Genomic DNA, 57671 nt, shown 5'->3' on the forward strand with positions numbered 1-57671 from the left:
AGTATGATAAGTGACGGCTTAACAGATGCTTTTCATCATTATCATATGGGTATAACAGCCGAGAATGTAGCAGCGCACTATAATGTCTCCCGTATAGAACAAGACAAATTTGCACTGGAATCACAGAAAAAGGCGAGTTTGTCTAATCAAACTGGTGCATTCAAGGAGGAAATTGTTCCAGTTGAGGTTTCCAGAGCTAAAGAGAAGTCGGAATACATTAATCAGGATGGAGGGGTTCGTAAAGGAATAACGTTAGAAAAGTTACAAAAACTAAACCCTGTATTTCAACGCGATGGTTCTGTAACTGCAGGTAATGCGTCAAGTATTAATGATGGTGCAGCAATGATGTTAGTGATGACTGAAGAGAAAGCAAATTCACTTGGGATAAAGCCTTTAGCTGTAATTGAATGTATTACAACAGCGGGAGTAGATCCAAAAGTGATGGGAATTGGTCCAATCCCTGCGATTCAAAAAGCATTGTCACATGCAGAATTAAACATTAGTGATATTGATGTGTTTGAGCTAAATGAAGCATTTGCAGCCCAATCTTTAGCGGTTAGTCAAGAATTACGTATTCCCTCAGAACGTTTAAATCCTAAGGGAGGTGCGATTGCTTTAGGACATCCGATAGGTGCTTCTGGAGCAAGAATACTAGTCACATTGTTACATCAATTGTCTAATGAAATGCGTCAAGGATTAGCAGCATTGTGTATCGGTGGTGGACAAGGTATCGCAACTATAGTTACACATTATAAGGGGTGAAAATATGGGTAAAGTGATTGAAGATTTAGAACAAGCATTTGATAAATTGGAAGATGGCATGACCATTTTAGCAGGGGGATTCGGGTTGTGTGGCATTCCAGAACATTGCATACAGATGATAAAAGATAAAGGAACAAAGCATTTGAAAGTTGTGAGTAATAATTGTGGTGTGGATGATTTTGGCTTAGGGATTTTATTAAAAAATAAACAAATTGATCAGATGGTCAGTTCATATGTAGGTGAAAACAAAATATTCGAGGAACAATTTTTATCGGGTGAACTTGATGTACAGTTGACACCACAAGGAACTCTTGCAGAAAAGTTGCGTGCAGGAGGGGCAGGTATTCCCGCTTTTTATACAGCAACGGGCGTAGGAACAGAAGTTGCTTCAGGGAAAGAAGTGCGCGTGTTTAATGGGAAAGCGTATTTATTAGAAGAAGCCATTCAAGGAGACTTTGCGATTGTTAAAGCAGATATTGCGGATCGTTCAGGGAATCTTATTTTTAATAAAACGGCAAGAAATTTTAATCCTTTATGTGCTATGGCAGCAAAGACTACGGTCGTGGAAGTGGAGACTATCGTGGAAGTAGGAGAAATCAATCCAGATCACGTGCATTTACCTGGTATTTATATTGATTATATATATAAAGGCTCCCATTTTAAAAAACGAATCGAAAAGCAAACAGTAAAGGAGGATCATGCATGAGCAATAAGGTATTAGTAAAGCGTGCGGCATTGGAGATTAAAAGCGGGATGTATGTGAATTTGGGCATTGGTTTACCAACATTAGTAGCCGATGCTCTCCCGGACTCAATCGAGAACGTTTACTTTCAATCTGAAAATGGATTGCTAGGAATCGGACCTTATCCAAGAGAGCATGAAGTCGATTCAGATTTAATTAACGCAGGCAAAGAGACAATAACAGTTGTCCCTGGTGCGAGTTACTTTGATAGTGCGATGTCATTTAATATGATACGAGGAGGGCATATTGATTTAGCTATATTAGGGGGAATGGAAGTTTCTGAAAAGGGAGACTTAGCCAATTATATGATACCGGGAAAGCGTGTTAAAGGAATGGGAGGAGCAATGGACTTAGTTGTTGGGGCGAAAAAAGTAGTTGTAATCATGTACCATACTAATAAAGCTGGAGAGCCTAAAATAAAAACACAATGCAACCTACCTTTAACGGGGGCAGGAGTTGTTTCACGATTGATTACAGACTTAGCAGTGTTTGATTTTGTTGATGGAGAGATGCATCTTATCGAATTACAAGAAGGTGCTACGTTAGATGAAGTTAAAGCTAAAACAGAAGCCCATTTTGTAAATAAATTATAAAACTGCATCTTAGCTTTCTTTTTATGATAAAACTTTGTATGATAGGACTTCGCTTTCTGAGGAACACAGCCTCAGCCTGTAGTCTTCGAGTAGTCCTATTCCCTCAAGAGTCACGTCATCAATACGTCGTTTGTGCATGTCATAACGCACTGTTATACTTTAAAAACAAAATACTTTCGTATCATTTAATTAAAGGAAAAACTTCGAGATTTTTCATGAATTCGTACGAAAATCTCGAAGTTTTTCGATTACTGAGATATTTAGATTCTATAGTAAATCGGACTGGTGTATAAATAATTTCATTTATTTGATTGTTCCATAAAGCCTCGCTTTTCTAGGCACCTCAGAAGTCTCGGCTTAGGAATCAATCAAATTTGCTATATTTATTCACACCCCTAAGTTATAAAGTATGTTTTACCAACTCAATTTTACTGATTTATGTTGTATTAAAAGAGGCATTAATGTTCAAGACTTTATGATCACACAACGAAAAAGGCGTTAAGCAATCCATTATTGCATAACGCCTTAATTTAATGCGACCAATCCAATTTGACTGAGAGCCGATATTTATGTTCCAGCCTCATCGAGAAAGCTATCTACTAAGTTTTAGGTAATACGATTGTAAATGTTGTTCCTTCATCAAGTGTGCTAGCTACTCTAATTGTACCGTGATGTCGTTCTATGATTGAACGAGAAATCGCAAGGCCTAGTCCATTACTATCTGAATAGGAACTTTGTTTATAGAAACGATCAAATATATGTTGCATCGTTTCTGGTGTCATTCCTGGACCATCATCTTCTATTGAGATGATGATATCATTGTTTTCATCATACAATTGAATATCAATCATGCCATACTTTTCGGTATATTTTATCGCATTTCGAATAATGTTCTCGATGGCTTGGGTTAATAAACGTTCATTCCCAATGTATGTCATAGGTTTGAGTTCGTAAACTACAACATGCTCTTTTTGATCTAACATGTAGGCTTCATTCTTTAAAATATCTTGGATGAGATAATCGAGGCGAACGGTATCTTCAAATTTTAAGTGTGTATCATTATCAAGTTCAGATAATAATAAGAGTTGCCTTGTTAATTGACTAAGGCGATGTGTTTCATCATAAATACGTTGAATATAGTCTGATTGTCGCGATGGTATACGCTCTTGTTGAAGTTGTGTGAGTAGATGATGAATATGTGTTAAAGGTGTCTTCATCTCATGCGAAACATTTTGAACGAAGTGTTGGCGCATATTATCAAGTTGTTTGAGCTTTATGCGCATAGTATCAAAGTGCTGTTGAAGTGCACCAATTTCATCACGTCTTGTAACAGTAATAGGAGTCTCAAAATCACTATCCATCATGCGACTAGTTGCGAGTTTGAGTTGTTGCACTGGCTTCACTAAAGTATAAGTTGACCAAATCACAAGTGCAATGGAAATCATAATGAGTAAAGTGATTAAAACAACCAAAAAGATCCGAAACTCACCGAACGCATGACCAATATCAGGGCGCATAAATACAGCATAACTGCCATTATCTGTAATAAATTGAGTACCAACTGTATTACGTGTTTCATTATCGAAAAAACCTGTAATGAAGAGATTGAAAGGACGACTTCGAATACCGTGATAGTCTTTACCTGCTAAAACTTGGTCAATAGCTGACTTGCTTAAGTTATTTTTTCGAAACGCATGACCGTAATGGGATTCATGATAGGACTCATCAAACACAATAACTTGAAAATTCAATCCACCTAATAAGCGCATGTATTCCTCAAAATCGTTTTGTTGTTCTGCATCTTTGTATGATTTGGCATGCTGTAATGTTTGCATTACTTTAGCATCATTTTGTGCTTTGAGTTCAAAATGATAATAGACATTCGTAATTAAAAAACTGATGATAGCACTTAAAATCATTACGGTAATGGTATAAATAGCGAATCTTGAATAGAGTGTTTTAAACATCATCAGTCACCTTGTATCCTACACCACGTATCGTGTCGATATGAATGGTAGCGCCTAATTTTTTTAAACGTGTACGTAACCTCTTAATATGAACGTCAACAGTCCGTTCATCACCTTCATAATCAAATCCCCAAATTTTTTCAATCAGACTCTCTCGTTCGAACGCTTGTTTAGGATAGGATAACAAAAGACTCAAAAGTTCAAACTCCTTATTCGGTAAAATCATCCCTTTATTGCCTACAATGACTTCTAATTTAGATTGATCAATGATGACATTCCCTAATTGTAAATGTGTTGAAGTCTGAATTTGATAGCGCCTTAGAACAGCTTTAATACGAAAGATTAACTCAGCCACTTCAAAAGGCTTAGTAACATAATCATCTGTTCCAGCTAAAAAAGCACGTTCTTTGTCACTTAATGCATCACGTGCAGTCAACATAATTACCGGATATTCATAATCGTACTTCAAAGTCTGACATAATTCGAAACCATCCATCCCGTTCATCATAATATCAACTATTGCAATATCAATATCATAGTGTTCTAGATAGGCTAATGCATCCTCTCCACTTTGTTGTGTAATGGCTTGATAGCCTTCTTTTGAAATACGAGACGATACATAGTCGAGGATATCCGGATCATCATCAACGATAAGACATCTTACAGACATGATTGTACACCTCTTTTTCTCTAATGATTAGATTTATCTTAACATAGTCTATTTTAGCACAGTGCAATTTTGTTCATATTCAGTTCATATAGCTACCTTATGATAAAGATACAATTATAGAACAAGGGAGTTATGAGTGATGAAAATTGCGTTAAATGAATTGAAATTTTATAAATTTAAATATTTATTAATTACATTTATCGTTGTGTTACTTGCAAGCATGGTATTGTTCATTACTGGACTAGCTCAAGGATTGGCACGTGAGAATATTTCGCTACTTGATGCGTTCAAATCTGAACAATTTGTGATTCAAAAAGGTGTAGACCAGCAATTAGAAAAATCAAACATCGGTGAACAACAAGCAAAAAACATAGAACAATTGATTGATAAAACCCCTCTTAAATTGAGCATGGCAACAGCAGAATACCATCATCAAAATGGAGATTTAATATTTGCGACTATTCCTAAAGGAGAACGTCCATCATTGCAAGAAGGACATTTGCCGTCAAATAATCAGGAAGTCACATTGAATAGTAAATTAAAAGGAGAAGGTCTTAAAATAGGGGATCAGATTACGATTAAAGATCAAGATAAAACTCTAAAAATAGTAGGCTTTTTTGATGATGCGATGTATTCACATACAAACATCGCTATGGTCAATAATCAAGGTCTAAATGACATCACAAAAGATCATGCGGCAACGTCACTTTACTTTTTAAATAATGTAAGCAAGCAAACAATTCAAGATATTAAGGCAATTGATGATGTTGAAGTTGTCACAAAAGAAGATCTGACAAATGCAATACCTAGTTATCAAGCAGAACAAGCGCCATTAACAATGATGATTGTGAGCTTGTTTGTCATTACAGCTATTGTGTTAACCGCATTTTTCTATGTGATGACGATTCAAAAAACTTCAGAAATTGGTATTTTAAAAGCGATTGGAATTAAAACAAGCCATTTATTGGGCGCATTAATGTTTCAAATTCTTTTTGTCACAATGATAGGTGTATTGCTGTCATTAGGTCTTATTGTAGGACTTTCTATGATGCTACCAGTTACAATGCCATTTCATATCACGAGTCAAATCATGTTGTTTGTCGTTGTGATTTTCATTGTAGTAGCAATCATAGGCGCACTATTGTCATTAGTTCGTGTATTCAAAATTGATCCGATAGAAGCGATTGGGGGCAAAAATGTATGAGTTTAGTCATTCGAAATCTATACAAATCTTTTGGTAAAGGTGACGCTAAAACGGATGTATTAAAAGATATTAACTTTGAAATCAAACCGGGTGAGTTTATTATTTTAAATGGCGCATCAGGATCAGGTAAATCAACGCTACTCACGATTATTGGGGGATTACTAACACCTACTGAAGGTCAAGTGATATTAGGGGATCATGATTTAAGTCGGTTACAAAATAAAGCATTAACGGATAAGCGACTCAAAGATATTGGATTTATTTTTCAAGCCTCTTATTTGTTACCTTATCTAAAAGTGAAAGATCAACTGATTTTAGTAGGCCGAGAAGCTGGAATGTCAAAAAAAGAAGCAGAACAACGTGCATTGGATTTATTGAATCGGATTGGGCTCAGTCATCGTATTAATGCATATCCACATATGCTATCTGGAGGAGAAAAACAACGTGTCGCTATTATGAGAGCGTGGATGAACAAGCCTCAATTATTATTGGCAGATGAACCAACAGCGAGTCTAGATGCCAAACGTGCAACAGAAGTCGTTGAAATGATAAAAAAACAAGTAAGAGATGAAAAAACGATTGGGATAATGGTGACGCATGATGAGCGTTTATTTGATTATGCAGATCAAATATTCTATTTAAATGAAGGACAATTAACGACTGAATAATGTCAAATACTATAGAAATGGGGAGTATCTCAGTAATTGAAAAACTTCGAGGTTTTCGTAAGAATTTACGAAAAATCTCGAAGTTTTTCCTTATTAAAAATCATCTTAGCGCTATTTATTTTGGGCGCTATATCCCAACTTTTTTGGTATGAGAAATATATTGTACAATTACTATAGTTGTAAAATAATTATGATAATGCTAAAAATCAACCAAGTCATAGGATATTGAAATAATAAACCACAGTAGTCATGAATTAAAGACTTTGCTCGAAACTGAATAGGAGAAGGTGCGCCATATCCAGATGTTTGGATGCGGTGACGTTGTGCAAGTCTTAAAGCACGGAGCAGATGAAACTCGCTTGTAATGATAACAACAGGATTTGGGTATAACTTGATATATCGTTTAGAATACTGCATATTGGTATACGTATTTGTAGACTGATCCTCCATCGAAATGTGAGAAGGTGGAATACCTTGACTGATGAGATAACGTTTCATAGCCAACGCTTCAGAAATAGGTTCATCAGGTCCTTGTCCGCCACTCACTACAAAGTAGCTGGATGTTTGACAAGACCTTGCAAATTGTAGGGCACGATCTAGTCGTTGCTTAAGCATAGGTGTAACATCCTCTGTATAAATGCCTGCACCTAAAATAAGAAGCGTTGCATTGTCATACGGTGGTGGCGTCACTAGGAATAGGGCGGTCATATAAAGATAGTGAATCCAAGACAAAATAAAAACGAGGCCTAATGACAAAAGTAAAGTAAAAGGAATCGAAAGTATAGTTGGCATTAATGATGCGATTATCATACTTCCTATTACGAGTGCAACAACTGATAAGCCATAATATAGTAACGATACTAGAAAAGGCAAGTGTTGAGATAACCTAAGTTGTCTAAAAAATTGAATCACCAATACGATAAAAATCAAAATCATAGGTACTATCGTTGTTAAGAGCCAGTCAAATGAAAATACTAAGCATATGACAATCACCATATTGATACTCATTAAAATGTAAAAAGTATTTATATGAAGAAAAAATCTAGAAAAAAGTTTTAATGATAATATTAAAATGATATAAATTAATGTTAAAATTATCCACATGAGCTAATGACAGCCATCCTTTACAATAGTTATACTTAGCATACTATAAACGTTAAATTTTTGCGTCAAAAATGGTATTTTTCTTCTGTTTTAGGAGTTGATATTATAAAATGAATATTCCAAAGGTAGGTGATAATTGATGACTCAATCTAATTCCCAAATGATGAACGAACATATCGCATTTATGGGTGAGTTCATGACCAACATCAATGCATTAACAACAGGGTTATTGAGAGATTTGCGAGAACAATATAATATCTCAAATGAACAATCAAGTGTTTTACTAATGCTCTCGCGTGACAATGCTTTAACATTAACAGAAATCACAATGCGTCAAGGTGTTAATAAAGCTGCTGTCAGTCGCCGCGTCAAAAAATTAGTAGAACTAAATTTAGTGAAATGGGTCAATATGACTTACGAACATGATAAACGTTTGAAATATATTGCATTAACTGAAAGTGGACGTCATTATGTCCATGCATCACGTCATTTAATTGCAAGTTTAGCAACAAAAATGCTTTCGGATATTCCGATTGATCAACTCTCAGAAACACGCCATGTTCTTGAAAAAATTGATCAACGTGTGGCCTCTCAATTGAAGCAGCTATAACGATACATATCCAACTTACGAATGATGAGACTTAGTTCAATTTAAACTAGAATGAAACTTGAACACATCTAAATATCAAATGACAGTAGAAGGGGGTGTAATCGTGACAGAATGCCCACGGTGTCATCAAATAAGCAATCACAATGCATATTGTCAAAATTGTCAATTGCAGATTTCTTATTCTATCAATTCATCAAACTCTAACAGTTCAGATATGAATGAAAAAAGGAAAGCTAGCGCACATCACTCAAAACAATGGCCAATTAAAAAAATGATACCTATAGGGATTATAGGTTTTATCATTATCTTACTCATTATTCTTTTTTTATTACTGAAAAATTATAATTCACCTGAAGCTCAAGCCCAAATACTTATCAATGCGATAGATAAAAATGATACGTCAAGACTATCTAATATTTTAAGTTCGAAAGATAATAAAGTTGGTCCTAACGAAGCAGACACATACATTCAATTTATCAAGTCGGAAATTGGGATGGCATCGTTTGAACGAAAGGTTAATAAAACGGTTGCTAATTTAGAACAAGAGACTGCGATTGCAGCATATGTTAAAACAGCCAACAATCAAAATGTATTGAGAATTAGTAAAAATGGCCGTCGATATTTGATTTTTAATAACTTAGGTTTTCAAGCGCCTACCAAACAGGCAGAAGTTAAACCTAATGTAAGATCAAAATATGAATTTAATTCAGACGGCTATCAGAAAAAAATAATTGCGGATCAAAATCAAGCAGTTTCACTGGGCAACTTTATCCCGGGAAAATATAGTATTGAAGTTGTTAAAACAACGGATAGGGGCACGTATCATGGGCACCTCAAATTCAACACATCAGAAAGTAAAAGTAATGTCGTAAAGGTGACGGAAGATTTTGAACAGGCAACGATTCAAGCCAACCTCAAAAATACAGAAGGTTTAGAAGATAAATCTATAAAAGTCGTCATTAATGATGAAAAATTAGACTACGGCAAAAATAAAAACTATGGTCCTTTTCCGTTAAGTCGTGATTTAAACGTTTATGCAGTGGGTCAAACTAATGGAAAAACATTCAAAACAAATACGCAAGTGATTAAGAAAGACGACATACAATCCAAAAATAACGTCAAATTGACATTTGATGATAAAGCTATTGAACGTTTCAACAAATCACAAGAAAAAGATGTTGTTAATCAATTAAGTGACTTTATTAAAGACTATATAGGAGCCCTTGGGAATGCCTCAAAGCATAAAGACTATAGTCAAGTGGCTAATTATTTAAATGGTCAAAATCATAAATTTATTACGTTGAAACAAGATATTGAAAGAGAAAAGGACCTAGATTTTAAAAATCCAGAGGTTATTAATGTTCAAGAAAGCGATGGACTATACTATGTCACTGTTGAAAAAGAAGCAAATCAACATCGGATTGTAAGAAGACAATATACGGTTAGAGGTGAAGCGGATAAAGATCAGTTCAAGATTGTGGATTACGATGGTGAATAACAAAATATGGAAGAGGCTGGGACATCAATCCCACAATAATAGCGTAGAGATGATTGAATCTCTACGCTTTTCTTTGTTTTACTCGACGCTCATCCTATTCCCTCAGGCGTCTCGCCAACACTACTACGTGATATACATGTCATTTTACATTAAAATACTTTTAAAAAGACACTTTCGTATCATTGAATGAATCATCTCATTATAAGAAAACTTCGAGATATTTATATCCCAGCCTGTTTTTCGATTACTGAAATATATTAGCCTTCTACTTTTATGTAACCAAGCATAGTGTAGATTGTTTCATAATGAAAAATGGTAGTGAGTCATTGTAGGATAATAGATGAAGTTATCATTCGACAATAGAGATGCAATATGATTTATAACAATTAAAAATAGTATAGATGTTATTTGTGCCAAATCATTAACAACAAATTTTAAATATATATTGTAAATGAATTTAGAAATAGATTATAATAAAGCGAGTTTAATAGTATGCATCAACTTAGTCTGATCACCATTTTTAGGAAAGGTGAATTTTAATTGTATGAGCAAAGCAGATTTACGGATTCAGAAAACACTTTCGAAATTGACACATGCATTTATAGAGTTACTTGAAACAGATTTACTAACTAAAATTACAATTAATCAAATTTGTACACGAGCTAAAGTTCATCGTACAACATTTTATAAACATTTCAAAGATAAGTACGATTTGCTACAGTATACTTGTAATGTATTGACTCGCCCCTTTTTTGATATAGAGTTTGATACACGTATAGAAACCCCTTTTACGAGTATTGAGCAAACTTTCACACCACAAATGATTAGAGTGCTGAAAGTTCAAAAAGAGGATCCCTTATTTTATGATGTTGCCATGACATTATTTTCACAATCATTTTCAGACGAAATACATAGTAAAAGAGATGAACTCATTTTTAAAGAAGTTTTCCCTATTGAACTGTTTAGTTATATTTATGCTTCGACGATTATATCGATGAATCAATGGCGTATTCATCAAAATTTAGAATTTAATGCTAAAGATTTAGATGATATCTATCAATCATTCATGAATGCTAAGATTTTGAAACAAAAAGAAACAGATATTACACCTTGATGCCTTGCATGTTCTTAAGAATAATGGCATGTTAATAGTATCAAAGGAGGAAGGTGTTATGGCTCAATTTACAGATCGATTATTTAAAAGGGTACAACCGATTTGGGATAGCTATTTGGATCACCCTTTTGTAAAAGGAATCGGAAATGGTGACTTGGATCAAGAAAAATTTAAACATTGGCTTAAGCAAGATTATATTTATCTTATTGAATATGCGCGTTTATTTTCAATTGGTGCAGCTAAATCAACTGATCTTAATATGATGACAATGTTTGGAAACCTTGTTCACGGTACCTTGCATACGGAAATGAATCTGCATCGTAACTATGCAGCTCAGTTTGGGATTACGCATGATGAACTTGAAAAGACCCAACCTTCAAGTACTACAACAGCTTATACAAGTTATATGCTTAATTTAGCGCAACGTGGCGGTATCGAGCATGTAATTGCTGCAGTACTCACTTGTACATGGAGTTATCATTATATTGGTGAAGCACTAAATCAAATTGAAGGTGCACGAGACCATTCTTTTTATGGGGAGTGGATTCAAATGTATAGTTCGGAAGAGTTCGCAACATTTAAAGAAGATGTGATGGAAATCATGAATCGTGTTGCAGAAGGTAAATCTGAATCGCAATTAAATGAACTTGAAGAGATTGTTGTCTACACAAGTTATTATGAATATATGTTTTGGGATATGGCAGAAAACCTTGAGACATGGTCTATACCAGTACAATAATAAGCCAGATTCTTAATGGAACTAAACAACTCGACAAACTGAGCACTCAATTTGTCGAGTTGTTCGTTTTTTAAGAGTGTGAATTGAATTTCCATGAGATTAGGACACGATTTGTCGGTGTTTCAAAAGAACAAGTTGACGCGTTAAAATATTGTTTTATTTTACTTTAGGTCTTCGGTTACGAAAGAACAAGGTGATGAAATAAAGACCTGTTGCAATCGCCATAAAAATAATCGAATTATGGATAGCGCTTGACTCAACAAGAATTGCCGTTGGATCAACTTGGCCTAAAAGTTGAGAGAGCTCTGTTGACATACGAGAAGCGACTTGTCTAATGATGTATAAAAAGCCGATTGGTATTATTAATAATAACCCAGCAATTAAAACATTTATCATCTTTATAATAGTACGATTAAATACAAGTGTTAAAATAGCAAAAACAATGTTAATAAAACATAAAATAAAAAAAGCATTGAGTACTAATAAAAGCTGATTTAGCCGTTCTTCAAAACTGGATAAATCGATAAAGTTTTGATGGCTTAGTTGTTCAGTAAAAACTTTGAACTGATTATATGTAACATTTTGATCCAAAAAGACCATCTTAAAAAGTGTTTCAGTATACATACTATATGCAGCAATAGCAGTAAGTACGAGTGCAATAAATGTTAAAATAAAACTAATCCAAGAACGCTTCTTTTTGCCGTAGCGTTTACTGCGATGAACAGTATCGTGATCAAATTGCTGTTCAAATTGAGGGCGTTGTTGCTGAGAAGAATCCATACATATCTCCTTTCATAAGGTTATCCGGATTATATTGTTTGTTGTGCGTGTTGAATTCTGAAATAATAAAAATAAATCATAAACGAAATGTGACACAGCGACAGTTTGTGTGATATTGATTTTTTTGAGTTAACTGTATACACATCGTTCGATAGCCCAGTGATAATGGGGCATTCATTCAAATGATAGAATGAAAAAGAGTTGATATGGTGATTATATTATATGTTTAATCATTTTCATAGACATTTTACATATAAAATATAAGTGAGAGGAGCATTTTAACCATGGTAAAACAATTAGCAACTGTTTCAGAAATGAAGACTTTCATAGAAACACATCAGTTAGCGGTCATCCAAATATCGCGTCAAAATTGTAGTGTTTGTCATGCAGTTTTTCCAAAAATAGAAGAGATGCTCAAACAGTATTCAGGTGTCGCTTTTGGTATTGTAGATGCAGATGAAGTTCCGGATGTGGCAGGGGCGCTATCTATATTTACAGTACCTGTTGATATTATCTTTTTTAATGGCAAAGAAATGCATCGTGAGGGGCGCTTTATTGATTTTGATCGATTTGAAAAGCAATTATCTAAAATTTATGAAAGCATTCAAGACTAAAACATATTATAATAAGGATATTAAAGAAACCATAGGCAAAGTGAGGGATAACTTTGAAACGAAATGTCATGAGTCATCTAATGGGACGTTATTTATCGCATCAACGTCACATTAAATTTAACTCTCAAAATGAAATTGATGACTTTTTAGAAAGGCGTCGACAATTAAATAAAGAAAAACATAAGCAACCAGAACAAATTAATGTGAAATCCAATTTAGTTAAGGATAGTTTTGATGATATGCAAGTCTTTCGATTTAATTTTGGTCATCATATTAAAAATAAAATCCTATATATTTACGGAGGCACATTTGTACTACAACCGTCATCATTCCATTGGCGATTTATGGACAAACTGGCCTATGAAACGTTACATGAGGTAGTTTTACCGATTTATCCCAAGGCACCTGATTACACTTATCGAGATACGCATGATGCGATTGAACGTGTTTATAGACGTTTATTAAAAGAAACTGAAGCGTCTAACATTATTATTATGGGGGATGCTTCTGGTGGGAATATGGCGCTTAGTTTTACACAATCTCTTATTAAAAATGGTGAGCTTCCTCTACCTGGTAAAGTATATCTAATTTCACCGTGGCTTGATTTATCGTTGTCAAACCCTGATATTACAGAGCAAGTCCAAAAAAGTGACCCTGTTCATAACGTCTTTAGTTTGCAGTCAATTGCGAGAATATGGGCGGATGATTTAGAAAGTAAAGACCCCAAAGTATCACCTATGTATGGTAGTTTAAGAGGATTGCCGCCAGTTTATATGTTTGGTGGCACACATGATATCTTTTATCCAGATATGTATAAATTAGTCGAATATTTTAATGCTGAACAGCAACCGATTCATTTTTATGAATATAAAGATATGGTGACCTCTTTTCCGTTGTATCCAATAGTAGAATCTCGTAAAGTACTCAAACAAATACGCAAAACAATAGAATCTTAAGTCTTAAAACGATAGGGCTCATTTTCAAGTATGTGAAAAGTTCATGTTTGAAAATGAGTTTTTTGTATTGAAAGTGAAGTGTTTGTCTATCATAGTTGTAAGTTGATTATTCAACACGATAATTAATGTGAAAAATAGAGTGAATAAAATATTTCAAAAAAGTTCCGTGCAAGATAGTTTGTTTTTTAGTAAAATATGACATATGTTTAATTTAAATTTTATGTGAGTTATTTCAAAAGAGATGAAGAGATTGATCTGGCAGGGTGTGTAAAGGCTTTTGAATAACAAGAGGGGGATTTTATATGGATTTATTAATCGGTACTGCATTTTTGCTGTTAGTACTTGTAATTTTCACACTTTTTACATACAAAGCACCTAATGGTATGCGTGCCATGGGAGCTTTAGCAAATGCAGCAATTGCAACGTTTTTAGTTGAAGCATTTAACAAATATGTTGGCGGTCAAGTTTTAGGAATTTCCTTTTTAGAAGATTTGGGAGATGCAGCAGGTGGGCTTGGTGGTGTTGCGGCTGCAGGTTTGACTGCACTAGCGATTGGTGTTTCACCTGTATATGCACTAGTTATCGCTGCTGCATGTGGCGGTATGGACTTGTTACCTGGTTTTTTTGCGGGATATATCATTGGTTATTTGATGAAGTATACTGAAAAATATGTGCCAGATGGTGTTGATTTGATTGGTGCAGTTATTATTGTAGCCCCGTTAGCACGTTTGATTGCACTAGGGCTGACACCTATTGTTAATAATACACTTGTTAAAATCGGGGATATCATTCAAAGTTCAACAGATGCTAATCCTGTAGTAATGGGTATTGTTTTGGGTGGTATTATTACAGTTGTAGGTACTGCACCTCTAAGTTCAATGGCACTCACAGCTTTACTCGGATTGACAGGGGTGCCAATGGCTATTGGTGCTATGGCTGCATTTAGCTCAGCTTTTATGAATGGAACATTGTTTCATAGATTAAAGTTAGGTAACCGAAAAGATACCATTTCTGTCAGTATTGAACCTTTATCACAAGCGGATATTGTATCTGCCAATCCTATACCAGTTTATATTACGAATTTTCTAGGCGGTGCGTCTGCTGGTTTAGTTATCGCACTATCAGGTTTAATAAATGATGCAACTGGAACAGCAACACCGATTGCAGGTTTTCTTGTCATGTTTGGATTTAACGACTGGCATATCGTTATCTTATATGGCGTTATTATGGGTATTATCGGTTTGATATGGGGATTTTTAGGTTCAATGATATTCAAGAATTATCCAGTGGTGACAAAGCAAGATATGAAAGCGCGTGGCGTAACAGATTAAATGCTAATCTTATTTGATAGATGTAACCCCCAAAAAGGTCATTTTGACATTTTTGGGGGTTTATCTTTTCTAAATTAAGTGATTAGTGCAGTAAGAACAGGATTAACTCGGAATATGTATTCGATGTCCTAACTGTTTTGGCCAATTGCGTTCAGGTTGGGATTCAAAGTAATTTTGAATCTGTGTATAAATATCCTCTGGGAATGGTGCAGGTTTACGTTCTTTACGGTTCATTCCCATCATCATGGTTTCAGCAGTCGCAGCACATTCTGATGTACGTTCATTGATGAGTTCTAAGAAAAAATGCGTACGTTTTTCGTCATAATCATAGATTGAAACGTGCACCTTAAAAGGCGTTCCTTTTTTGAGTTCTTTTAAATAACTAATTTGTGTTTCCAGTGTAAAGACGGTGTACTGACGTTCTTCACGTGCTTCATTTGTTAAGCCAATTTCGTCATGAAAATGATCGATTGCTAAACTAAATACACGAGCGTATTCAGCATCATTCATATGACCATTACGATCAATCCATTCATCGTGCACTTGATCGGTGTCGTAAAATGGAAATTGCAACATATAACTCCCCCTAATCTCATATAGCTCAATTATAGCGAATTAGAAAAAAACGTGAAATAAATAAAACATATTCAAAATATGGTATAGTCAAATTAATCATGATATAAAAGGGAATGTGAATAATATGGGGCAAAGAAGAGAACAAAGAAAGAATGAACATGTATCACTTGCACTGAATCAAGACAATCATCAACAATCTGATTTTGATCGTATTCAATTTGTGCATCATGCAATACCCTCTATTGACGTAGCTGATGTAACTTTGACATCTCAATTTCCAAATTTAAATGTACCACATTTATTGTATATTAACGCGATGACTGGCGGATCGCAATGGACAGGTGAAATCAATGAAAAACTTGCATATGTTGCGAAAAACACAGGTTGTGCCATGGCGGTAGGAAGTATGCATGCAGGTATAAAAAATCCCAATGTAAGAGATTCTTATAAAGTAGTACGACGTATTCACTCAGATGGGCAAATCTGGGCCAATGTGAGTGCGGATGTAAGTATTGAACACACCAAGAAAGCCATTGAGATGATTGAAGCGAATGCACTTCAAATTCATGTGAATGCACCACAAGAACTCATCATGCCAGAAGGAAGTCGTTCTTTTAAACATTGGTTATCTCACATAGAAGCCTTAGTCAAAGCGATTGAAATTCCTGTTATTGTGAAAGAAGTCGGGTTTGGAATGAGTTATGAAACGATTGAGATGTTGATGCATTGCGGTGTGAAATATGTGGATGTGAGCGGCAAAGGAGGGACTAATTTTGCGACAATAGAGAATGAGCGACGCACGATGCAGAATATGGATTATTTACGAGACTGGGGGCAGTCAACAGCAGTTTCTTTACTAGAAGCACGGAACTTTAGCAGTAAAGTACATCTCTTAGCAAGTGGAGGGATACGTCACCCACTTGATGCAATCAAAGCACTGCGTTTAGGGGCGGAAGCTGTAGGAATGTCACGTAATATTTTACTTAAAGTTCAAAATGAAGACATCAATGCAGCGATTGAGTATGTTGAGCAATTTAAACGGCAAATGCAAAAGGTGATGACGTTACTTAATGTGAAAAATATAAATGAATTAAGGCAAGTACCTATTGTATTGGATCCATATTTAAGGGGATGGATGGAACAAAGACAACTTTAAAAATAAAAAGAGAATATGAATGATGACTAATGAGCTTCATGTTACATAGGCATTCTGATAATCTCAGAAATTTTCTTACAATATAAGTAGCTAAAAAATAGTCAGCAATTTGATTTTAAACATTGCGTTTATTTATGTATATGTTATATACTTTAAATCGTAATTATTTCGATTTGCAGTATAGGAGGATATTTATGCATAAAATTCCAGTAACAGTATTAAGCGGTTATCTAGGATCAGGTAAAACGACTCTACTGAATCATATACTCAACAATAGAGAAAATAGACGTATTGCCGTTATTGTTAATGATATGAGTGAAGTGAATATTGATAAAGATTTAGTCGCTGATGGTGGTGGGCTATCACGAACTGATGAAAAATTAGTCGAATTATCGAATGGTTGTATTTGTTGTACTTTGCGTGAAGACTTATTACGGGAAGTCGAACGTATTGTAGAACGTGGAGGAATTGATCAAATTGTGATCGAGTCTACAGGGATTTCCGAACCTGTTCCGGTTGCGCAAACATTTTCATATGTTGATGAAGAATTGGGCATTGATTTAACGAAAATATGTCAACTCGATACAATGGTAACGGTAGTTGATGCCAATCGTTTCATTAAAGATTACCAATCAGGTGATTTACTTGTTGATCGAGATCAAGGTGTTAGTGAAGAAGATGAGCGTACAATTGCTGACTTACTTATCGATCAAATTGAATTCTGTGATGTATTAATTTTAAATAAAATTGACCTTGTATCAGAGGAGGATGCCAATCAGTTAGAAGCAATGCTTAGAAAATTACAACCTTCAGCTAAGATTATAAGAACGGTGAACTCTGAGGTGGATTTAGAAGATGTATTAGAAACAGGATTATTTGATTTTGAAAATGCAAGTCAGTCTGCCGGTTGGTTACAAGAACTTGAAGCAGGCGGGCATGCGACACATACACCAGAGACAGAAGAGTATGGTATTTCGTCATTTGTATATCGTAGACGCTTACCATTCCATGCGGTTCGATTTAATGAATGGCTTGAAAATATGACAGATAATATTGTCCGCGCCAAAGGTATTGCTTGGCTTGCACAGTACAATGAAGTGGCCTGTCTTGTCTCACAGGCAGGAACAGCAGTAGATATCCATCCAGTAACATTCTGGGTAGCGACAATGCCTAAAGCTGAACGTGCTGCTATATTACAAGAGAGGGAAGATGTTAGAGCAGATTGGGATCCTGAGTATGGGGATCGTCACATACAACTTGTGATTATCGGTGTCGATTTAGATGAAGACGCAATCACAAAAGAACTGGATGCTTGTCTCATCAATAGTGATGAAATTGACTTAGACTGGTCAAAATTAGAGAATCCATATCCATGGCAAATTACAAGACAACAACCGTAATAAATAAACCCGGAAAGACCGTTCATGATGACGTCTTTCCGGGTTTTTAAGTTATTTTAAAAAGTTGATAAAAAGTGTAATAATCGGAACGCCTAGTAGGTCAACTAAAAATGCGCCGACAATTGGTACAACTAGATAAGCTCGTGGTGAATTACCAAACTTTTTAGTAATCGTGTCTAAGTTGGCCATAGCATTCGGTGTTGCACCTAAACCGTGACCGATAAAACCACCAATCATTACTGCTGCATCGTAATCTTTACCGAGTAATCGGAACACAACAAAAATCGAGAATAAAGCTACGAAGATAATTTGACAAAGTACGATAACAACAAGTGGTAAAGCTAAGTTGTAAATTTCGGTTAATTGTATACTCATCAATGCAATAGATAAGAAAATACTTAAAGAAATATCACCTATTTGATTTGTCAATTTTAGGTCAATTAAGTTTAAGTTTCCAAATTCAGAAATGTTACGGATAATGACTGCAATAAACATGGATGCTACATATAGTGGAATGTTGATGCCAGACCATTCACTAAATACATTTCCTAAATATGTACCGAGTGCCATACAGAATAAAATAACTGATATTTGAATAAAGAAGACTTCATTTAAAGTAAAGTTCTTTTTTAAACGACGATTTATATCAATTTCAGAATAGTCTTTTTGCGCGACATTAGCATCTACTGGTTTTAAGTCATACTTTTTAATCAAGTAACGCACAACAGGACCACCGATAAGTCCACCAGCAACCAAACCAAGTGTTGCAGCAGCTAATGCGGCAGTGACAGCAGATTCAATACCAAGTTCTTGTATTGTTTGTCCATAAGCAGCAGCATTCCCGTGGCCACCCTCCATAGACATTGCCCCAGCTGTTAATCCGAGTAATGGATCAATGTGTAAAACTTTAGCTAACGAAACACCTATAACGTTTTGGAATGTGGCAAGAATACCACATAAAATCCAATATACAATAAGGACTTTTCCGCCTAATTTTAATAGTTTAAATGATGCGCCAAGACCTATCGTTGTAAAGAAAGCAAGCATAAAAAACTCTTGAAAGAATTTGCCATCAAGTTCGATTTTTAAAACGCCAGTTGCTGATAATAAAGCAGAGAGAATCGCAAATATTAATCCTCCAATTACAGGAGAAGGTATACTTAAACGATTAAAAATACTTACTTTATTCACGATAGCTTGACCAATAATTAATAATAAACATGCAATAAATAAAGTCGTTATACTATTTAAAGTGATCAACTTATTATCCCCCCTTGATGTTGATGTGAGAAAGGGCTTTCAATCCCATACTATATAATTATAATTGTTCTGGCTAGAAAAAGCTATACATTATTAAATAATATAATTTAATTTAGAGATGATTTAAATTTTTTTCGATAATCTGTTGCAGTTATCCCAAAATGTTTCTTAAATGATTTCGCAAATCGTAGAGGGTCTTTGTAGCCTACAAGATAAGCAATCTCTTGATTTTGCTTATCTGTTTCTTTAATGAGGCGAGCAGCATGATACATTCTAAGCTGAATTAAATACTGCTGTGGAGATTGATCGACATTTTTCATAAATATTTTATATAAGTAACTTCGACTAACGTTTACATGTCGAGAGATATCTTGGACTTTAATGGACTTCATATAATTTTGATGCATATATTGAATGGCTTCACGCACGGTTTTATACATTTCGTTATGAGTTACTTTAAAAGCTCTTGGAAAATAGTGATGAAGTAAAGAAAGCAAGCGATACAGTTCACTTAAAAGTGAAATATCATCAGAAACACTAATGTTATAAGATACAGCGCGTTGACACATCTGATAAATTAAGTGTGAGATTTCAGTTGTATCTTCATTTTGGATGACACACGTATCAACAAGTTGTGTGCGGTTTAAAAAGTCCATTGCAAGCTTTCCACTAAAACCGACCCAATAATAAGTCCATGGATCATGAGAAGATGCGTAATAAAGGACATGCATTCCACGTTGAAGTAAAAAAATATCTCCTTTATATAATTGATAGATTTTATCGTTGTACACGAGTGTACCTGTACCAGATGTCACTATATGAAGCACTGCAGGCTTAGTGACGATATATTCATATTTAGATTGTAAAGTTCCAATTTCGATACCACATTCATCGATATTAGCATCAAGATGGTCTCTTTTAAATATCTTCCATAGTAACTGCAAAATGTTCTCTCCTTTTTCTCATAATCCGGAAACATTTTACCATGTTTTGTATCGATGTTAATATATGTATCTAAAAATTATTGTGTTAAATTATGGATTGTTCTATTTAAATCTATAAAAAATTTTTAGGGGATATGATTATGGAGAAATGCGACAATTTAAATAATATATATCAATTAAATAAACGTGAAAAATATATTCCGTATATGAGTCAAGATGAATATTTTAAAACGACATCGTTGCATGAAGTACACGCTGTTACTACGCTATCTGGGAAATGGATCTGTCAAGTTGAAAAGGACGATGAACAGCCACTTTTATGTTTTCGTGTTGATTCCTCTCAAGGGCTAGTCAATGATGACATTAAAAGAATTGACGAAAATGGTGGAAGATTAACTTTTAAATATGAGCGTCAATTTACAATAAATGATTATGATTATTCTAAGGACTATCATCTTAATATTTCAGACGTTAGTTCAGGCTATACACTTAAAGTCAATGGTAGATACGTCGGACAAATACCATCATCAGTCGAAGCGTCTGAGTTTGATATTACCTCATTAATTCATGGTGGAGAGAATCGAATTGAAATGAGTAATGTTGATCAGCCCTTATGGAGCACATTAGCATCACACATTTGTTTGAATACACATTTGAGTGAAAATATGTATATTTTAGAACGTGACAACGATCGTCTCGTGCATTTTGAAGTTGAAGCAGTATGTCAACAAGATACAGAACAAATTTTAGTAACAGTGAAAATTAAAGAAGTAGAAGGTCTTCCTGCTATCACGTATACATTGATTGGGCTCGAAGGTGAGATTGAAGCTCAAGGGAATATAGATTTAGACTGCCTATGCATAATTCCAATAGATGCGTCTTTTGAAGCGGTGGATTTATTGGATGGTTATACTTTATTTTTAGAAACAGACTACGAAACGATTGCTTATTTTATAAACAAAAGAGATATCACTAGCAAATAATCATAGCACTTGAGACGAGTCTGGGACATCAATCCCAAAATAATAGCGTAGGGGCTAGGACATAATTCCTAGCAAAAAAAGAATCGATTAGGTAAAATCATTTTACTTAATCGATTCTTTTTATATATTATTTCAAAAAAATAAAGCCCTCACGTATAATAATGAATAACCACAAACAAAACGATACGGAGGAACTTTATATGTATAAAAATTGTAACATGTCTCAACTCACACTATCAATTGAAACGGAAATTACATTTCCAAAAAATGATGTTTCTACTATTATTAATCATCTTGTTGAATCCATCCCTGATGAAGAATTTAATGACTACTATACTCATAGAGGTCCTTCTTCATATCATCCAAAGATGATGTTAAAAATACTTCTTTATAGCTATTCTCAATCTGTTTTTTCAGGACGTAAAATAGAATTTCTTCTTAAAGATAGCTGTCGCCTCATGTGGCTTGCCCAAGGGCAAACACCTTCTTACAGAACTATAAATAGGTTCAGAGTGAATCCACATATGATGGGAATTTTACAAACCTTATTTGTTGGTTTTAGAGCGCAATTAATCGAAGATAAATTAATATCTGAAGAGGTTGTCTACATAGATGGAACTAAGCTTGAAGCAAATGCCAACAAATATACGTTTCAGATGTGAAGATTGTTTCGATTGCCCATTACGAAGCAAATGTATGAAACAAACCAAAAATTACTGAAAAACTTTACATGGGATTTTCTAAAAAATTATATAAAACAATTGCTTTCAGAACCTAAAATGAATGCCATCTACAAAAAACGTAAAATAGATGTCGAATCAACTTTTGGAAATCTGAAGGCTAATTTGGGTTTCAAAAGATTATCCGTGCGCACTCAATCTAAAGTCGAATGTGAAATTGGAATTGTCCTTATGGCACTAAACATAAGAAAGTTAGCACGGTAAGTGCTAATTTCAAGTAGAATTCAAATGAAAAACACCACAAAAATCATTTCAAAAGATTTTTGTGGTGTTTTTCTTGGGAGCTGAAACCCTATGTCCCAGCCCCTTTCCTACGATTAGTCAAGTCTTTATGTTTAAAATAAGCATTACTAAATTAGCCCGTTCAATTTAATTTTTTTGAATAAGGTGTTACACTGTATTTGATTGTACGGTTGGCTAATGTGGGGACATTTGATAATCGTACAATTTCTGATTCATTACTAAATAATGAATCGTTTTTAAGAGACGATTAATACAAGCGATGACGGCAGTCTTGTGAGCTTTCTCATGAGGCTGCTTTCTTAGCTTATAGTAATAATCGACGACATGATTGTCATAATGATGCTGCCCTCTTATTATATTCATAACCACCCAAAATAATAATCTTCTTGCTTTTTTATTGCCACGCTTATTAATTGTGTCTCTACTTTGCGTACTACCTGATTGATATCGTTTGATATCGATGCCTACAAATGCATTTAATTGTTTATTCGATTTAAATCGCGTAATATCTCCAAGTTCTCCAATAATCATAGCTGCAGATAGTTTTCCAATGCCTGGTATTGAATGAATATGTTCAAAACAATCAAGTTGTTGCGCTAATTGAATCATGTCTTCATCTAATTGTTTAAGATGTTGTATAGATTGTTTTAATTGTCTAATTAACAACCGTGCTTTTTCTACAAGGAATGAATGTCTATCGACATTCGGATAGCTTTCCCGAGCAATGTTAACCAATTGGTGTGCGTGATTTTCAGCTTTATTCATAGATAGACCTTTATCAGTCGAATTGAATATATAAGAAATAAGGGTATCAATATCCATATTTCTCACCATATCTGGATGAGTAAATCGTTCTGCGATGTTAAGTGCAATGATAGAATATCGACTACTAAATAATTTTTCTAAACCAGGAAAAGTTTGATGAAGCTGTTCAACAATTTCAAATTTAAGCCGATTTTGTTTATTTTCAATTTCCAGATGAAAACGTACACGCTCTCGCAACTCAAAGAAGATAGCTTCATACATAGGTAAGGTTTCCATTCCTTTTAAAGTAGGTGCTAATTGCGCAAGTTTATGTGCGTCTGACTTATCAGTTTTCCATGATCTTAAAGAACTTGTTCTGAATTTAGCTTCTAACGGGTTCATCTCAATATAATTAATTTGATTTACGCGACAAAATCGAGTCATACCTCTTGAATAAATACCAGTAGATTCAAAAATGATTTGTAGGTGGTCTAAATCATTCAAATACTTTAATAAATAATTATAACCATTTTTATTATTTTGAATGGTAAATTCTCTTTGAAATTGATCGTTATGATAATGAGCTACGACACTACTTCTTTTACTAATATCAACACCTAAGTAATTGATAAATATAGCCTCCTTTAAAGAATTGAGAAGCTTTGAACTTTACTTAGCCTTTTTCATCTCATTTTCCTATACACGGTTTCAAGAACCCAACATACTTCAATCGAATTTCAAAAGGAGAGTAAAGCTGATCAGTTTAAATTGCGGATTCAAAGATCCAAGGGACTGCTCGATCTACTTCTCTCTACAACTATAAAAAATAGCTGTGAAGAAATCTATCGTCATAAATTTCTTCACAGCTAATCTTAGTATGTTTTTATTGTCATAACATACATTATGGGTAGCGCGTTTGTATAGCTTATTCATCATATACATATCAATAATCTATCATATATTACTTTTTAAAAAAGCCCTACTTGAGAAAACGCTTGCAATTAGTATAAATATATTATATTATATATTTAAAATTTAATTATAATTATAGAAATTATGGTTTCTATGGAAGACTTAATGAGAGAGTTAGATGTAAATGAATTAGAAAAATTTGCAGGTGGCAAAAAATCTAAAGCTAGCAAAGCAAAAGATGCTGCATATTGTACTTACTGGTGGGGACTATGTGTGTCACAGCAGCAAGCGATACTTATGGTTGTGGTAGTACTCAAGCTAATTGTGAATATTTTAAAAAATACTGTTAATTTTTGTAGAACATAAAAAAACAGAGAGGTTGTTATAAATGAAAACAAAATGTAGTTTTAAAACATTTATGTTTAGACGAATTAGTTATCCAGGAACATTAACATTAAATAATAAATACTTAAAATTTAAATCCGAAAACGTTTATGGAGAGCCCATTACAGAGTCTTTATTTATAAACAATATTAAAGATATTAAATTAAAAAAGGGGCTATTAAATAATTCTCTCCTCATTTTATATAATAACGAGTGGTATGTTTTTCATAAATTTCAAGATAAAAATTACTTCGAAATTTACGATTTTTTAAAATTACATAAGGATGAATAATTGAGAATGGGAATAAAACACACTAAACAAATTGACGAATATGATTGTGGTCTGGCTTGTGTAACTTCAATATATAAATCTTTCAAAAAAATAATATAAGTATTGATTTTTTAAAAGATATTTCTTTTAAACGCGAAGGTTATAATTTAAAAGATATGATTTATTTTTTAGAAATGTATGGAGATTTTAAAGCACATGCTATAGAACTCAATATGGAAAGATTGGAAGAAGTTTTTTCAAATTTAACCTATCCTATAATATTACACGAAAACAGTAAGGATGATCTTGGACATTATATAGTTGTATATAAATATCAACTTAATAAAAAATTAGTAGTAAGTGATCCTAAAGATAATTCTATAAAAAAGTGACATTAAAAGATATAAAGCATAAACTTTCTGGAATTTGCTTGAAAATCGAAAAAACAAAAGACCCCATTCCATTTCAATTTGAAAATCAAAAAAATAATACCATAAAGAAATTTATAAAATCACCTCTACGCTTTTCTGTTATCAATCATTCGTATTGTTTGGGCTCTCAGTCAAATTGGACTGGTCGCATTAAATTAAGGCGTTATGCAATAATGGATTGCTTAACGCCTTTTTCGTTGTGTGATCATAAAGTCTTGAACATTAATGCCTCTTTTAATACAACATAAATCAGTAAAATTGAGTTGGTAAAACATATTTTATAACTTAGGGGTGTGAATAAATATAGCACATTTGATTGTTTCCTAAGCCGAGACTTCTGAGGCGCCTAGAAAAGCGAGGTTTTATGGAACAATCAAATAAATGAAATTATTTATACACTAGTCCGATTTACTATAGAACCATTGTTTGGCTTGCATTTCCTAGGGGATGGGTAGAGCCCCGGTCTCGATGCTCATCCTATTCCCTCAGGCGTCTCACCAACAATACGACGTGATATACATGTCATTTTACTTTAAAATACTTTAAAAAAGACACTTTCGTATCATTAAATGAATCATCTCATTATAAGAAAACTTCGAGATATCTATGTTCCAGAATGGTCTCAAACTTTTTATAATATAGTGTTTAGTACCTTGCAATATATAGTAGTAAGTGTTATATTCTTTTTGAGTACTATACATTATTCAGTACTATGTTATGTATATAGAGGTGAATCAATGAATATCCAGTTTAAAAAGGGAGCACTTGAAATGATTGTGCTTTTAATTATTAAGAGGGAACCTCAATATGGCTATGCGCTTGTCCAAAAAATATCTCAGCGAATGATTATCGCTGAAGGGACAGTTTATCCTATTTTGAGGCGCCTTGTTAAAGATCAGGTGTTGACTACATATTATCAACCTTCGAATGAAGGGCCAGCCCGCAAATATTATCAATTGACTTCTATGGGTGAAGAAAGGTTAGAACAATTAAAAACAGAGTGGCATGAATTTATGGAGATTGTAACACTATTTATAAAGGAAAGTGAGACGACATGAAAAAACAAGAGTATTTGCAAACATTGTACTTGCATTTGAAAAACATCCCTGAAGAAGAAAAGCAAGATATTGTGGCTGAGTATGATCGCCATTTTATTGAAGGCCTTAAAGATGGACGAAGTGAAGAAGAGATTGCTGAAATACTCGGTTCTCCTAAAGGGATCGCGCGTGATCTCTCAGCAAGTAGCGCAATTCATACAGCTGAAAATGAAAAAAATTCTTTTAATATCGCTCAGGCCATATTTGCTGTATTAGGTTTAAGTATTTTAAATTTCATTTTAGTACTGGGGCCTTTACTAATGTTTATCACCTTTATGATATTATTAATCGTTATGGCATTATTTTTTTTGGCGATTCCGTTTATTCTTATGTTTAAGGAAGTTAATCCTGATTGGGGGACTGTTTATATAGCTGATTGGTTTGCTGCTATCGGATGGTTTGGATTGGGATTAATGATATTAGTTGTTTTATGGATTGTTATTAAATGGAGCTATATCCTGATAGTTAAATATTTAAAGTGGAATGCCGCTTTAATTAAAGGGAGTGCACATCGATGAAAAAATTTCTTTTGATTACATTTGTGATAGGGTTGATTTTATGTATTATTGGTAGCGTTGGCACATATTATTATACTTTTGTTGACAATCAATATCATAAAGAAGATAAAACTATACGCAAAAGTTACCCATTATCAAATATTAAATCAATCAATGTAGATGCGTATAACACTGACCTTTCATTGAAAAAGGGGAGTCAATTACAAGTATACGGTACCTTTGACCGCAACAAGGTAAAACTAGATACCACAGTTAAAGACGGAACACTTTATATTAATGTAAATCAAAATAAAAGCCGACCTGGAATTAATGTTAATCCATTTTATTTAGAGAGAAAAAAAGAATTGTATATCCAAGTGCCAGAACGGTTATTAGAGCAAGTTCACATTAAGGGCGAAGGTGTGAGTAGCGAGATTGACGGTATAAAAGCTAACCAATTCGATGTAGATGTACAGTCGGGATATTTCGATATTGTAAAAAGTTCGCTCAAACATATGAACATAAAGTTAAATAAAGGTGCATTTGATGTAGAGACATCATCATTTGAAAGTATGAATATTGATAATCGTTTCGGCGTGCTTGATTTAATGGATATACCTAAAGATATTCCAATGCAGCTGAAAAATGATAAAGGAACAGTCTCTGTAGGTTATCGTCAGCCACTTGAAGATACGATTTTCAAGGTGAATAATGATAAAGGTGAAGTTGACTTAGAAGCGATTGATGGTATTCACCAAAATAAAGTAGGAACAGGCCATCAGACTGTTATTATTGAAAATCGTTATGGATATATTGATTTCTATCAAGATTAATAACCAAAAGAACAGCTTCATGTTTTTAGATGACATATTTTAATGCTTCAATTAATTTGAGCAACCATCTTGTCAAAATGAATTTAAGGTGTATAATTCATATAATGATACTAAGATTTAAGGAGCAAGAATATGTCTGAAGAATTAAGAAGTCAAAAACATTATGGCGCATTAGCATTGTTACCTTTAGTGATTTTTCTAGTCTTATATGTTGGGGTTGGATTATATTTTACAATGCAAGGTGCTGACGATGCATTTAGTAAGTTGCCAAGACACGTTGCAATTTTCATTGCTATCGTTATTGCATGGATTGCATATGATCGTAAAACGCCTGTTTCACAGAAGATTAAAATTTTTACGGAAAATGCAGGCTCATCTGGTATTGCACAGCTTGGATTGATACTATTGTTAGCAGGTGCTTTTGCAAGTGCTGCCTCGGCTATGGGTGGTCAGGAAGCGATGGTAAATATGGGGTTGTCTGTTATTCCTCCAAATTTATTAATTCCAGGGATTTTTGTAATGAGTGCATTTGTTGCGACGGCACTTGGGACTTCAACTGGGACGCAAGCCGCCTTTATTCCTATTGGAGTGGCTGTAGCTCAAGCTGCTGATTTGAATGTTGCAGCAGCGGCAGCAGCAGTGATTGCAGGAGCTTATTTTGGAGATAACTTATCGATTATTTCGGATACAACGATTGCAGCTACAACTGGTGTCGGTGCAAAAATGAAAGATAAATTTAAAGCCAATTTCTATATTGCATTACCAGCTGCGATTATTACATTTGTCATTTATGCTTTTATCGGTGGTACAGGAAAAATTGAAGAAGATCTACCTTATCATTTTGTAGATGTTTTGCCGTACTTATTTGTGCTAGTTGCTGCGATTGCCGGCATGAATGTAATGCTTGTACTAATTTCAGGTATTTTATTAACAGGAATTATTGGTATGTTAAGAGGGAATATATCATTTTTTGATTGGACATCTAAAATTGGAGAAGGAATGGAAGGAACGTTTATGATCTTCCTGATTGCCTTTTTAGTGTCAGGTCTTGTGGCGCTGATTCGTTACTATGGTGGGATTGACTGGATTATTCAAACGATGAAAAAACGTGCAAATGGAACAAAAAGTGCGGAGTATTCGATGAGTTTCCTATCTGCTATTTTATCTGCGGCACTCGTGCATAATGTATTAGCAATTATTATATCAGCACCTATTGCAAAAGAAATTGGTAGCACATATAAAATTGCGCCAAAGAGAATGGCGAGTTTATTAGATATTTTTGCAGCGAGTGCATTGATGGTGTTACCACATGATAGCGGAATGTTAATGGCTGAACAATTTGGTAATGTTTCATATTTAGAAGTATTACAATATTCATATTATCCGTTGATATTGGTGTTATGTACGATTATCTCGATTCACTTAGGTGTATTCCGAAAATCAAAAGATACACCATCTCAATAAGCTTGAATAGATAGAAGTCTTTTATTTAAATAGAGAGATTGGGACATATGGCGTTTTGTTCCAATCTCTCGTTTTTTATAGCCAAGTTGCATCAATATTGATGCGATCTTTGACACGCATTCGCGATACATATGGGTTTCCTTGAACGGAAAACCGCAGTAGTGCTTCAGTCCATACCCCTTTATGAGGAATACCAATACGAGGACTGTGATGAATATGGCGGGGAAATTTTCTATCTGTCGTATCAATTTTTAAGCGCCCTTCATTCAGACGTGTCCCGTCAATAGATTTTGGGATTTGCATAGCAGTGGTGAACTTTCCTGGGCCATTTGTAACTTCAAACCCATCTTTTCCCCGGTTTTTAATCATATGATCAAGACCATCTTCAGGCTGTACTGCACGTATAAGTACGCCTTCTGGAATGCCTTCAGATTGTGTCACAAAGTTAATTAATAAATAGCGATGCATCGAATGGGCATAAATGGTACCCCCTTGCTGGTAGAGTGACTCAACTTTTGGGGTGCGCTTTCCATTAAAGCCATGTGCGGCTTCGTCTTTAACCCCTAAGTATGCCTCAGTTTCTACAATATATCCTGAATACGTGATGCCTTCAGATTCATAAATTAACTTCACCCCAAGTAAATCTTGAGCAATGTCAACAGTGGGACGATGAATAAAGTCCATAGTGACCTCCTTTTTGTCAATAACTTTATCCATTATCATAGCATTGTTATGCTATGAATGTGAAATCGATTTATATATAACATTTCTTTTTTATAGAATTAAAATTTAACATCAAATTAAAACTCAATATGATACAATGAACAAAATGATTAATTTAGGAGGAAAATTATGTACGAAACACCGCAAGTAGGTTTTTTAGAAGCATATCAATTATTTTGGAAAAACTATGTCAACTTTAAGGGGAGAAGCCGACGAAGTGAATATTGGTGGGTTGCCTTATGGCACTTCATTATCTTAATTGGTGGAGGATTATTATCGGCACTCCTCTTTTTAATACCGGGTGTGGGAGCTGTTATAGGTGCAGCAGGTTTTATTGTCATTTTGGCTATTTATCCCTTAGCTATAGTGATTCCCAATTATGCACTATTGACACGTCGATTTCATGATCGTGGACTATCGATGTTCATTCCGATTGTGTCATTTGTTTTATCGTTAGTATTGTCACTTTCTAACGTTATCAGTGAAAGTCGAACATTATATGAAAATCCGGATGCTAATTATAAAGTAAGTGAACAAATGGGGCTTTTATCATTTTTACCTGTATGGCTTCAAGTCTTATTAGGATTGCTATCTATTTTATTAACACTGATTTCATTTGTAGTGTCATTGTTAAATAGCAAGAAAGAAACGAATAAATACGGTCCGTCTCCAAAATATGTCGATAATCCAACAACAAACGAGTCTGATATCAAACATCAAAGTGTATCATCGGAGACAGTTGATACCCCAAAAAATAAAGAGACAGATGACCCATATAAATATTAATTAGCATTCTAACGTTAATAGAATAAAGGAGGCTTCAAGCACAAATGTATGCAGCTAAAAGTGAAGCATCTGAACGTCATATCAAAGATAAAGCAGCTACGTTTATTTTATGTTATATGGGACTTATAGGTTTGGCTGTATTATCCATTGCCATTGACTTTGAACTAAAGCAAATTTCCTTTTTTTCAATTGGGGCTTTTATACTCGTTATGGTAATTGGGATGCGATTACTGAGCGTTCTAAAATTTCAAGCATTTGACAAGCAGAAGATAGTCGTTCACAGCGAAAGCGAATTGAGATTGACACGCAAAAAATTAATATTGAGAAATATGACTATATATGTATTAATATTGATCATCTTAGGTGTACTTTGCTTTATATTGGCACCACTTTTGATAGGACATACTCCTCGTTGGAGTGGCAGTGTATGGGTGTCAAATTCAATATTTCCTTTAATTGGATTGATTTATTTGTACTTTGTAACTGCTCGAAGTGTCGTAATTGTCAAAGAAGGTGAAGATAACAGTGAAAACAATCATACTTAATGTATTTAATGGAGAAGAATTTAAAGATCAAGAGGCAATAGACCACTCACGATTAGAATTAGGCAAAAGCATCACTTGGTTGTTTTGGGGGATGTTGCTAATATTAAACGTATCAATATGGATCAAACTCATATTCGGACAGACGTTCATTATTGAAAGTATAGGTATTATTTTATTCATGTCGGTTAGCTTAACTGTGATGTTGAAAACTCGAGCTTTCATGAAAAAGACGTATCCAATTATTTTGATGATAATCAGTCTGTTTTGTATGATTGGAAGTCTACTCGCAAAATATACCTTTAATATGCAAATGATGAGTGCTATGGATATTCAAGATACAATAGGTGTGGTATTTTGTGTGCTATCACCTATTATGGTGCTAATGAACCTATTACTTAAATATAAATAAATGTTTCAAAGACAGTTTAATATAAGCTTGTTTCCTTAAAAAACAGGCTGGGACATCAATCCCAAAATAATAGCGTAGAGATGATTGAATCACCTCTACGCTTTTCTTTGTGCGCCCGGCATGGGTAACATCTTGACGGTGAAAGTCCGTTACAGGCTTGGTAGTAGGAACTGTTAGCGAAAGACAAGGGTGTCCATTGCGAAGTGGAATCTGAAGGAAGTCGGACGCAAACACTCGCACTGACGAACAGAAACATCATACAAGGCTATGTAGAATGGATGAATCTGCAGAACAAGATAAAGTCCAATACTACCCGAGTTCTATATAGTAAATGATGCGGTGGCATGAGTGGAAAGAGGTTACATCTTACCCGGGGAGGTCTCATCAGCGGTACTCTACCGTAGTAACAACGAATGATGAGAAGTCAGCAGAAGTCATAGTAGGGAAAATGTACCGAAGGACTGAACAATATTCAATACAAAGTAAAGATTGGAGGTTATAGATTTACGACGTACAGAATACGGTTTAATCGGCAGCTTATGGAAGGATAAGTAGTGGAACGAAAAAAGAATACATAAGTGTGTACAGTAAATCTTAGGTGAAATGAAAGAAATGTATCGTAAGTCTCCATCATTGATGGAGCTTGTTGTAAGACCAGACAACATAGAAAAAGCTATCAAGAAAGTTAAGAAAAACAAAGGTGCTCCTGGAATTGACGGCATGAAAGTCAGTGAACTTCGTGCTCACTTTGCGCAGTACTTTTCACAGATAACGAAAAAACTGCTTGAAGGCACATACCAACCTCAAGCAGTTCGAAAAGTGCAAATTCCCAAACCAAATGGGAAAATGCGTGTGCTTGGTATCCCTGTCGCTAGAGACAGGGTAATACAACAAGCGATTAAACAAGTGATTGAACCCAGCATCGACCGAACATTTTCGAATCATAGCCATGGTTTCAGACCTAATCGTAGCACAGGAACAGCACTTAAGCAATGCGCTATTTACTACGAAGAGGGCTATAAAATAGCCGTGGATTGTGATTTGAAACAGTGCTTTGACATGTTAAATCATGATAAGCTGATGTATTTGTTCGAACGCCATGTTCAAGATAAGTCAATTTCAACATTTATCCGTAGAAGTTTACAAGTAGGTGCCATTGACCTATCTGGCGAAGTCGCAGAAAGAAAGATAGGTGCACCACAAGGGGGCGTTATCTCTCCTTTACTATGTAATATCTATCTACATGAACTGGATAAAGAACTCGAAAAGCGTGGACACCGGTTTGTACGCTATGCAGATGACTTTGTCATCTTTGTACGGACAAAACGTGCAGGTGAACGCGTAATGATGAGTGTAACGAAATTCATTGAAAAGCAACTGAAGTTGGCTGTCAATGAAGATAAAAGCAGAATAGGAGCAGTCACACGTTTAAAGTTCTTGAGTTGTCTAATAACCAAGGTAAATGGGGTTTGTCGTTTCAGACCGACTACGGAAGCAAAAAGAAATTTAATACGCGTCTTAAGGAAAATAACGAAACGAAATAGACCCGGTACCTTTAAAGACATTATCACTGAAATTAACCAAGTGACGAGAGGCTGGATAAATTACTTTGGTAGAGGTTTTATCAGAGAATTTATTGAAACCACGCAATCTTGGTTAAACCGCCGACTTAGACAACTCATACTTAAACGGTGGAAAAGAGTAAGAACTAAGTATAAGATGTTGCGCCAATATGGTCTTGACCATAGAAGTGCGATGAAAATCGCACAGTCTCGAAAAAAGTACTGGCGACTATCAAACACGCACGAGGTTCATCGTGCACTTACAACAAAACAACTCTACAAGTGGGGACTGATACCATTAACCCAGCTTGCAGAGTTGGCTTACGCAAGATATTGAACCGCCGAGTACGGAACCGTACGCTCGGTGGTGTGAGAGGACGAGTAGTCAATTAATGGCTACTCTCCTACTCGATTATCAATCATTCGTACTGTTTAGCTCACATTTCCTAGAGGATGGGTCGGGCCGCGGTCTCGACGCTCATCCTATTCCCTCAGGCGTCTCGCCAACAATACGACGCTATATACACGTAGTTTTACATTAAAATACTAAAAAAAAGACACTTTCGTATCATTGAATGAATCATCTCATTATAAGAAAACTTCGAGATATTTATGTCCCAGCCTGGTAATTTTTTGAGCGTATGATATACAAAGATATTATAAGACGCACAAGTATTTTTCAATGGCATAAAGTATGCTATCAGAACTTTTCTTATATTTTTGAATCATATATGTCAAATAGGGAATAAGGTTAAAAATGTTTTTTGAAAATTAGTACAAAAGGGGAATGAAGCGATGAAAAAAATCAAACAAATCAAAATGCCTCATACGTATGCTTTATTAATGATGGTAATTATTATTGCGAGTCTACTCACTTATGTGATTCCATCTGGAGCATTTGAACGTAAAGAGGAAGGCGGGCAGACTATTGTTGTTCCGGGATCTTATGAAGCATTTTCGTCACCACCAGTTGGTTTTTTAGATATTTTTAGAGCGATACCTGAAGGACTAATGAGTGCAGCGGATATCGTGTTTTATGTATTTTTGGTAGGTGGTGCATTCGGTATTATTCATAAGTGTGGTGCGATTGAAGCGGGGGTCAATCGAATGATGACAATTCTCGGTAGTTCAAAGGTGATGATGATTCCGCTAACGATGTTGATTTTTTCAGTATTAGGATTCTCAATTGGTTTAGCCGAAGAGACGATTATTTTTGTTCCAGTGGGTGTTATTATTGCGCGCACACTGGGATATGATGCGTTAACAGGGACGGCTATGGTCATTTTGGGCTCGGCTAGTGGCTTTATAGGGGGCATGTTAAATCCCTTCACAGTCGGTGTTGCACAAAAAGTTGCAGAGCTACCGTTATTTTCAGGATGGGGATTACGAACGATTATTTATATTTTTATCTGGAGCGTTGCTGTTTTAGCAGTGATGATGTATGCAAAAAAAGTTAAAAAATCACCAGAGAAAAGCATTGTTTACAAATTAGAGTTAGATGAAAAAGGAAAGTATCCAAAGCCCACACAACAAGATTTTTCAAAGCGTCAATTATTAAGTCTTATCATCATTAGTTTAGCAATTATATTGAATGTCTTTGGTATTTTTAGATATGGTTGGTCTTTTAACGAAATGAGTGCTAATTTTTTATTTGCGGGTCTAATTGCAGGATTTGTGGGTGGATTAGGTTTTAATGGTACTTTTGATGCATTATTAGAAGGGATGAAAAATATTTTATTTGGGGCTATTATTGTTGGATTTGCAAAGGGGATTATTGTCATATTGGAAAACGGCAAAATCATCGACACGATAGTATATATCATGTCTTCATTTTTAAATGGATTACCACCAGTTGTCACAATTATAGGGATGTTTCTTTTTCAATTTGTATTAAATTTTTTTATTCCATCAGGATCAGGTCAAGCATTAACAACGATGCCATTGCTTGTTCCGATTTCAGATTTATTACAAATCAACAGACAGATTACAGTGCTTGCATTTCAATATGGTGATTCGATTAGTAATAGCTTATTCCCGACTTCTGCTGTATTGATGGGGGCACTCGCAGTAGCCAATATATCATATATACAATGGATTAAGTTTGCGTGGCGCATCATCTTAGCATGGGTCATTATTTGTGGCGTTGCAATGTCTATTGCCTACTTAATGGGTTACTAAATCATGGCAATTTCACATGTGTGCTTGTCAAGGGCAAACTGTTCACGTATATTGAAAGTAAATAAACAATGAAATAGAGGTGCGAAAATGGTTTTAAAGATCGATTCCGTGTCAAAACGTTTTGGTGATTTTGAAGCTGTTAAGCAAATATCTTTTGAGCTTGAAAAAGGTAGAATGCTTGGCTTTTTAGGTCGCAACGGTGCGGGGAAAACAACAACGTTTCGGATGATTCTAGGCTTGATTGAACCATCAGAAGGGTCTATTACATTTGAAGGGAAATCTATTAACGCAACACTATATAATCATATTGGTTATTTACCAGAAGAAAGGGGACTCCATCCCAAGCTAATAGTTATAGAAGAGCTCAAGTATTTGGCAACACTTAAAGGTGTACCTGCTTCAAGCTTAGATGCAACGATAGAACGTTGGTTAAAGCGATTTAAAATAGTTGAAAATCGCGACAAAAAAATAGAGTCACTTTCTAAAGGGAATCAACAAAAAGTACAACTACTGGCTAGCATTATACATGAACCAGAACTGATTATTTTGGATGAGCCATTCAGCGGTCTTGATCCAGTCAATGTTGAATTGCTTAAAGAAGCGATTATCGAATTAAATCAAAAAGGTTCAACGATTATTTTTAGTTCACATCGTATGGAACATATTGAAGAACTCTGTGATGATGTTTGCATTTTAAATAATGGAGAAATGGTCGTTCAGGGAACTATTGATGACGTGAAGTCAGATTATGGATACAAACGTATAGTGATTGATGCGGATTATGATTTATCTGAGATTGAGTCACTTGAAGGCATTCGTAAAGTCGAAAAAGTCAAAACACAAACCTATTTTACGATTGAAGATGAGTCTGTAGCGCAATCTGTTTTTCAGGTCATTCAACAAAAAGGCTATGTAAAGCGGTTTGAAGTTGTGGATCCGACGATAAAAGAAATATTTATTCAAGAGGTAGGTGATTGGGATGTCTAAATTTTGGGCGACATTTAAGTTAACTTACTCAAAAAAGTTAAAATCCAAAGCATTTATCATAACGACAATATTCATGATACTCGTTATTGTGTTAGGCGCTAACATTGATAAAATTGCAAGTATGTTTCAAGGTGATGATAATCAAAAAATTGGCATTATCACACAAGATCAATCGCTGTATCAAGCTATTCAATCTCAAGGAGAGCGCTTGAATGAAGAGACCAACTATTCAAGAATGACGGAAAGAGAAGCGAAAGCGAAAATTAAAGATGAATCATTAGATAAAGCGTATATGATTACAGAAAGCAAGGACCATCTTCTATCCGCTCAAATATTAACAAGAGAGGCATCTACTCAATCAGACAAAGCTGAATTAAGTGCTATCTTGTCTCAAATTCAAACACAAAAAGTAGCGAATGATTTAGGTTTAAATGCGACAAATCTTCAGCAATTACAAAGAGAAGTCTCAGTTCAAGACCAACTGGTAAGTAATTCAGACAAGTCATCATACAATACAAATAAGGAAGAGGAAGTGTTTAGTAAAATAATCGTGATGGTTGGAACATTCATGATGTTCTTTATCATTTTGACATATGCGCAACAAATTGCGATGGAATTGGCAACAGAAAAAGTATCTCGTGTATCAGAAATGATTATTACAAGTGTGAAGCCAACGATACACATTTTAGCTAAAATAAGTGCAGTTTTAACAGTGGCATTAACTCAAATTTTAGTGTTAGGAGTAACAAGTGTCGTTGCATATGTTGCATTTGATTTACAAGATAAACTAAGTGAATTGGATATTCATTTGACGGGTCATATGATAAGACTGATAATATTCGCTGTCATCTTTTTAATTTTAGGGGTTTTAACATACGTCATATTAGCTTCGATATTTGGTAACTTGACTGCACGAATTGAAGATATGGCTCAGTCAATGATGCCGCTTAATTTATTAATGATTGCTGCTTTTTATGCCGGTTATTTTGGGGCTATGAATCCAAATAGCATGATTATAAAAGTATTGTCGTATGTACCGTTCTTTTCACCATTTGTCACACTCACACGAATGTCCTTACCTGAAACACCGACATTTGAAGGTATTATCGTAATTGTGATTCATATGATACTCATAGGGCTATTGATATGGATTGCTGCAAAAACATATCGAAATGCAGTGCTGACTTTTGAAAAAGGTGTGATTAAATCTTTGAAGCGCGTTATTCCTAAGAAATCATAACACATAATAGAAAACACATTTGAAACTGAATCTATTTTTATATCAAAAAGTGAAAAAGATTTGGATTTATAGAAAAAACGATTTTGTTCCATTTTTAAGAAACTGATACAATAGTTTACAAGCGATATGAGGTGACGATGTGAATTTAATATATAGTATAACCATTTTTGTAATTGCAGGGTTATGTGAGATAGGAGGAGGTTACCTTATATGGCTTTGGTTGCGTGCGGATAAATCAATTTGGCTAGGAGGTTTAGGAGGAATTGCATTAATTGCATATGGCATCGTTGCAACAATGCAAATTTTTCCTACATTTGGCCGAGTTTACGCAGCATACGGAGGCGTGTTTATCGTGATGAGCTTATTATGGGGTTATTGGATTGATAAGTCATCGCCAGATAAATATGACATCATTGGTGGTATAATATGTATATTAGGGGTACTTATAATGGTACTACCAAGTAGAGGGTAATTTGGGAGAGTAAAAGGAGTTATGTAGAATCATGAACATCAACATTGAAAAGCAAACGAATGGTATTGAACTCATTAAAATTGAGAACGCATCTAGTAAAATTGTTTTTACTAATTTTGGTGCACGTATTGTCAGTTGGAAGATTGATGACAACAACATCGTTTTAGGGAACGAAGTTGAAGCGGATGAATTTTATCCAAATAATCCATTTTATTTTGGTGCTACAGTTGGGCGATTCGGAGGTCGAATTGAAAATGGTACATTTAAATTGAATGGAGAGACATATCAACTCGAACAAAATGATATGCCTCATCATTTGCATGGAGGAAAAAATGGATTATCCGATAAATTATTCGACTATGAAATTGAAGAAGAAGCACATTGTGTGAGAGTGATATTCCGAAGTCAGCTCACCGAGGAAATGGATTATTACCCAGGTGATATCGACCTCAAAGTCATATTTACATATGATGAAACGAGTACGTGGACGATAGAATATGAAGCAATAGCTACAAAAGATACATTATTCAATCCTATGAATCATGTTTATTTTAATTTGAATAGCGACAATAAAGTAGTAGACAACCATGTTTTATCTAGTGACAAGATTCAAATGTTTCCATTAGGCGACAACAACTTACCTGTACTTCAACCTATCGATTTGGTTGAGGCTTTTGGACAGACGTCTATTAACTTAGGAGAACTATTCGAATCCAAGGATGAACGTATTGCATCACAAGTAACAAAAGTACAAGGATTAGATCATCCGTTTGAAGTTGATAAGGGAACGTTTACATTATCCAATGATATTTTGACGTTGCATGTTCAAACAGATACACCCCAAGTTGTCATTTTTACTTTGAATGATACGACGGGATGGAAAAGTCCAATGAACATTTACAAAGCTCATTCAGGTGTAACTATCGAAACACAAAGTATGCCAAACGACATCAATTTATTAGGTGAGCGCGCGCATTCAATCATTAAGGCCAATCAGCCTTTTTATGCTAAGACGAGCTATCGAATTGAAAATAAAATGTCATAGTTATTCTGATATATAGATTATATATGTATAAACACCTCAAAAGTGAGACGAAAGAGTATCATTTTTGAGGTGTTTTGAATTTAATGATATAATTTTGCGCTTTAACTATGTATTTTAAATTGAATCATGTAAAATGAACTTGAATGACAATGAGTTTTGAGAAGGTGGGGAAGCCATGGATACACAACAATTAAAGATGTTGACGCTTGATGATGCAGTTGCACATATTAAAGATGGTATGACCTTAGGAATTGGAACGGGAAGTACAATTGAACTTCTTGTGCCAGAGATTGCTAAGTTAATCAGTGAAAAAGGATACCGACTTAAAGGTGTTTGTACGTCTGAACGTACAGAATATCAAGCCAAATCACTCAATATTCCAATTGTTCACATTAATGATGTCACTCACATTGACCTTGCAATTGATGGCGCTGATGAGATAGATCCTCAATTAAACTTAATCAAAGGAGGCGGCGGTGCGCTATTTAGAGAAAAAGTGATTGATGAGTTTGCTGAAACTTTTATCGTATTGGCTGATCAAACAAAGCTCGTTGATTATCTTGGACAAACATTTAAACTCCCAGTAGAAGTAGATCGATTTAATTGGTATCAAGTTGCTCAAAAAATTGAACAACGTTTTCAAACGTCAGTTCAGCGTCGAATGGTTGAAGATACACCTTTAATTACAGATAACGGGAATTATATTTTAGACTGTGGTTTGACAGTGCATATCGATCCATATGAAGCACATGAATTTTTGATTCATCTAACAGGCGTGTTGGAAACAGGATACTTTTTAGATATTGTAGATAAAGCCATTATCGGTACAGAACAAGGGGTTAAAGTTTTCCATCAATCACTATAACAAAGAGTCTATATCTAGAACGTAAATCCCAAAATAATAGCGTAGAGAGATTGAATCACCTCTACGCTTTTCTTTTATCAATCATTCGTATTGTTTGGTTCACATTTCCTAGGGGATAGGTCGAGCCAAACAATACGACGTGATATACATGTAATTTTATATTAAAATACTTTAAAAAAGGCACTTTCGTATCCTTTAATTAAAGGAAAAGCTTCGAGATTTTTCGTAAATTCTTACGAAAACCTCGAAGCTTTTCGATTACTGAGATATTTATGTTCCAGCCTCTTTGTGTGATATTAGGAGTCTTTCTTCTCTATATGCTCTGTCTCAGGGGTTTCAAGAATCATAGGTGTGTCATCATCTTCCCCTTTTTTCTTAGGTGTGAGGAGACTCATAAGTAATCCCAACACGATAACGATGATAGCAACACCAGCCGTTGCATAAGCTAAAACTTTCATAGAAAATACATCACCTAATTCCTCACTAAAGAAGAATACTTTTGCAAAGGTCATCGTGGCATGAAATATCGTAGCAGAATAAATTGCGCGTCCACCCGTACCACGTATCAATTCACCTGCAATCATTGAAAATGCGAAAACATAAATAGCACTATACATTGTATATGGCATACCAAAAGCAGTATTAACATCCCACACTAGATACAACATACTAACGACAATATTAGCAAAAAAGTGTGGCATTCTAGACTCCACAATATTAAATAAGTAACAACGAAACCCTATTTCAATAAAGAGTGCCATTAATAAATGACCGATTAAAATCGTCCAAATTGTTTCTGATAAATCTGTTGCTTGTAATAATATAAAGCTATCTGAATAAGTGTTGAAAGCATACATACAAATCATAAAGATGACAAGTGGTATGCTGATAGCTAGCAATACACGTTCAATCACTTTAAGGTTAATCGAAAACTTTAAGCCAAATAACTGTTCTTTTTTATTTTTAAATATGAGTAAACAAATAAGAGCTGCTATAAATGGGCCTAAACTATTTAAAGAAAAAACAAATGATTTAAGGCCCGATGCTTTTTGAAAGTCTTGTAAAATTAAAGGACTAGCATAGGCTAAAATAAAAAATACGAAAATGGACATAGCCCATTGGAAGCCTGAAATACGTGTTCGGTTCATATATAATCCTCCGTAGTTCGCAAATGATCATAAAATATAAAAATGTATGGCTCTTTTGACATAAAAAGCCCTTATATCATTGAATATAAAATATATTATAACTGTAACCTCTTTATAAATAAATTGATGACATTAATTTATAATCTAATTGTAATAAAAGAACATCACTCACTTCTTCCTTTTACATAGGGAGGGGAACATGTGAATACTTTACTAAAATAAAATTAATGCGAGTTTTAGATACTGTTTTTAGGATATAATGAATATGATTAAAGATAAAGAAAAGTGTATAGCATGTGAGCAGATATTCATTTTTTACAGATTATAATTATTTTCATCTTCTGAGGAGGGAGAAGGTTAATGTATATTAAACCAGACCAAACGCTATGGTCAGGAAGACTTGATAGTGAGACAGATTCATCAGCATTTCGTCATTTTCAAACAATTGAGTATGGGGATATTCAAAATATCAAAACAAATCACGATGGCGTAGCATTATTGGGATATGCTGTAGATAAAGGCGTCGAATTGAATAAAGGTAGAGTAGGGGCTAAAGAAGGTCCTGATGCAATTAAAAAGGCTTTTGCAGGATTACCAGCGTCTTCAGATACGCCTATCATTGATTACGGTAATGTGACACACAACCATGAAACCTTAATTGAAACTCAACAAGAATTTGGGCGATACGTTGCACAATTGTTGCAACATCATCAGCGTACCTTCTTGTTAGGAGGCGGTCATGATATTGCTTATGCACAGTATTTAGGACTGCGAGAAGCGCATCCTAATCAATCTATCGGTGTTATTAATATTGATGCGCATTTTGATAACCGAAAAGAAGAAAGCTCAACTTCAGGAACTAGTTTTCGACAAATGCTTGAAGAAGATGCACACGTTGATTATTTTGTTTTAGGCATACAAAGACCAGGCAACACGCAAAGTTTGTTTGATTATGCAGACCAAACTAAAACGGAATATGTCTTGGCAGAAGAGATGAACGACTGCATCCATCCTAGAATTAAAGATAAGTTGGCACACTTTATCAATCGACATGATGTTATTTTATTTACAATCTGCATGGATGTCATCGATAGTGCATACGCTCCGGGTGTCAGTGCCAATGCTGTTTTCGGGCTCACGCCTTTTACAGTATTAGAATTAGCCAAGCGTATACTCGAATCAAATAAAGTAACGTCATTAAGTATTGCCGAAACCAATCCAAAATATGACATCGATCAACGTACCTCAAAATTAGTCGGGCATATGCTCACACACTTCATACACTATTTATAAAAGTTGCTAGCGATTGTGCTTTGACTTCGAGCAGAACCTCATAGCGAGCAAAATTGTGTTTTAATTTTGTCGAGCTATGTCGTTCTGTCGAAAACTCTGCATGCGAACCCCCGTTTATCACAAGGTTGTTGATCATGCGATTAGAGTTTGAGCATAACTCGAGCAATTTAAAAAATTGCTTCTCAAATTTTGAAGAATTGCGAAGTTATGTCGAAAACTCTGCATGTGAAACACCGTTTATCGATTGCTCAAAAGAATAACTGTCCCCAAGCGCTTTATTTGTTATAAACGATTCCAGTAATATTGGCATAAGTCGACTAAATCTAAAACTTCTTGGGTGTATTGACGTTTACGCGAAAGGTTAATATATATCGTACGTTGCATATTAGGCCGTATTTGAATGGCATTCAGGGAATTGGTGTTAAAAGATTGGTAATAAGCACGGGGGATGACTGCATATCCCATACCCTGACGAACAAAATTTGCTGCTGCTTCAAATCGCTCAACTTCCATAACGATATTAGCTCTCATATTCAGGTGTGTAAAATAATCATCGATATGTTTGCGCACCTGGTATTGCTGGTTTGGCACAATGAGTGGCAAGTGCTTAATTGAAATGGTCTTTTGGTTTTGATACATGTCATTTGGTGTCAATAATACGTAATCATCTTTATAAAGAGGAATTGAAACAATATCCTCATGTTTAATAACGTCATTTGACAAACCAATATGTATATCAAAGGCGATGAGCTTTTGGGCAAGTTGATGCGGGTCTAAAATCTCTAATATTTGATAGTGTTGTTCGGGATTTTGTTGATTATGTTGACGAATTAACAAAGACACCCAATGCGCTGTCGATTCGAGAATAGCCATTTTAATTTTAGGCGTTTGGCTTAATTTTAAGTCATACATTTTTTCTACGGTTTGATGATATTGTTGAACAATCTCAACAGCATGATTGTAAAATTGAATCCCTTTTTCAGTAATCGAAATATCTTTAGTTGTCCGCTTCAGTAACAAGTAACCCAGGTCATTTTCCATCTTTTTAATGGTAGCTGTTAATGAAGGTTGACTAATATGTAGCGCATTGGCAGCTTTCGTAAAACTATTACAATTAACGACTTCGATAAAATACTCCAGCTGTGTAATTTTCAAATTTTTCACCTCCATTTATAGTTTTAACCTATTAATCATTAGTTTATTTATATTGGTTAATAATAGCATAGCATAATATAATGAAGTTGTTGATAAGTACTGTCGACATTTAAGCAAAGGTCATTCCATTAAGCTATATTGCAAAAGTAGGGGGTAAATTATCAGTTTATTCTGATTTTAAGAGGTGGACAAGAGCTATATTTTACTTTTGAACGATATCAAAAGTAATGGATTTAACAAAGGGGGGGATGATATGTCACAGCATGATGTTCTTAAAGGGAGAAATATGTGGCAGTTTTGGCTTTATAGCACTATAGGTATTATTTGTTTTTTTATTCCTGTCACTATAAATGGAAATCACACGATCATAGTAGATCATGTTCATTTAGCATTTAGACGTTTATTAGGTTCAGCCATGCCTTACTTAGCATTGGTGATGATGATATGCGGTGCTACTATACCAATAGTAAGGAGTGAGTATAAAAAATCTTTAATGGATTTAATCATTGTGATATTTAAAGGGTTAGGCGCCATTATCGGTATTATGTACGTTTTTAGAATAGGGCCCCAAATATTATTTGATCCAAATTATGGTCCATTTTTATTTGATAAATTGATGTTGCCATTAAGTGTGTTGATTCCAATAGGAGCGATAGCGCTGTCTTTACTTGTTGGGTATGGGCTTTTGGAGTTCATAGGTGTATTGATGGAGCCTATTATGAGACCTATTTTTAAAACACCGGGAAAATCTGCGGTTGATGCGGTAGCTTCTTTTGTAGGAAGTTATTCATTGGGATTGTTGATTACAAATCGTGTATATCGAGATGGTATGTATAACAAAAAAGAAGCGGTTATTATTGCAACAGGATTTTCTACAGTGTCCGCAACATTTATGGTTATTATCGCGCGCACTTTAGAGTTGATGGAACATTGGAATTTATATTTTTGGACTTGTTTGTTAATTACTTTTGTAGTGACTGCAATTTCAGCCCATCTTCCACCAATTTCACTGGAGTCAACAGAATACTATAATCAGCAAGAAGGGCAAAAAGAAGTCATTATTCAAGGGAATCGATTGAAGGCTGCTTGGAATGAAGCAAAGCGACAGTCACATCAGTCACTCCCTCTTTTTAGAAATATTGGAATGAATGTAAAAGATGGATTGGAGATGACACTTGCAATTTTGCCATCGATTTTGTCTATTGGCTTTTTAGGGTTGATATTAGCCAACCATACGCCAATAATCGATTGGTTAAGTTACATATTTTATCCAGTCATTTATATGTTTCCTATTTCAGATCAAGCATTACTCGCAAAAGCTTCTGCAATTTCAGTAATTGAAATGTTTTTACCATCATTACTTGTTGCTAAAACTGCGATTCAAGTTAAATTTGTAGTTGCGATAACGAGTGTATCAGCCATTATTTTCTTTTCAGCATTGGTACCTTGTATTTTGGCAACAGAAATTAAAATTCCCATTTGGAAATTAATAATAATATGGTTTATTCGTGTCACATTAACTTTATTAATTACAATTCCAATCAGTTTATTACTTTTTTAATCAAAGGAGATGGATAAGATGTCTAGAGAAATTAAAGCAAAAAGGGGTTTAGAAATTGAGTGTAAAGGTTGGGAACAAGAGGCTGTTTTAAGGATGTTATATAATAATTTAGATCCAGAGGTGGCTGAGCACCCTGATAAACTTGTTGTATATGGTGGTATCGGTAAGGCGGCACGTAACTGGGAAGCATTTGATGCAATTGTAGATACATTACGCCGATTAGAAAAAGATGAAACGATGCTTGTACAATCAGGCAAACCTGTGGCTGTTTTCAAAACACATGAAGAAGCCCCACGTGTTTTAATTTCAAACTCTGTGCTTGTACCGAAATGGGCAAATTGGGAACATTTCCACGAACTTGATCAAAAAGGTTTAATGATGTATGGCCAAATGACTGCAGGAAGTTGGATTTATATTGGTTCACAAGGTATTGTCCAAGGTACATATGAAACATTTGCTGAACTTGCCAATCAGCATTTTAATGGTTCATTAAAAGGGACAATAACGCTCACTGCTGGGCTGGGCGGTATGGGTGGTGCGCAACCTCTTGCAGTAACGATGAACGAAGGGGTTGTTATTGGTGTGGATGTTGATCCATCAAGAATTGAGAAACGTATTGAAACGCGTTATTGTGACATGATCACAGATTCCCTTGACGAAGCACTTGAAAAAGCAGAAGAAGCTAAAAATAAAGGTGAAGCTTTGTCAATCGGATTAGTTGGAAATGCTGCTGAGGTGCATCATGAAATTTTGAAACGTGATTTTAAGATTGACATCGTGACTGATCAAACGTCTGCACATGATCCACTTAATGGTTATGTACCGGAAAATTATACTTTAGAAGAAGCAGAAAAGTTACGTCAAGATCATCCAGATGAGTATGTTAAGCTGTCTAAACAATCTATGAAAAAGCATGTCGATGCGATGTTGCAATTCCAAAAGAAAGGTGCAGTTGCATTTGATTATGGTAATAACATCCGTCAAGTTGCATTTGATGAAGGATTGGAGAATGCGTTTGATTTTCCAGGTTTTGTACCAGCATATATTCGTCCGTTATTTTGTGAAGGGAAAGGACCATTCCGTTTTGCAGCATTATCTGGAGACCCAAAAGATATTGAACGTGCAGATCAATTGATGAGAGAATTATTCCCAGAGGATGAAAAGTTAAATCGTTGGTTAGATATGGCAAGTGAAAAAATTGCATTTCAAGGTTTACCATCACGTATTGCGTGGTTAGGATATGGGGAACGCGCGAAAATGGGCGTAGCGTTGAATGAACTCGTACGGAAAGGTGAAATTTCAGCCCCAATTGTTATCGGTCGAGATCATTTAGATTCAGGTTCTGTTGCGTCTCCAAATCGCGAGACAGAATCAATGAAGGATGGTTCTGATGCTGTAGGTGATTGGGCCATTTTAAATGCATTAATCAATACTGCAGCAGGTGGATCATGGATTTCTGTTCATCATGGTGGTGGTGTTGGTATGGGTTATTCTTTACATGCTGGGTTAGTTGTTGTGGCTGATGGATCAGAGCGAGCTGAAAAACGATTGAAGCGCGTATTAACGACAGATCCGGGTATGGGAGTAGTGAGACATGCTGATGCAGGTTATGATATTGCAATTGAGACTGCGAAAGAAAAAGGTGTCGATATTCCAATGATTACAGGTAAAGGTGATGAAAAATAATGAATGATTTAATAATCCAAAATATTAAAGCGTTAGTTTTACCTCAGTCCACTGATCGTCCGTTGAAAGGTAAAGCGCTAGATGAATTAACAGTCATTGAAAATGGAACAGTTGTTGTGAAAGATGGTAAAATTGTTTATTCTGGTGAATACACTGAAGACTATGTAGCGAAAGAAACGATTGATGCAACAGATAGAGTAGTTTCTCCAGCACTTGTAGATGCACATACACATTTAGTGCATGGCGGTTCACGGGAGCACGAAATGACATTAAAACGTCAAGGAGTGTCTTATTTAGAAATTCTTGAGCAAGGCGGGGGTATACTCTCAACGGTTGAGTCAACACGAAATGCCACTGAAGATGAGCTGTTTGAAAAAGCAGAACATGATTTACTCACAATGATTCATCACGGTGTATTAGCCGTAGAGAGTAAAAGTGGCTATGGTTTAGATAAAGAAAATGAGCTTAAACAATTACGTGTGTCACGACGTTTGCAAGAAAAGTATAACTTAGAGATGCGTCATACTTTCCTTGGACCACACGCTGTACCAAAGGAAGCTGAATCTAATGAACAATTTTTACAAGATATGATTGACCTACTCCCAGAAGTTAAAACATTAGCTGATTTTGCGGATATATTCTGTGAAAAAGGTGTCTTTACAATAGAAGAGTCAAAACGATATATGCAAGCTGCTAAAGCAGAAGGATTCAAAGTCAAAATCCACGCAGACGAAATTGATCCTTTAGGTGGTTTGGGACTTGCAATTGATGAAGAGGCTATTTCAGCGGATCATTTAGTCGCATCAAGTGAAGAGGATAAAAAGAAACTTAAAGCATCTGATACCGTGGCAGTATTATTACCAGGTACAACATTCTACTTAGGTAAAGAATCTTATGCTGATGCTAGAGGAATGATTGATAATGGTGGTGCAATCGCTATTGCGACTGATTTCAATCCGGGAAGTTGTGTCACAAACAATTTGCAAATGGTTATGGCCATTGCTGCACTTAAGTTAAAATTATCACCAAATGAAATCTGGAATGCTGTGACGGTTAACGCAGCAAAAGCAATTGATGTAGATGCAGGAACGATAAATGCAGGAGATAAGGCGAATATTGTTATTTGGCATGCACCTAATCATGAATACATTCCATATCATTATGGCATTAACCATGTTGAAAAGGTCATTAAAGATGGTCAATTATATGTTAATCGAGATCTGTCAATTTTATCGTAAATAACACGACACATATCAAAGAACTGAAGCATGTTGAAGCAAATTGCGCTTTGACAACGTTCAGTTCTTTTATTATTCAACTTATTCATAATTCAATCGTCGTTTTACATTAATTAAATGACATAACAATCTTAAAAAGGTTTGATATCTATCAATAGAGGGAGATGTGAAGGTAATAACAGTTTTGATACAATAATAGATATGAAAGGCGTATGTTTTGATGAGAGGATGAGGCGAAATGACTAATTTAACGGATCAATTAATAGAATGGCGGAGAATATTCCACGAAAACCCAGAAGTATCGCTTGAAGAATATGAGACGACAAAACGTATTCGTAAAATTTTGGAAGATTATCATATCAAAATAATAGATGTGCCATTAGAGACAGGTTTAATTGCTGAAATTGGACAAGGCGATACATTGTTAGCTGTTAGAACGGATATTGATGCATTACCTATTAAAGAACAAACAGAACTTGCATTTAAATCGAAAAATAATGGAGCGATGCATGCATGTGGTCATGATATTCATATGGCTGCTGTATTAGGTACAGCAGTTTTACTCAAAAAAGAAGAACAACAGCTGAATGGCCGTGTACGTTTGATATTTCAAGCCGCTGAAGAAATCGGATATGGTGCAGCAAAGGTAGCTGAATCACGTGTGTTAGATGGTGCAAAAGCAATTATCGGTTTTCATAACGATCCATCACTCAAAGTAGGAGAATGGCGGGCAAAATCAGGGTATATGACGTCAAATGTTGATCGTTTTGAGATAGAAATTGAAGGGGTTGGTGCACATGCTGCGATGCCCCAAGACGGCAATGACCCGAATATTGTTGTTGCGCAAGTTATCTTAAGTTTGCAAACGATTGTAAGTCGGAATATAGCGCCATACGAAGAAGCGGTAGTATCAATTGGGCGTATCGAAAGTGGACATACATGGAATGTCATCCCTCAAAGTGCGAGACTTGAAGGTACTGTTCGCTCATTAGATGCCAATGTGAGGGATACAATTGAACACCGCATGTATGAAATTTGTGACGGTATTGCAAAACAATATGGCCTTGAAGTTAAATTAAATTATCAACGTATAACGCAATCCGTTTATAATGACGCACATTTACAGCAGATTGCATATGAGATTGCGCAATCGGTTGGATATGATGTTGATGTTTTGCCACGCGCCTTAACCATTGGAGAGGACTTTTCAGGGTATCAAGGTGTAGCACCTGTACATTTTGCAATGATTGGTTCAGAGAGTGGATATGCGTTACATCATCCTCAATATAATCCGAATGAGGCCATACTAGACAAGGTTCCAGATTATTTTGTGTCATTTGTAAAACGATTATTACAAGATGCATAAAGGCGTTGACGTGATGTATAAATTCCTGTACAGTTTAACAGTACAATCAAATACTTCATATCAAGAGAAGTGGAGGGACTGGCCCGTCGATACTTCGGCAACATGAAATGCGTGTGCCAATTCCAGAAGTGACTTAATATCATGTATCACTAAAGATAAGAAGTTATAAAACCATAACATCGGTTGAGATCATCACTTTTTTGGATGGAAGAAGAGCACATCTATCCGTGAAGTTATTGATCTCAATTTTTTATAAGGAGTAATTATATGTCAATTCAGAAAGAGAATGAAAAAGGACATTCATGGGGGCTAATCCCTTTAATTGTATTTATAGGCATCTTTTTAGGGTCAGGTATCGTGACACAAGATTTTACCTTTATGCCACTTAATGTTGCTGCCATCATAGGTGTCATTGTCGCTTTAATGATGAAGCCTAAAGAAAAATGGACACATAAGGTGGAAGTTTTTGCGCAAAAAGCAGGGCATCCCAATATTGTACTAATGATGTTGATATTTATTTTGGCCGGTGCTTTTTCTAAAACGGCTGAAGCAATGGGAGGCGTTTCATCTATCGTTAATTTAGGCCTGTCGCTTATTCCCCAAAACTTTTTGATTGTAGGTATCTTTTTAATCTGTATGTTTATATCTATTTCAATGGGAACGTCTGTCGGTACTGTCGCTGCAATTGCACCTGTCGGCTTTGGTATTAGTGAGGCGACTGACATACCTGCTGCGTTGGCAATGGCTACTGTCGTTGGTGGAGCGATGTTTGGGGACAATTTGTCGATGATTTCTGATACAACGATTGCTGCAGTTCGTACTCAGCACACCAAAATGAGTGATAAATTCAAAGTGAACTTCCGTATCGTACTGCCCGGGGCTATTGTGACATTAGTGATTTTGTGGTGGTTAACGTATAATAGTCATATTGATCAAACACATGAATATGACTTTGAATTTATCAAGGTCATTCCATATTTGTTCGTATTAATTCTAGCCATTATAGGGGTTAACGTCATTCTTGTATTACTTGGTGGTATAGCACTGTCAGGAATCATCGGTATGTTGTATCAAGATTTCAAATTAGCTGGCTTTCTAAAAGCAGCTTCAGAAGGAATCGTTGCAATGGAAGATATTGCAATGATTGCATTATTGATTGGAGGTATGATTGGTCTTGTTGAATATTATGGGGGTATAACATGGTTGCTCAATTTTGTGGAAAATCGGATTCGTTCTCGTCGTGGTGCGGAGTTTGGTATTGCTGGACTTGTCAGTGTTGCTGATATTTCGACGGCGAATAATACAATCTCAATCATTATGACAGGACCCCTCGCTAAAGATATTGCGAAAGAATATGATATCGATCCAAGAAAGTCTGCAAGTATTTTGGATATTTTTGGTAGTGCTTTTCAAGGTTTTATTCCATATAGTCCTCAATTGATAGCTGCAGCAGGTGTAGCAGGTATTTCTCCTGTGATGTTGCTACCTTATTCCATATATCCAGTCATGCTTGCATTATGTGGTGTTATCTCGATTATATTCGGCTGGCCAAAACTAAAGCGTTAACTTAATTTTATGACAAAAATAAACATTTGAGATGATATCGTAGAATATAAGTTAAAATCTTATCATCCCAAAATATTCCATTTTGCGATACAATATTTATAGTAGCATTTAATTAAAGTGAGGTGGAGTCAGTGCAACATTTACAAAATGAGTGGGTCGAAATTAATATTGTACGACTTATGAAAACAATGCCAAGCGAAGTTTATGAGGCATGGTTGGATCCTGAACAATTACGATTATGGTTTATGACCTCACAACGTACGAATCAATCAGTACGAACTGATCGAACTGAGGGCGGACATTATGAAGTTGTAGATAGTCGAAATGGTAAAGTCATTCGAATCATTGGGACTTACGAGACTTTAATACCTGATGAACAAATCATCAAAACGATTCAAATGCCTGATTTTAGTGAAGATGTTGATCAGATTGAAGTCTACTTTGAAGAACGTAGCCCAGGCATTACTGAAATGACATTTAAGTATCGAGGTATTGTACGTAAAGAACGAAGGTTAACCCATTTAGAATATAAGCAAAAGAAAAAAGAATATCATGATCATACAGCACACGGTTTCGAACTTATGTTTGACAAACTTCAAACCCAACTTGAATCAGAAAAACACAACTCAATATAAAAATTGGGAAATGGACATCCTAGTCGACCATTAGATATGACTTTATCGGTTTTTTGATAGAAAAAGTCGCATCTCTTGGCTCACTTTGTGCCATTTCCCTTTTTATTTAACTTGATAGTGAATGCTTGTTATAGCTACGTAATGGAGAACCAACTTGATATATATCAACATGGCAAATCGCTAAAGATTGGACTAAATCCATAAAAATTTCTGGAGAAGTTGTTACCTTTAAAGCGTGATGACTCAAACTATACTGAATTTCTTTTCCTTTAAAACCATTTAAAATATCAATCACTTTATCTTTAATAAATAAGTCGCTTAAACCATCAATAGTCATTTCGAAATGCTTGTCAATAGCTGTATGAATGGGTTCAAATGCTAACAAATGTTCATATTTCGTTAATACTATGTCACGGAATAAATAATTATGGAAACTTAAAAAGCTAATCAAATAGGGTAATGCTTTTTTAGGAAGATGAACACGTAAAATATAAACATGTTTTACTTTAGTGAATTCAAAGTTAAAGTGAAAGTGTGTATTCAACTGATTTAATAATTTGCATAATTGTCGGCGTCTAAAGTAATGGTTGATTTGGTGAATATGTAAAGTATAGGACTCTAATTTATCAATAATCATTATAATTCCTCTTTTAAAAGTTTTCTTGAATATATTTTATCACTCAAGCTTAAAAAAGCAGTCAGACTTAAGATGGAATTCTTGAAAAGGTGTTGTAAGTCTAGAATTATTTCTTAAATGCAAGTAAAACACATCAATAAAAAATTAAATATGTAAATAAAATAGGTTAAGTGCTATTGATTAAGATGATGAAACGTGTTAATATTCAGATTATTAAGAAAACTGGGGGTGTTTATAGATGTTACATACAATGAGTCAGTTTGCATCTAGAACGTTTGTGCTATGGATGCTTCTTGTAAGTGTGATAGCTTTTTTATTACCTAATGTATTTATAGGATTTGGACCATTTATACCTTATTTACTAGGGATAGTTATGCTCGGAATGGGTCTCACGATTAAAATGGAGGACTTTAAATTAATCCTAAAACAACCTAAGCCTGTAATCATAGGGGTTATTTTACAATATACGATCATGCCATTACTGGCTTATAGTATAGCGAAGGGATTCCAGTTGCCTACAGAGGTTGCAATAGGTGTTATGCTCGTTGGATGTTGTCCAGGTGGAACATCAAGTAATATTGTATCCTATTTAGCAAAGGCGAATGTTGCTTTGTCTGTCACAGTTACATCAGTTTCTACATTAATTTCACCGATACTTACACCATCACTCATGTATGTTTTTGCAAATCAATGGATGGATGTTTCGTTTATGAGTCTTTTCACTTCTGTGATTAAAGTGGTGATTGTGCCAATCATAATTGGATTAGTTATTCAGAAACTATTTAAAAAAGCATCTGATACGAGTGAAGATATCTTACCTATTATTTCAGTTGTAGCCATTTCAGTTATTTTAGGTGCAGTCATTGCAGGGAGTAAGAATATGATTTTTGAAACAGGACTTCTTATTTTCTTAGTCGTTATTTTACATAATGTGTTGGGATACCTCATTGGTTATATTTTAGCTCATGTATTTCGATTAAGTGATGGAGATAAAAAGGCCATTTCTATCGAAGTTGGCATGCAAAATTCAGGTTTAGCTGCATCTTTAGCAACAGTTCACTTCAATCCATTAGCTGCATTGCCAGGTGCTGTATTTAGTTTTATACATTGCATTAGTGGTCCATTACTTGCCAAAATATGGACTTCTCAATTATTTAGAAAATCACAAAAAGAAACGTTCTAGCTATTTACCATTATATAGAGACTCATATTACTTAAAAGATTCCTAAAGTCATTAATAGGCTGTAGGAATCTTTTTTATTATGTATTTTACAATTAAGTTAGGTTATGCGAAAATATAATTTAAACTAAAGGAATTTTACTGTAACAGTTAAAAATAAAAGGGGAAATCAACATGATTAAAGTACTCAACCATTATTTTATTACACTCACATTATTGGTTACGATGCTGATTTTATCGGTGGGTTTTTTAACGCATTTTAATCATGATGTGCGTTTAATTGCATCTCTAACAATCATTGTAACATTGCTTAATTTTGCGCTTGAAACGAAATTGAAAAATTCGAACTGGTCAGAATCAAAACAACATTTTATAAAGACAGTGGTCTTTCCGATTAATATTTTGATTATCGGGGTTATTTGTTTAATTTATTTCCAACTCTTATAGCGCAATTGGTTATAAGCAAAGAAGTTGCAACATATCGGTATAAAAAATATACTAACATTATCAATACTGCTCTAGGAGGAAACGTTATGAATAATGTTATTGGACATCACCATATTTCAATGTATACGAAAGATGTTGCTCAAAATAAAGCGTTTTATATGGATGTTTTAGGTTTAAAGCTGGTTAAAGAAACAGTCAATCAAGATGACGATCATATGGTTCACTTATTTTATGGAGATAACGAAAGTTCAATTGGAACATTGCTTACTTTTTTTGAGATTCCGAATGCGGGTATGATGCGTAAAGGAACAAATATGATTGCGCGTATTGGCTTATTAGTAAGAGATGAAGCGGCTATCGACTATTTTGAAGATCGTCTGAAAAAACATGTGAATCATATTGAAAAAGGAACGTACTTAGGTCATACAACGCTCTATTTTGATGATCCAGAGACACTTTCATTTGTGATGATTGCAAATAATGGTGCTAAGTTACCTGAAGGGGTTGGAAACCCTACGAATAGTGACATCCCTGAAGCCTACCAAATTTTAGGTATGGGACCTATTGAAATACACGTCCAAGATGACGAAAAAACAAAAGTATATTTAACTGAGCAATTGGGCTTTCAACCGAAAAAAGATGATGAATTAGATGTTTTTACTTTAGATAAAGAGGGCTTATTTACTGATATCGTAGTTGTCAAAAAAGAAGGGCCGAATGTTCGACCGGGAAGAGGATATGTACATCATCATGCTTTTGCAACACAAGACGATAAGCATCTTACAAATTTAATCAAACTTCATGATGATATGCCAGGTAAACATTCTGGAATGATCGATCGCAAGTGGTTTAAATCATTATACTATCGCCAAAACAAAATTATGTTTGAATTTGCAACAGTAGGGCCTGGATTTGAATAACGACGTGAATTGATTCATAAGTTTTGATACACTGTATTTAAATGGCATCAGAGGAGGCATCACTTATGTATCGAGCGGTTATTTTTGATTTTGATGGGACAGTTATAGATACTGAACAACATCTATTTGAAATTATCAACCAAAATCTTACTAAGGAAGGGCACGAACCAGTAGCAATTGATTTCTTTCGTTCTAATATTGGGGGTAGAGCACTGCCACTACATCACCACTTAATGGATTTGGTAGGAGAAGCGCGTGTATTGGAAATCTATCATGAACATCACACAACAGCTGCTGACTTATCTTTACGACCAGGTGTTCTAGAATTAATCCAATCACTTCATCAAAGACATATTCCAATAGGTATCGCATCAAGTAGCTCTAGAGATAATGTGAAAGCATTAGTTCAAAAGTTAGATCTAGAGAAGTATATTTCGGTAATCAAAGGTCGCGAAGACGTAGAAGAGGTTAAACCCGCACCAGATTTATATCTAGCTGCAGTACAAGCATTGCATTTTAATCCTACGCATTGTTTGGCTATTGAAGATTCTATCAAAGGTGCTACAGCAGCAATTAACGCTGGGCTTGATGTTATTGTTAATACAAACTTGATGACAGAGGTGAGTGACTTTTCAGACTTGCCTTTAATTGCGCAAGATATTGATTTAACAACAGTAATGAAGACTTATTTTAATGGGTGACATATGATGAGTGTTGAGATGATATTATTCTTTATTGTTGCGCCCCTGATTATTTTATTTGGAAATCTCGTATTAGCGCCAAAGTTTCAAAGACATATTCCTATGCGTGTGCATCTGACCTCGGCGATAATAGGCGTGATATTATATGGTATTGCTGCTATAATTGTTTATTACTTTTTATTACAAGGGAAAATCTAATCTATTAAATCAAAAAGACTGAGACGAAAGGAATAACCATATCGTTTCAGTCTTTTTAATGTCTAAAGTATACCGTAGTGACAGTCTTATATTAAAAAGTATAATGCAAAAATAATAAGAACTAATAAAATGGCATCAACACCAACCATTAATTTGTATCGTGTGTTTGGTTCGCCTGTTTTATTTGTCTTATAAGCCATATACACATTTGGAATAAAGCTAATGAGTAAAATGACGATAATCAATATACCTATAGTGGTAGTATTCATAGGTTCAAACTCCTTTATTGATGTCACGCAAATAACCTATTGCTAATCCGACCAATAAGCCGACACTCACACCTACTATTGCCATATCAAATACGATGCCAATCAACATACCTGTAATGACAGAAATGATAATTGGAAGGCCATATTGCATTTTACGTTTCTCTGTACTTAATAATGTAAAAACCACACCATATAAAAGAAAGAAGGTAACAGATAACAATAGGGACTTCAATCCTAATTGCAATAGAGATGAAGGATGATTCATCCAATTCATAAAAAAGAATAGAATCCCTAATAAGATTGCAATGAATAGTCCTTTATAAAGTCGTTGTTTTGCCATAAGTGACTCCTTTTGATGTAATCCACTTCATTATAACATAGATAGAGGTGTAAGGCGGCAGGACTGGATGACTAATCTGTTAAAGGTATTAGTTATCAGTATTTTGACATTCAAGACTTAATCGTTCGGGTCTATTCCTTTTTTGATAGCTTTAAACTGACCGTGATCATTTAAGTAAGCATAGAAAAGACCAATGACTAGTCCTCCTCCGATATAGTTGCCAATAAAAGCAAAGGCGATATTTTTGATTAAATGTCCAAGTTGTAGTGCCGAAACGTTATAATACAGCATTCCTATAAAAAGACATGCATTGTAGACAACGTGTTCGTATCCCATAAATGCAAATATCGTAACGCCAAACATCATGACAAACATTTTAGCTAAAACGTCATTGATTTGCATGGCGATGACTAAAGAAATATTAATAAAGAAATTCGCAAAAATTGCACGTACTAATATGTTATGAAATGAAAATGTTACAGATTTTGTATGGACACTCTCACTTAGTAATTGAATCATTTCAGGTGTCATAACATTTGTCAGTCGCATTAATCCGAATAATAACAAAGCGCCTAAAGCATTACCTAAGAAACATAAAAGAAAGATTTTTAGCACACGACTCGGGTGAATGAGTCGATAATAAAGCCCTACTGTAAAGTACATAAAGTTACTCGTTAATAACTCAGAATTTGTAAAAAGGATGAGAACAAGCGCGAAACTAAAGGCTATAGAGCCTAACATATTGACCAAACCTGGTGGAATATCAGGTGAAAAAGTTGTTTTGACCATTAAAACAAATACAGAAATGATACTAATAATAAAACCGGCCATCATGGCACGCATTAAATAACGTTTTAAATAAAAACTTTGCAGTACGTCTTTTTTTTGAATCGTATCAATAATATTTGCCACCCAAGCTCTTCCATAAAAGATACTATCCCATTTAATATTTTTATTTTCCATAATTACACAATTTCCTTTCTCCAATATCATCTTTATTATAGAGAGGTTCATTGAATATGTGAAGTTATTCACAACTTTAAAATTTACAAATCTGTGACATCCTATAAAATAGTTAGAGATAGCCCAACAAAACACCATGATAAAGGAATGAAGTCTAATAAATTTTTAATAGTTCATTATATAATATTTTATAACGAGCAACCTATATATCGAGAAAACGTTTACATTTTTCGAAAAAAAGCTAGTATTCTTTACGAAATATAGTATAA

The 57671-nt window shown here is 34.8% G+C and carries 59 protein-coding genes, 2 pseudogenes and 1 riboswitch (1 of these 62 cut by a window edge); of the genes and pseudogenes, 45 read left to right on the forward strand and 16 right to left on the reverse strand.

What is annotated here, in order from left to right:
* The 3 genes in view from C7J90_RS05235 to C7J90_RS05245 are tightly spaced (at most 4 nt apart) and all read left to right on the forward strand, a layout consistent with a single transcriptional unit that may run on beyond the window.
* Window positions 1-762: the 3' portion of an acetyl-CoA C-acetyltransferase gene (locus C7J90_RS05235; protein ID WP_103210109.1), read on the forward strand. The gene continues 420 nt to the left of window position 1, outside the view; the window shows 762 of its 1182 coding nt (coding positions 421-1182); its start codon lies beyond the left edge, outside the window; it ends in the stop codon at window positions 760-762.
* A 4-nt stretch (window positions 763-766) separates the two neighbouring features.
* Window positions 767-1468, forward strand: a complete 702-nt coding sequence (locus C7J90_RS05240) for a CoA transferase subunit A (protein ID WP_103210107.1) — start codon at window positions 767-769, stop codon at window positions 1466-1468.
* Entirely contained in the window at window positions 1465-2097 is a 633-nt protein-coding gene (locus C7J90_RS05245) for a 3-oxoacid CoA-transferase subunit B (protein WP_103210105.1), read from the forward strand. Before C7J90_RS05240 ends, C7J90_RS05245 begins: the two co-directional genes overlap by 4 nt.
* Window positions 2098-2696: 599 nt before the next feature.
* Here C7J90_RS05245 and C7J90_RS05250 read toward each other — a convergent pair.
* A complete protein-coding gene (locus tag C7J90_RS05250; protein WP_103210104.1) occupies window positions 2697-4064 on the reverse strand; it encodes a sensor histidine kinase in 1368 nt (455 codons plus the stop codon).
* Window positions 4057-4734: a response regulator transcription factor gene (locus C7J90_RS05255; RefSeq protein WP_103210102.1), complete on the reverse strand. Its 678-nt coding sequence runs from the start codon at window positions 4732-4734 to the stop codon at window positions 4057-4059. Before C7J90_RS05255 ends, C7J90_RS05250 begins: the two co-directional genes overlap by 8 nt.
* 139 nt (window positions 4735-4873) lie before the next feature.
* On the opposite strand from C7J90_RS05255, the gene C7J90_RS05260 reads away from it, so the two are divergent.
* Together C7J90_RS05260 and C7J90_RS05265 are read left to right on the forward strand one after the other, a co-directional pair.
* Entirely contained in the window at window positions 4874-5938 is a 1065-nt protein-coding gene (locus C7J90_RS05260) for an ABC transporter permease (RefSeq protein ID WP_103210100.1), read from the forward strand.
* Window positions 5935-6606: an ABC transporter ATP-binding protein gene (locus tag C7J90_RS05265; RefSeq protein ID WP_103210098.1), complete on the forward strand. Its 672-nt coding sequence runs from the start codon at window positions 5935-5937 to the stop codon at window positions 6604-6606. The genes C7J90_RS05260 and C7J90_RS05265 overlap by 4 nt, the downstream gene beginning before the upstream one ends.
* Window positions 6607-6777: 171 nt before the next feature.
* Here the strand turns inward: C7J90_RS05265 and C7J90_RS05270 are convergent, their stop codons facing one another.
* The gene (locus tag C7J90_RS05270) at window positions 6778-7602 is read right to left on the reverse strand and encodes a YdcF family protein (protein ID WP_169929218.1); all 825 of its coding nucleotides are present in this window, start codon (window positions 7600-7602) and stop codon (window positions 6778-6780) included.
* A 247-nt stretch (window positions 7603-7849) separates the two neighbouring features.
* Here C7J90_RS05270 and tcaR point away from each other — a divergent pair, with 247 nt between their 5' ends.
* The 4 genes from tcaR (at window position 7850) to tenA (ending at window position 11671) form a co-directional block, all read left to right on the forward strand.
* Complete coding sequence (gene tcaR, locus C7J90_RS05275) at window positions 7850-8320, forward strand: MarR family transcriptional regulator TcaR (RefSeq protein ID WP_103210096.1); 471 nt, start codon at window positions 7850-7852, stop codon at window positions 8318-8320.
* Window positions 8321-8423: 103 nt separating this feature from the next.
* Entirely contained in the window at window positions 8424-9818 is a 1395-nt protein-coding gene (gene tcaA, locus C7J90_RS05280) for a membrane-associated protein TcaA (RefSeq protein WP_232618869.1), read from the forward strand.
* Between the two features lie 544 nt (window positions 9819-10362).
* On the forward strand, window positions 10363-10932 hold the full coding sequence (locus C7J90_RS05285; RefSeq protein ID WP_103210094.1) for a TetR/AcrR family transcriptional regulator: 570 nt from the start codon (window positions 10363-10365) through the stop codon (window positions 10930-10932).
* 58 nt (window positions 10933-10990) lie between these two features.
* Window positions 10991-11671, forward strand: coding sequence for a thiaminase II (gene tenA, locus C7J90_RS05290; RefSeq protein ID WP_103210092.1), 681 nt, complete (start codon window positions 10991-10993; stop codon window positions 11669-11671).
* 156 nt (window positions 11672-11827) lie between these two features.
* Here the strand turns inward: tenA and C7J90_RS05295 are convergent, their stop codons facing one another.
* Window positions 11828-12451, reverse strand: coding sequence for a hypothetical protein (locus C7J90_RS05295; RefSeq protein ID WP_103210090.1), 624 nt, complete (start codon window positions 12449-12451; stop codon window positions 11828-11830).
* A gap of 284 nt (window positions 12452-12735) precedes the next feature.
* Here C7J90_RS05295 and C7J90_RS05300 point away from each other — a divergent pair, with 284 nt between their 5' ends.
* Together C7J90_RS05300 and C7J90_RS05305 are read left to right on the forward strand one after the other, a co-directional pair.
* The gene (locus C7J90_RS05300; RefSeq protein WP_103210088.1) at window positions 12736-13065 is read left to right on the forward strand and encodes a thioredoxin family protein; all 330 of its coding nucleotides are present in this window, start codon (window positions 12736-12738) and stop codon (window positions 13063-13065) included.
* A gap of 53 nt (window positions 13066-13118) precedes the next feature.
* Window positions 13119-14021: an alpha/beta hydrolase fold domain-containing protein gene (locus tag C7J90_RS05305; protein WP_103210086.1), complete on the forward strand. Its 903-nt coding sequence runs from the start codon at window positions 13119-13121 to the stop codon at window positions 14019-14021.
* 301 nt (window positions 14022-14322) lie between these two features.
* On the opposite strand, the pseudogene C7J90_RS12170 reads toward C7J90_RS05305, so the two are convergent.
* Window positions 14323-14391 (reverse strand): annotated as a pseudogene (locus tag C7J90_RS12170) (hypothetical protein); the annotation flags it as partial.
* Between C7J90_RS12170 and C7J90_RS05310 the strand changes: the two are divergent.
* Window positions 14369-15352 (forward strand): PTS sugar transporter subunit IIC, encoded by a 984-nt coding sequence (locus C7J90_RS05310; protein WP_232618920.1) that lies wholly within the window; start codon window positions 14369-14371, stop codon window positions 15350-15352. The pseudogene C7J90_RS12170 and the gene C7J90_RS05310 overlap by 23 nt on opposite strands.
* 102 nt (window positions 15353-15454) lie before the next feature.
* Here the strand turns inward: C7J90_RS05310 and C7J90_RS05315 are convergent, their stop codons facing one another.
* Entirely contained in the window at window positions 15455-15928 is a 474-nt protein-coding gene (locus C7J90_RS05315) for a thioesterase family protein (RefSeq protein ID WP_103210082.1), read from the reverse strand.
* Between the two features lie 124 nt (window positions 15929-16052).
* Between C7J90_RS05315 and fni the strand changes: the two genes are divergently transcribed.
* Together fni and C7J90_RS05325 are read left to right on the forward strand one after the other, a co-directional pair.
* Window positions 16053-17084, forward strand: a complete 1032-nt coding sequence (gene fni, locus C7J90_RS05320; protein ID WP_103210080.1) for a type 2 isopentenyl-diphosphate Delta-isomerase — start codon at window positions 16053-16055, stop codon at window positions 17082-17084.
* Between the two features lie 194 nt (window positions 17085-17278).
* On the forward strand, window positions 17279-18484 hold the full coding sequence (locus tag C7J90_RS05325) for a GTP-binding protein (protein ID WP_103210078.1): 1206 nt from the start codon (window positions 17279-17281) through the stop codon (window positions 18482-18484).
* Window positions 18485-18535: 51 nt separating this feature from the next.
* Here the strand turns inward: C7J90_RS05325 and gltS are convergent, their stop codons facing one another.
* Window positions 18536-19744, reverse strand: a complete 1209-nt coding sequence (gene gltS / locus C7J90_RS05330) for a sodium/glutamate symporter (RefSeq protein WP_103210076.1) — start codon at window positions 19742-19744, stop codon at window positions 18536-18538.
* A 107-nt stretch (window positions 19745-19851) separates the two neighbouring features.
* On the reverse strand, window positions 19852-20688 hold the full coding sequence (locus C7J90_RS05335; RefSeq protein WP_103210074.1) for an AraC family transcriptional regulator: 837 nt from the start codon (window positions 20686-20688) through the stop codon (window positions 19852-19854).
* Between the two features lie 140 nt (window positions 20689-20828).
* Between C7J90_RS05335 and C7J90_RS05340 the strand changes: the two genes are divergently transcribed.
* The 3 genes and pseudogenes from C7J90_RS05340 (at window position 20829) to C7J90_RS12180 (ending at window position 22615) form a co-directional block, all read left to right on the forward strand.
* Window positions 20829-21671 (forward strand): sugar-binding domain-containing protein, encoded by an 843-nt coding sequence (locus C7J90_RS05340; protein WP_158701911.1) that lies wholly within the window; start codon window positions 20829-20831, stop codon window positions 21669-21671.
* 200 nt (window positions 21672-21871) lie between these two features.
* Window positions 21872-22324, forward strand: a pseudogene (locus C7J90_RS12175) (transposase); the annotation flags it as partial.
* Window positions 22325-22363: 39 nt separating this feature from the next.
* Window positions 22364-22615, forward strand: coding sequence for a transposase (locus C7J90_RS12180; protein ID WP_232618868.1), 252 nt, complete (start codon window positions 22364-22366; stop codon window positions 22613-22615).
* Between the two features lie 213 nt (window positions 22616-22828).
* Here C7J90_RS12180 and C7J90_RS05350 read toward each other — a convergent pair whose 3' ends face one another.
* The gene (locus C7J90_RS05350; protein ID WP_280522916.1) at window positions 22829-24028 is read right to left on the reverse strand and encodes an IS110 family RNA-guided transposase; all 1200 of its coding nucleotides are present in this window, start codon (window positions 24026-24028) and stop codon (window positions 22829-22831) included.
* Window positions 24029-24463: 435 nt separating this feature from the next.
* On the opposite strand from C7J90_RS05350, the gene C7J90_RS05355 reads away from it, so the two are divergent.
* From C7J90_RS05355 to C7J90_RS05385, 7 genes are all read left to right on the forward strand, one after another.
* Complete coding sequence (locus C7J90_RS05355) at window positions 24464-24676, forward strand: hypothetical protein (protein WP_158701912.1); 213 nt, start codon at window positions 24464-24466, stop codon at window positions 24674-24676.
* Window positions 24677-24992: 316 nt separating this feature from the next.
* Window positions 24993-25085: a cysteine peptidase family C39 domain-containing protein gene (locus C7J90_RS12320; RefSeq protein WP_115865796.1), complete on the forward strand. Its 93-nt coding sequence runs from the start codon at window positions 24993-24995 to the stop codon at window positions 25083-25085.
* A gap of 2 nt (window positions 25086-25087) precedes the next feature.
* Complete coding sequence (locus C7J90_RS05365) at window positions 25088-25357, forward strand: cysteine peptidase family C39 domain-containing protein (RefSeq protein WP_269780137.1); 270 nt, start codon at window positions 25088-25090, stop codon at window positions 25355-25357.
* Window positions 25358-26133: 776 nt separating this feature from the next.
* Window positions 26134-26454 (forward strand): PadR family transcriptional regulator, encoded by a 321-nt coding sequence (locus C7J90_RS05370; protein WP_103209120.1) that lies wholly within the window; start codon window positions 26134-26136, stop codon window positions 26452-26454.
* A complete protein-coding gene (locus C7J90_RS05375; RefSeq protein WP_103209119.1) occupies window positions 26451-27011 on the forward strand; it encodes an HAAS signaling domain-containing protein in 561 nt (186 codons plus the stop codon). Before C7J90_RS05370 ends, C7J90_RS05375 begins: the two co-directional genes overlap by 4 nt.
* Window positions 27008-27823, forward strand: a complete 816-nt coding sequence (locus tag C7J90_RS05380) for a DUF4097 family beta strand repeat-containing protein (protein ID WP_103209117.1) — start codon at window positions 27008-27010, stop codon at window positions 27821-27823. Before C7J90_RS05375 ends, C7J90_RS05380 begins: the two co-directional genes overlap by 4 nt.
* A 132-nt stretch (window positions 27824-27955) precedes the next feature.
* On the forward strand, window positions 27956-29287 hold the full coding sequence (locus C7J90_RS05385) for a Na+/H+ antiporter NhaC family protein (protein WP_103209116.1): 1332 nt from the start codon (window positions 27956-27958) through the stop codon (window positions 29285-29287).
* A 75-nt stretch (window positions 29288-29362) separates the two neighbouring features.
* Here C7J90_RS05385 and C7J90_RS05390 read toward each other — a convergent pair whose 3' ends face one another.
* Window positions 29363-29971 carry a DNA-3-methyladenine glycosylase gene (locus C7J90_RS05390; RefSeq protein ID WP_103209114.1) on the reverse strand — a complete coding sequence of 203 codons (609 nt, stop codon included), beginning with the start codon at window positions 29969-29971 and terminating at the stop codon, window positions 29363-29365.
* Between the two features lie 168 nt (window positions 29972-30139).
* Here C7J90_RS05390 and C7J90_RS05395 point away from each other — a divergent pair, with 168 nt between their 5' ends.
* From C7J90_RS05395 to C7J90_RS05440, 10 genes are all read left to right on the forward strand, one after another.
* Window positions 30140-30796 carry a DUF805 domain-containing protein gene (locus C7J90_RS05395; RefSeq protein ID WP_103209112.1) on the forward strand — a complete coding sequence of 219 codons (657 nt, stop codon included), beginning with the start codon at window positions 30140-30142 and terminating at the stop codon, window positions 30794-30796.
* Between the two features lie 44 nt (window positions 30797-30840).
* Entirely contained in the window at window positions 30841-31341 is a 501-nt protein-coding gene (locus C7J90_RS05400; protein ID WP_103209110.1) for a hypothetical protein, read from the forward strand.
* Entirely contained in the window at window positions 31322-31750 is a 429-nt protein-coding gene (locus tag C7J90_RS05405) for a hypothetical protein (protein ID WP_103209109.1), read from the forward strand. The genes C7J90_RS05400 and C7J90_RS05405 overlap by 20 nt, the downstream gene beginning before the upstream one ends.
* Window positions 31751-32362: 612 nt before the next feature.
* The gene (ltrA, locus tag C7J90_RS05410; protein ID WP_106465077.1) at window positions 32363-33649 is read left to right on the forward strand and encodes a group II intron reverse transcriptase/maturase; all 1287 of its coding nucleotides are present in this window, start codon (window positions 32363-32365) and stop codon (window positions 33647-33649) included.
* 458 nt (window positions 33650-34107) lie between these two features.
* Window positions 34108-35490, forward strand: coding sequence for a YfcC family protein (locus tag C7J90_RS05415; protein WP_103209538.1), 1383 nt, complete (start codon window positions 34108-34110; stop codon window positions 35488-35490).
* A gap of 87 nt (window positions 35491-35577) precedes the next feature.
* Window positions 35578-36477: an ABC transporter ATP-binding protein gene (locus C7J90_RS05420; RefSeq protein WP_103209539.1), complete on the forward strand. Its 900-nt coding sequence runs from the start codon at window positions 35578-35580 to the stop codon at window positions 36475-36477.
* Entirely contained in the window at window positions 36470-37717 is a 1248-nt protein-coding gene (locus C7J90_RS05425) for an ABC transporter permease (protein ID WP_103209541.1), read from the forward strand. Before C7J90_RS05420 ends, C7J90_RS05425 begins: the two co-directional genes overlap by 8 nt.
* Before the next feature lie 139 nt (window positions 37718-37856).
* The gene (locus C7J90_RS05430; protein WP_103209543.1) at window positions 37857-38189 is read left to right on the forward strand and encodes a YnfA family protein; all 333 of its coding nucleotides are present in this window, start codon (window positions 37857-37859) and stop codon (window positions 38187-38189) included.
* 31 nt (window positions 38190-38220) lie between these two features.
* Window positions 38221-39234 carry an aldose epimerase family protein gene (locus C7J90_RS05435; protein WP_103209544.1) on the forward strand — a complete coding sequence of 338 codons (1014 nt, stop codon included), beginning with the start codon at window positions 38221-38223 and terminating at the stop codon, window positions 39232-39234.
* Window positions 39235-39409: 175 nt separating this feature from the next.
* Complete coding sequence (locus C7J90_RS05440; protein WP_103209546.1) at window positions 39410-40099, forward strand: ribose 5-phosphate isomerase A; 690 nt, start codon at window positions 39410-39412, stop codon at window positions 40097-40099.
* A gap of 296 nt (window positions 40100-40395) precedes the next feature.
* On the opposite strand, the gene sdpC is transcribed toward C7J90_RS05440, so the two are convergent.
* A complete protein-coding gene (gene sdpC, locus C7J90_RS05445; protein WP_103209547.1) occupies window positions 40396-41247 on the reverse strand; it encodes a peptidoglycan release complex CPBP-like subunit SdpC in 852 nt (283 codons plus the stop codon).
* Window positions 41248-41607: 360 nt separating this feature from the next.
* Here sdpC and hutG point away from each other — a divergent pair, with 360 nt between their 5' ends.
* Window positions 41608-42540 carry a formimidoylglutamase gene (hutG, locus tag C7J90_RS05450; RefSeq protein WP_103209549.1) on the forward strand — a complete coding sequence of 311 codons (933 nt, stop codon included), beginning with the start codon at window positions 41608-41610 and terminating at the stop codon, window positions 42538-42540.
* Between the two features lie 282 nt (window positions 42541-42822).
* Here the strand turns inward: hutG and C7J90_RS05455 are convergent, their stop codons facing one another.
* Window positions 42823-43695 carry a LysR family transcriptional regulator gene (locus C7J90_RS05455; protein WP_103209550.1) on the reverse strand — a complete coding sequence of 291 codons (873 nt, stop codon included), beginning with the start codon at window positions 43693-43695 and terminating at the stop codon, window positions 42823-42825.
* A 253-nt stretch (window positions 43696-43948) separates the two neighbouring features.
* Between C7J90_RS05455 and C7J90_RS05460 the strand changes: the two genes are divergently transcribed.
* The 6 genes from C7J90_RS05460 to C7J90_RS05485 all read left to right on the forward strand — a co-directional run bounded on the left by C7J90_RS05460 (window position 43949) and on the right by C7J90_RS05485 (window position 51747).
* Window positions 43949-45256 carry a YjiH family protein gene (locus tag C7J90_RS05460; protein ID WP_103209552.1) on the forward strand — a complete coding sequence of 436 codons (1308 nt, stop codon included), beginning with the start codon at window positions 43949-43951 and terminating at the stop codon, window positions 45254-45256.
* Window positions 45257-45274: 18 nt separating this feature from the next.
* On the forward strand, window positions 45275-46942 hold the full coding sequence (gene hutU / locus C7J90_RS05465; protein ID WP_103209554.1) for a urocanate hydratase: 1668 nt from the start codon (window positions 45275-45277) through the stop codon (window positions 46940-46942).
* On the forward strand, window positions 46942-48180 hold the full coding sequence (gene hutI, locus C7J90_RS05470; protein ID WP_103209556.1) for an imidazolonepropionase: 1239 nt from the start codon (window positions 46942-46944) through the stop codon (window positions 48178-48180). Before hutU ends, hutI begins: the two co-directional genes overlap by 1 nt.
* A gap of 238 nt (window positions 48181-48418) precedes the next feature.
* Window positions 48419-49546: an amidohydrolase gene (locus C7J90_RS05475; RefSeq protein WP_106465107.1), complete on the forward strand. Its 1128-nt coding sequence runs from the start codon at window positions 48419-48421 to the stop codon at window positions 49544-49546.
* A gap of 54 nt (window positions 49547-49600) precedes the next feature.
* A riboswitch (SAM riboswitch) is annotated at window positions 49601-49708 on the forward strand.
* Between the two features lie 105 nt (window positions 49709-49813).
* Complete coding sequence (locus tag C7J90_RS05480) at window positions 49814-51112, forward strand: Na+/H+ antiporter NhaC family protein (protein ID WP_232332059.1); 1299 nt, start codon at window positions 49814-49816, stop codon at window positions 51110-51112.
* A gap of 179 nt (window positions 51113-51291) precedes the next feature.
* Window positions 51292-51747, forward strand: a complete 456-nt coding sequence (locus C7J90_RS05485; RefSeq protein ID WP_103209563.1) for an SRPBCC family protein — start codon at window positions 51292-51294, stop codon at window positions 51745-51747.
* A gap of 106 nt (window positions 51748-51853) precedes the next feature.
* Here the strand turns inward: C7J90_RS05485 and C7J90_RS05490 are convergent, their stop codons facing one another.
* Window positions 51854-52384, reverse strand: a complete 531-nt coding sequence (locus C7J90_RS05490) for a hypothetical protein (RefSeq protein ID WP_103209560.1) — start codon at window positions 52382-52384, stop codon at window positions 51854-51856.
* A 238-nt stretch (window positions 52385-52622) separates the two neighbouring features.
* Between C7J90_RS05490 and C7J90_RS05495 the strand changes: the two genes are divergently transcribed.
* The 4 genes from C7J90_RS05495 (at window position 52623) to C7J90_RS05510 (ending at window position 55632) form a co-directional block, all read left to right on the forward strand.
* Entirely contained in the window at window positions 52623-53567 is a 945-nt protein-coding gene (locus C7J90_RS05495) for a bile acid:sodium symporter family protein (protein WP_103209339.1), read from the forward strand.
* 171 nt (window positions 53568-53738) lie between these two features.
* Window positions 53739-54011, forward strand: a complete 273-nt coding sequence (locus tag C7J90_RS05500) for a hypothetical protein (protein ID WP_103209337.1) — start codon at window positions 53739-53741, stop codon at window positions 54009-54011.
* A gap of 86 nt (window positions 54012-54097) precedes the next feature.
* A complete protein-coding gene (locus C7J90_RS05505) occupies window positions 54098-54931 on the forward strand; it encodes a VOC family protein (protein ID WP_103209336.1) in 834 nt (277 codons plus the stop codon).
* A gap of 65 nt (window positions 54932-54996) precedes the next feature.
* A complete protein-coding gene (locus tag C7J90_RS05510) occupies window positions 54997-55632 on the forward strand; it encodes an HAD-IA family hydrolase (RefSeq protein WP_103209334.1) in 636 nt (211 codons plus the stop codon).
* 284 nt (window positions 55633-55916) lie between these two features.
* On the opposite strand, the gene C7J90_RS05520 is transcribed toward C7J90_RS05510, so the two are convergent.
* From C7J90_RS05520 to C7J90_RS05530, 3 genes are all read right to left on the reverse strand, one after another.
* Window positions 55917-56099, reverse strand: a complete 183-nt coding sequence (locus tag C7J90_RS05520) for a hypothetical protein (RefSeq protein WP_103209330.1) — start codon at window positions 56097-56099, stop codon at window positions 55917-55919.
* Between the two features lie 4 nt (window positions 56100-56103).
* Complete coding sequence (locus tag C7J90_RS05525) at window positions 56104-56439, reverse strand: hypothetical protein (protein WP_103209329.1); 336 nt, start codon at window positions 56437-56439, stop codon at window positions 56104-56106.
* 117 nt (window positions 56440-56556) lie between these two features.
* Entirely contained in the window at window positions 56557-57402 is an 846-nt protein-coding gene (locus tag C7J90_RS05530) for a formate/nitrite transporter family protein (protein WP_103209327.1), read from the reverse strand.
* Between the last annotated feature and the right edge of the window lie 269 nt (window positions 57403-57671).

This window comes from Staphylococcus felis, from assembly GCF_003012915.1.
Lineage (GTDB): Bacteria > Bacillota > Bacilli > Staphylococcales > Staphylococcaceae > Staphylococcus > Staphylococcus felis.

What these genes read in the sequence shown, in the direction of transcription:
- C7J90_RS05385 (WP_103209116.1), top strand. Translation starts at nt 27,956, where the DNA reads ATGTCTGAAGAATTAAGAAGTCAAAAACATTATGGCGCATTAGCATTG.
- C7J90_RS05255 (WP_103210102.1), bottom strand. Translation starts at nt 4,734, where the DNA reads ATGTCTGTAAGATGTCTTATCGTTGATGATGATCCGGATATCCTCGAC.
- C7J90_RS05240 (WP_103210107.1), top strand. Translation starts at nt 767, where the DNA reads ATGGGTAAAGTGATTGAAGATTTAGAACAAGCATTTGATAAATTGGAA.
- C7J90_RS05485 (WP_103209563.1), top strand. Translation starts at nt 51,292, where the DNA reads ATGAAAACAATGCCAAGCGAAGTTTATGAGGCATGGTTGGATCCTGAA.
- fni (WP_103210080.1), top strand. Translation starts at nt 16,053, where the DNA reads ATGGGGCAAAGAAGAGAACAAAGAAAGAATGAACATGTATCACTTGCA.
- C7J90_RS05415 (WP_103209538.1), top strand. Translation starts at nt 34,108, where the DNA reads ATGAAAAAAATCAAACAAATCAAAATGCCTCATACGTATGCTTTATTA.
- C7J90_RS12320 (WP_115865796.1), top strand. Translation starts at nt 24,993, where the DNA reads ATGGGAATAAAACACACTAAACAAATTGACGAATATGATTGTGGTCTG.
- C7J90_RS05505 (WP_103209336.1), top strand. Translation starts at nt 54,098, where the DNA reads ATGAATAATGTTATTGGACATCACCATATTTCAATGTATACGAAAGAT.
- C7J90_RS05260 (WP_103210100.1), top strand. Translation starts at nt 4,874, where the DNA reads ATGAAAATTGCGTTAAATGAATTGAAATTTTATAAATTTAAATATTTA.
- C7J90_RS05295 (WP_103210090.1), bottom strand. Translation starts at nt 12,451, where the DNA reads ATGGATTCTTCTCAGCAACAACGCCCTCAATTTGAACAGCAATTTGAT.
- hutI (WP_103209556.1), top strand. Translation starts at nt 46,942, where the DNA reads ATGAATGATTTAATAATCCAAAATATTAAAGCGTTAGTTTTACCTCAG.
- tenA (WP_103210092.1), top strand. Translation starts at nt 10,991, where the DNA reads ATGGCTCAATTTACAGATCGATTATTTAAAAGGGTACAACCGATTTGG.
- C7J90_RS05395 (WP_103209112.1), top strand. Translation starts at nt 30,140, where the DNA reads ATGTACGAAACACCGCAAGTAGGTTTTTTAGAAGCATATCAATTATTT.
- C7J90_RS05390 (WP_103209114.1), bottom strand. Translation starts at nt 29,971, where the DNA reads ATGGACTTTATTCATCGTCCCACTGTTGACATTGCTCAAGATTTACTT.
- C7J90_RS05425 (WP_103209541.1), top strand. Translation starts at nt 36,470, where the DNA reads ATGTCTAAATTTTGGGCGACATTTAAGTTAACTTACTCAAAAAAGTTA.
- C7J90_RS05475 (WP_106465107.1), top strand. Translation starts at nt 48,419, where the DNA reads ATGACTAATTTAACGGATCAATTAATAGAATGGCGGAGAATATTCCAC.
- C7J90_RS05300 (WP_103210088.1), top strand. Translation starts at nt 12,736, where the DNA reads ATGGTAAAACAATTAGCAACTGTTTCAGAAATGAAGACTTTCATAGAA.
- C7J90_RS05480 (WP_232332059.1), top strand. Translation starts at nt 49,814, where the DNA reads ATGTCAATTCAGAAAGAGAATGAAAAAGGACATTCATGGGGGCTAATC.
- C7J90_RS05520 (WP_103209330.1), bottom strand. Translation starts at nt 56,099, where the DNA reads ATGAATACTACCACTATAGGTATATTGATTATCGTCATTTTACTCATT.
- C7J90_RS05370 (WP_103209120.1), top strand. Translation starts at nt 26,134, where the DNA reads ATGAATATCCAGTTTAAAAAGGGAGCACTTGAAATGATTGTGCTTTTA.
- hutU (WP_103209554.1), top strand. Translation starts at nt 45,275, where the DNA reads ATGTCTAGAGAAATTAAAGCAAAAAGGGGTTTAGAAATTGAGTGTAAA.
- C7J90_RS05340 (WP_158701911.1), top strand. Translation starts at nt 20,829, where the DNA reads ATGGAGAAATGCGACAATTTAAATAATATATATCAATTAAATAAACGT.
- C7J90_RS05245 (WP_103210105.1), top strand. Translation starts at nt 1,465, where the DNA reads ATGAGCAATAAGGTATTAGTAAAGCGTGCGGCATTGGAGATTAAAAGC.
- C7J90_RS05435 (WP_103209544.1), top strand. Translation starts at nt 38,221, where the DNA reads ATGAACATCAACATTGAAAAGCAAACGAATGGTATTGAACTCATTAAA.
- tcaR (WP_103210096.1), top strand. Translation starts at nt 7,850, where the DNA reads ATGACTCAATCTAATTCCCAAATGATGAACGAACATATCGCATTTATG.
- C7J90_RS05380 (WP_103209117.1), top strand. Translation starts at nt 27,008, where the DNA reads ATGAAAAAATTTCTTTTGATTACATTTGTGATAGGGTTGATTTTATGT.
- C7J90_RS05400 (WP_103209110.1), top strand. Translation starts at nt 30,841, where the DNA reads ATGTATGCAGCTAAAAGTGAAGCATCTGAACGTCATATCAAAGATAAA.
- C7J90_RS05500 (WP_103209337.1), top strand. Translation starts at nt 53,739, where the DNA reads ATGATTAAAGTACTCAACCATTATTTTATTACACTCACATTATTGGTT.
- C7J90_RS05270 (WP_169929218.1), bottom strand. Translation starts at nt 7,602, where the DNA reads ATGGTGATTGTCATATGCTTAGTATTTTCATTTGACTGGCTCTTAACA.
- C7J90_RS05315 (WP_103210082.1), bottom strand. Translation starts at nt 15,928, where the DNA reads ATGTTGCAATTTCCATTTTACGACACCGATCAAGTGCACGATGAATGG.
- C7J90_RS05285 (WP_103210094.1), top strand. Translation starts at nt 10,363, where the DNA reads ATGAGCAAAGCAGATTTACGGATTCAGAAAACACTTTCGAAATTGACA.
- C7J90_RS05265 (WP_103210098.1), top strand. Translation starts at nt 5,935, where the DNA reads ATGAGTTTAGTCATTCGAAATCTATACAAATCTTTTGGTAAAGGTGAC.
- C7J90_RS05355 (WP_158701912.1), top strand. Translation starts at nt 24,464, where the DNA reads ATGGAAGACTTAATGAGAGAGTTAGATGTAAATGAATTAGAAAAATTT.
- C7J90_RS05420 (WP_103209539.1), top strand. Translation starts at nt 35,578, where the DNA reads ATGGTTTTAAAGATCGATTCCGTGTCAAAACGTTTTGGTGATTTTGAA.
- C7J90_RS05525 (WP_103209329.1), bottom strand. Translation starts at nt 56,439, where the DNA reads ATGGCAAAACAACGACTTTATAAAGGACTATTCATTGCAATCTTATTA.
- C7J90_RS05495 (WP_103209339.1), top strand. Translation starts at nt 52,623, where the DNA reads ATGTTACATACAATGAGTCAGTTTGCATCTAGAACGTTTGTGCTATGG.
- C7J90_RS05490 (WP_103209560.1), bottom strand. Translation starts at nt 52,384, where the DNA reads ATGATTATTGATAAATTAGAGTCCTATACTTTACATATTCACCAAATC.
- ltrA (WP_106465077.1), top strand. Translation starts at nt 32,363, where the DNA reads ATGTATCGTAAGTCTCCATCATTGATGGAGCTTGTTGTAAGACCAGAC.
- C7J90_RS05460 (WP_103209552.1), top strand. Translation starts at nt 43,949, where the DNA reads ATGTCACAGCATGATGTTCTTAAAGGGAGAAATATGTGGCAGTTTTGG.
- C7J90_RS05510 (WP_103209334.1), top strand. Translation starts at nt 54,997, where the DNA reads ATGTATCGAGCGGTTATTTTTGATTTTGATGGGACAGTTATAGATACT.
- sdpC (WP_103209547.1), bottom strand. Translation starts at nt 41,247, where the DNA reads ATGAACCGAACACGTATTTCAGGCTTCCAATGGGCTATGTCCATTTTC.
- C7J90_RS05325 (WP_103210078.1), top strand. Translation starts at nt 17,279, where the DNA reads ATGCATAAAATTCCAGTAACAGTATTAAGCGGTTATCTAGGATCAGGT.
- hutG (WP_103209549.1), top strand. Translation starts at nt 41,608, where the DNA reads ATGTATATTAAACCAGACCAAACGCTATGGTCAGGAAGACTTGATAGT.
- C7J90_RS05530 (WP_103209327.1), bottom strand. Translation starts at nt 57,402, where the DNA reads ATGGAAAATAAAAATATTAAATGGGATAGTATCTTTTATGGAAGAGCT.
- C7J90_RS05250 (WP_103210104.1), bottom strand. Translation starts at nt 4,064, where the DNA reads ATGTTTAAAACACTCTATTCAAGATTCGCTATTTATACCATTACCGTA.
- C7J90_RS12180 (WP_232618868.1), top strand. Translation starts at nt 22,364, where the DNA reads ATGTATGAAACAAACCAAAAATTACTGAAAAACTTTACATGGGATTTT.
- C7J90_RS05440 (WP_103209546.1), top strand. Translation starts at nt 39,410, where the DNA reads ATGGATACACAACAATTAAAGATGTTGACGCTTGATGATGCAGTTGCA.
- C7J90_RS05375 (WP_103209119.1), top strand. Translation starts at nt 26,451, where the DNA reads ATGAAAAAACAAGAGTATTTGCAAACATTGTACTTGCATTTGAAAAAC.